General features: G+C 41.9%; 56 protein-coding genes and 5 tRNA genes (1 of these 61 cut by a window edge). 55 read left to right on the top strand and 6 right to left on the bottom strand.

Features of this window, described 5'->3' with window-relative positions; genetic code table 11:
- Together BACPLE_RS01185 and BACPLE_RS01180 are read left to right on the top strand one after the other, a co-directional pair.
- Positions 1-2,931 carry the 3' portion of a hybrid sensor histidine kinase/response regulator transcription factor gene (locus BACPLE_RS01185; protein ID WP_007558099.1) on the top strand. It extends 1,110 nt beyond the left edge of the window, so 2,931 of the gene's 4,041 nt are visible here — the last part of the coding sequence; the start codon falls outside the window, past its left edge; it ends in the stop codon at positions 2,929-2,931.
- Between the two features lie 30 nt (positions 2,932-2,961).
- Positions 2,962-4,503, top strand: a complete 1,542-nt coding sequence (locus tag BACPLE_RS01180; RefSeq protein WP_007558098.1) for a sulfatase family protein — start codon at positions 2,962-2,964, stop codon at positions 4,501-4,503.
- Positions 4,504-4,657: 154 nt separating this feature from the next.
- Here the strand turns inward: BACPLE_RS01180 and BACPLE_RS01175 are convergent, their stop codons facing one another.
- Positions 4,658-4,996, bottom strand: a complete 339-nt coding sequence (locus BACPLE_RS01175) for a translation initiation factor (RefSeq protein ID WP_007558096.1) — start codon at positions 4,994-4,996, stop codon at positions 4,658-4,660.
- A gap of 110 nt (positions 4,997-5,106) precedes the next feature.
- Here BACPLE_RS01175 and BACPLE_RS01170 point away from each other — a divergent pair, with 110 nt between their 5' ends.
- The 7 genes from BACPLE_RS01170 (at position 5,107) to BACPLE_RS01140 (ending at position 9,807) form a co-directional block, all read left to right on the top strand.
- Positions 5,107-5,760, top strand: coding sequence for a redox-sensing transcriptional repressor Rex (locus BACPLE_RS01170; RefSeq protein ID WP_007558094.1), 654 nt, complete (start codon positions 5,107-5,109; stop codon positions 5,758-5,760).
- Positions 5,761-5,764: 4 nt separating this feature from the next.
- Positions 5,765-6,382, top strand: a complete 618-nt coding sequence (locus BACPLE_RS01165) for a fumarylacetoacetate hydrolase family protein (protein ID WP_007558092.1) — start codon at positions 5,765-5,767, stop codon at positions 6,380-6,382.
- Positions 6,379-6,858, top strand: a complete 480-nt coding sequence (gene ispF / locus BACPLE_RS01160; protein ID WP_007558090.1) for a 2-C-methyl-D-erythritol 2,4-cyclodiphosphate synthase — start codon at positions 6,379-6,381, stop codon at positions 6,856-6,858. The genes BACPLE_RS01165 and ispF overlap by 4 nt, the downstream gene beginning before the upstream one ends.
- 13 nt (positions 6,859-6,871) lie before the next feature.
- Positions 6,872-7,867 carry a glycosyltransferase family 2 protein gene (locus tag BACPLE_RS01155; RefSeq protein ID WP_007558088.1) on the top strand — a complete coding sequence of 332 codons (996 nt, stop codon included), beginning with the start codon at positions 6,872-6,874 and terminating at the stop codon, positions 7,865-7,867.
- Between the two features lie 60 nt (positions 7,868-7,927).
- Entirely contained in the window at positions 7,928-8,617 is a 690-nt protein-coding gene (gene radC / locus BACPLE_RS01150; RefSeq protein ID WP_007558086.1) for a RadC family protein, read from the top strand.
- Positions 8,618-8,702: 85 nt separating this feature from the next.
- Positions 8,703-9,023: a metal-sulfur cluster assembly factor gene (locus BACPLE_RS01145; RefSeq protein ID WP_022053104.1), complete on the top strand. Its 321-nt coding sequence runs from the start codon at positions 8,703-8,705 to the stop codon at positions 9,021-9,023.
- A gap of 19 nt (positions 9,024-9,042) precedes the next feature.
- Positions 9,043-9,807 (top strand): UDP-2,3-diacylglucosamine diphosphatase, encoded by a 765-nt coding sequence (locus BACPLE_RS01140; RefSeq protein ID WP_040312315.1) that lies wholly within the window; start codon positions 9,043-9,045, stop codon positions 9,805-9,807.
- A gap of 94 nt (positions 9,808-9,901) precedes the next feature.
- Here BACPLE_RS01140 and BACPLE_RS01135 read toward each other — a convergent pair whose 3' ends face one another.
- From BACPLE_RS01135 to pta, 3 genes are all read right to left on the bottom strand, one after another.
- Positions 9,902-10,942 (bottom strand): sugar kinase, encoded by a 1,041-nt coding sequence (locus BACPLE_RS01135; protein ID WP_007558080.1) that lies wholly within the window; start codon positions 10,940-10,942, stop codon positions 9,902-9,904.
- Positions 10,943-11,095: 153 nt separating this feature from the next.
- On the bottom strand, positions 11,096-12,295 hold the full coding sequence (locus tag BACPLE_RS01130) for an acetate kinase (protein WP_007558075.1): 1,200 nt from the start codon (positions 12,293-12,295) through the stop codon (positions 11,096-11,098).
- 97 nt (positions 12,296-12,392) lie between these two features.
- A complete protein-coding gene (pta, locus tag BACPLE_RS01125) occupies positions 12,393-13,403 on the bottom strand; it encodes a phosphate acetyltransferase (RefSeq protein WP_007558073.1) in 1,011 nt (336 codons plus the stop codon).
- 236 nt (positions 13,404-13,639) lie between these two features.
- Between pta and BACPLE_RS01120 the strand changes: the two genes are divergently transcribed.
- From BACPLE_RS01120 to BACPLE_RS01105, 4 genes are all read left to right on the top strand, one after another.
- On the top strand, positions 13,640-13,990 hold the full coding sequence (locus BACPLE_RS01120; protein ID WP_022053109.1) for a CidA/LrgA family protein: 351 nt from the start codon (positions 13,640-13,642) through the stop codon (positions 13,988-13,990).
- Complete coding sequence (locus BACPLE_RS01115) at positions 13,971-14,666, top strand: LrgB family protein (RefSeq protein WP_007558070.1); 696 nt, start codon at positions 13,971-13,973, stop codon at positions 14,664-14,666. The genes BACPLE_RS01120 and BACPLE_RS01115 overlap by 20 nt, the downstream gene beginning before the upstream one ends.
- Positions 14,667-14,761: 95 nt before the next feature.
- Positions 14,762-15,655 (top strand): DUF2156 domain-containing protein, encoded by an 894-nt coding sequence (locus tag BACPLE_RS01110; protein ID WP_007558069.1) that lies wholly within the window; start codon positions 14,762-14,764, stop codon positions 15,653-15,655.
- Positions 15,652-16,677 carry a GNAT family N-acetyltransferase gene (locus tag BACPLE_RS01105; RefSeq protein ID WP_007558068.1) on the top strand — a complete coding sequence of 342 codons (1,026 nt, stop codon included), beginning with the start codon at positions 15,652-15,654 and terminating at the stop codon, positions 16,675-16,677. The genes BACPLE_RS01110 and BACPLE_RS01105 overlap by 4 nt, the downstream gene beginning before the upstream one ends.
- Before the next feature lie 2 nt (positions 16,678-16,679).
- On the opposite strand, the gene cdaA is transcribed toward BACPLE_RS01105, so the two are convergent.
- Both cdaA and folP read right to left on the bottom strand, forming a co-directional pair.
- On the bottom strand, positions 16,680-17,459 hold the full coding sequence (cdaA, locus tag BACPLE_RS01100; RefSeq protein WP_007558067.1) for a diadenylate cyclase CdaA: 780 nt from the start codon (positions 17,457-17,459) through the stop codon (positions 16,680-16,682).
- A gap of 33 nt (positions 17,460-17,492) precedes the next feature.
- Positions 17,493-18,341 carry a dihydropteroate synthase gene (gene folP, locus BACPLE_RS01095; RefSeq protein ID WP_040312314.1) on the bottom strand — a complete coding sequence of 283 codons (849 nt, stop codon included), beginning with the start codon at positions 18,339-18,341 and terminating at the stop codon, positions 17,493-17,495.
- Positions 18,342-18,547: 206 nt separating this feature from the next.
- Here folP and BACPLE_RS01090 point away from each other — a divergent pair.
- From BACPLE_RS01090 to BACPLE_RS00885, 42 genes are all read left to right on the top strand, one after another.
- Positions 18,548-18,622, top strand: a tRNA-Val gene (locus BACPLE_RS01090).
- Positions 18,623-18,661: 39 nt separating this feature from the next.
- A tRNA-Val gene (locus BACPLE_RS01085) sits at positions 18,662-18,736 on the top strand.
- 22 nt (positions 18,737-18,758) lie between these two features.
- A tRNA-Val gene (locus BACPLE_RS01080) sits at positions 18,759-18,833 on the top strand.
- 33 nt (positions 18,834-18,866) lie between these two features.
- Positions 18,867-18,941, top strand: a tRNA-Val gene (locus BACPLE_RS01075).
- A 195-nt stretch (positions 18,942-19,136) separates the two neighbouring features.
- Positions 19,137-20,414: a phage integrase SAM-like domain-containing protein gene (locus BACPLE_RS01070; RefSeq protein WP_007558065.1), complete on the top strand. Its 1,278-nt coding sequence runs from the start codon at positions 19,137-19,139 to the stop codon at positions 20,412-20,414.
- 181 nt (positions 20,415-20,595) lie between these two features.
- Entirely contained in the window at positions 20,596-21,714 is a 1,119-nt protein-coding gene (gene dnaN, locus BACPLE_RS01065; RefSeq protein ID WP_007558064.1) for a DNA polymerase III subunit beta, read from the top strand.
- A gap of 4 nt (positions 21,715-21,718) precedes the next feature.
- Entirely contained in the window at positions 21,719-22,111 is a 393-nt protein-coding gene (locus tag BACPLE_RS01060; protein ID WP_007558063.1) for a PcfK-like family protein, read from the top strand.
- Complete coding sequence (locus tag BACPLE_RS01055; RefSeq protein ID WP_007558062.1) at positions 22,108-23,397, top strand: PcfJ domain-containing protein; 1,290 nt, start codon at positions 22,108-22,110, stop codon at positions 23,395-23,397. The genes BACPLE_RS01060 and BACPLE_RS01055 overlap by 4 nt, the downstream gene beginning before the upstream one ends.
- 15 nt (positions 23,398-23,412) lie before the next feature.
- Complete coding sequence (locus tag BACPLE_RS01050) at positions 23,413-24,273, top strand: hypothetical protein (protein WP_007558061.1); 861 nt, start codon at positions 23,413-23,415, stop codon at positions 24,271-24,273.
- Complete coding sequence (locus tag BACPLE_RS01045; protein ID WP_229095607.1) at positions 24,224-24,733, top strand: DUF6633 family protein; 510 nt, start codon at positions 24,224-24,226, stop codon at positions 24,731-24,733. Before BACPLE_RS01050 ends, BACPLE_RS01045 begins: the two co-directional genes overlap by 50 nt.
- Before the next feature lie 102 nt (positions 24,734-24,835).
- A complete protein-coding gene (locus BACPLE_RS01040; RefSeq protein WP_007558055.1) occupies positions 24,836-25,249 on the top strand; it encodes an ASCH domain-containing protein in 414 nt (137 codons plus the stop codon).
- A gap of 91 nt (positions 25,250-25,340) precedes the next feature.
- On the top strand, positions 25,341-25,904 hold the full coding sequence (locus tag BACPLE_RS01035; protein ID WP_007558053.1) for a hypothetical protein: 564 nt from the start codon (positions 25,341-25,343) through the stop codon (positions 25,902-25,904).
- Positions 25,905-25,922: 18 nt separating this feature from the next.
- A complete protein-coding gene (locus tag BACPLE_RS01030) occupies positions 25,923-26,411 on the top strand; it encodes a ParB N-terminal domain-containing protein (protein ID WP_007558051.1) in 489 nt (162 codons plus the stop codon).
- Positions 26,408-27,151 carry a hypothetical protein gene (locus BACPLE_RS01025; RefSeq protein ID WP_007558049.1) on the top strand — a complete coding sequence of 248 codons (744 nt, stop codon included), beginning with the start codon at positions 26,408-26,410 and terminating at the stop codon, positions 27,149-27,151. Before BACPLE_RS01030 ends, BACPLE_RS01025 begins: the two co-directional genes overlap by 4 nt.
- A complete protein-coding gene (locus tag BACPLE_RS01020) occupies positions 27,132-27,833 on the top strand; it encodes a 7-cyano-7-deazaguanine synthase (protein ID WP_007558047.1) in 702 nt (233 codons plus the stop codon). The genes BACPLE_RS01025 and BACPLE_RS01020 overlap by 20 nt, the downstream gene beginning before the upstream one ends.
- Positions 27,834-27,838: 5 nt before the next feature.
- Positions 27,839-28,174 (top strand): 6-carboxytetrahydropterin synthase QueD, encoded by a 336-nt coding sequence (gene queD, locus BACPLE_RS01015; protein WP_007558046.1) that lies wholly within the window; start codon positions 27,839-27,841, stop codon positions 28,172-28,174.
- Positions 28,158-28,703, top strand: coding sequence for a 7-carboxy-7-deazaguanine synthase QueE (locus tag BACPLE_RS01010; protein WP_007558044.1), 546 nt, complete (start codon positions 28,158-28,160; stop codon positions 28,701-28,703). Before queD ends, BACPLE_RS01010 begins: the two co-directional genes overlap by 17 nt.
- A complete protein-coding gene (gene folE / locus BACPLE_RS01005; RefSeq protein WP_007558042.1) occupies positions 28,658-29,251 on the top strand; it encodes a GTP cyclohydrolase I in 594 nt (197 codons plus the stop codon). Before BACPLE_RS01010 ends, folE begins: the two co-directional genes overlap by 46 nt.
- A 9-nt stretch (positions 29,252-29,260) precedes the next feature.
- Complete coding sequence (locus BACPLE_RS01000) at positions 29,261-29,752, top strand: helix-turn-helix domain-containing protein (RefSeq protein ID WP_007558041.1); 492 nt, start codon at positions 29,261-29,263, stop codon at positions 29,750-29,752.
- Positions 29,736-31,184 (top strand): phage terminase large subunit, encoded by a 1,449-nt coding sequence (gene terL, locus BACPLE_RS00995; RefSeq protein ID WP_007558039.1) that lies wholly within the window; start codon positions 29,736-29,738, stop codon positions 31,182-31,184. The genes BACPLE_RS01000 and terL overlap by 17 nt, the downstream gene beginning before the upstream one ends.
- 395 nt (positions 31,185-31,579) lie before the next feature.
- Positions 31,580-33,097 (top strand): phage portal protein, encoded by a 1,518-nt coding sequence (locus tag BACPLE_RS00990; RefSeq protein WP_007558035.1) that lies wholly within the window; start codon positions 31,580-31,582, stop codon positions 33,095-33,097.
- Positions 33,094-34,734, top strand: a complete 1,641-nt coding sequence (locus BACPLE_RS00985) for a hypothetical protein (RefSeq protein ID WP_007558033.1) — start codon at positions 33,094-33,096, stop codon at positions 34,732-34,734. The genes BACPLE_RS00990 and BACPLE_RS00985 overlap by 4 nt, the downstream gene beginning before the upstream one ends.
- The gene (locus tag BACPLE_RS00980) at positions 34,731-34,988 is read left to right on the top strand and encodes a hypothetical protein (RefSeq protein WP_007558031.1); all 258 of its coding nucleotides are present in this window, start codon (positions 34,731-34,733) and stop codon (positions 34,986-34,988) included. Before BACPLE_RS00985 ends, BACPLE_RS00980 begins: the two co-directional genes overlap by 4 nt.
- Before the next feature lie 95 nt (positions 34,989-35,083).
- A complete protein-coding gene (locus BACPLE_RS00975) occupies positions 35,084-35,797 on the top strand; it encodes a hypothetical protein (RefSeq protein ID WP_007558030.1) in 714 nt (237 codons plus the stop codon).
- 19 nt (positions 35,798-35,816) lie between these two features.
- Entirely contained in the window at positions 35,817-36,437 is a 621-nt protein-coding gene (locus BACPLE_RS19400) for a hypothetical protein (protein WP_007558029.1), read from the top strand.
- A gap of 7 nt (positions 36,438-36,444) precedes the next feature.
- Positions 36,445-37,620, top strand: a complete 1,176-nt coding sequence (locus BACPLE_RS00965; RefSeq protein WP_007558028.1) for a major capsid protein — start codon at positions 36,445-36,447, stop codon at positions 37,618-37,620.
- Positions 37,621-37,627: 7 nt separating this feature from the next.
- A complete protein-coding gene (locus BACPLE_RS00960) occupies positions 37,628-37,960 on the top strand; it encodes a hypothetical protein (RefSeq protein WP_040312293.1) in 333 nt (110 codons plus the stop codon).
- A 20-nt stretch (positions 37,961-37,980) separates the two neighbouring features.
- Positions 37,981-38,265, top strand: a complete 285-nt coding sequence (locus BACPLE_RS00955; protein ID WP_234945065.1) for a hypothetical protein — start codon at positions 37,981-37,983, stop codon at positions 38,263-38,265.
- Positions 38,262-38,717: an HK97 gp10 family phage protein gene (locus BACPLE_RS00950; RefSeq protein ID WP_007558025.1), complete on the top strand. Its 456-nt coding sequence runs from the start codon at positions 38,262-38,264 to the stop codon at positions 38,715-38,717. The genes BACPLE_RS00955 and BACPLE_RS00950 overlap by 4 nt, the downstream gene beginning before the upstream one ends.
- Before the next feature lie 3 nt (positions 38,718-38,720).
- Positions 38,721-39,101, top strand: a complete 381-nt coding sequence (locus BACPLE_RS00945; RefSeq protein WP_007558024.1) for a hypothetical protein — start codon at positions 38,721-38,723, stop codon at positions 39,099-39,101.
- A gap of 2 nt (positions 39,102-39,103) precedes the next feature.
- Positions 39,104-39,694: a hypothetical protein gene (locus BACPLE_RS00940; RefSeq protein ID WP_007558022.1), complete on the top strand. Its 591-nt coding sequence runs from the start codon at positions 39,104-39,106 to the stop codon at positions 39,692-39,694.
- 10 nt (positions 39,695-39,704) lie between these two features.
- Positions 39,705-39,772 (top strand) — tRNA-OTHER (locus BACPLE_RS00935).
- 99 nt (positions 39,773-39,871) lie between these two features.
- Positions 39,872-40,399, top strand: coding sequence for a hypothetical protein (locus BACPLE_RS00930; protein ID WP_007558019.1), 528 nt, complete (start codon positions 39,872-39,874; stop codon positions 40,397-40,399).
- Between the two features lie 32 nt (positions 40,400-40,431).
- The gene (locus tag BACPLE_RS00925) at positions 40,432-40,641 is read left to right on the top strand and encodes a hypothetical protein (RefSeq protein ID WP_007558016.1); all 210 of its coding nucleotides are present in this window, start codon (positions 40,432-40,434) and stop codon (positions 40,639-40,641) included.
- 116 nt (positions 40,642-40,757) lie between these two features.
- A complete protein-coding gene (locus BACPLE_RS00920; RefSeq protein ID WP_007558014.1) occupies positions 40,758-44,870 on the top strand; it encodes a phage tail tape measure protein in 4,113 nt (1,370 codons plus the stop codon).
- Positions 44,857-45,369 carry a hypothetical protein gene (locus BACPLE_RS00915; protein WP_007558013.1) on the top strand — a complete coding sequence of 171 codons (513 nt, stop codon included), beginning with the start codon at positions 44,857-44,859 and terminating at the stop codon, positions 45,367-45,369. The genes BACPLE_RS00920 and BACPLE_RS00915 overlap by 14 nt, the downstream gene beginning before the upstream one ends.
- On the top strand, positions 45,359-46,147 hold the full coding sequence (locus BACPLE_RS00910) for a hypothetical protein (protein WP_007558011.1): 789 nt from the start codon (positions 45,359-45,361) through the stop codon (positions 46,145-46,147). The genes BACPLE_RS00915 and BACPLE_RS00910 overlap by 11 nt, the downstream gene beginning before the upstream one ends.
- Complete coding sequence (locus BACPLE_RS00905) at positions 46,144-49,962, top strand: hypothetical protein (RefSeq protein ID WP_007558010.1); 3,819 nt, start codon at positions 46,144-46,146, stop codon at positions 49,960-49,962. Before BACPLE_RS00910 ends, BACPLE_RS00905 begins: the two co-directional genes overlap by 4 nt.
- A 12-nt stretch (positions 49,963-49,974) precedes the next feature.
- The gene (locus BACPLE_RS00900; RefSeq protein WP_007558007.1) at positions 49,975-50,280 is read left to right on the top strand and encodes a hypothetical protein; all 306 of its coding nucleotides are present in this window, start codon (positions 49,975-49,977) and stop codon (positions 50,278-50,280) included.
- Positions 50,281-50,284: 4 nt separating this feature from the next.
- Positions 50,285-50,995 carry a hypothetical protein gene (locus tag BACPLE_RS00895; protein ID WP_007558005.1) on the top strand — a complete coding sequence of 237 codons (711 nt, stop codon included), beginning with the start codon at positions 50,285-50,287 and terminating at the stop codon, positions 50,993-50,995.
- A 2-nt stretch (positions 50,996-50,997) separates the two neighbouring features.
- A complete protein-coding gene (locus BACPLE_RS00890; protein ID WP_007558004.1) occupies positions 50,998-51,177 on the top strand; it encodes a hypothetical protein in 180 nt (59 codons plus the stop codon).
- Between the two features lie 34 nt (positions 51,178-51,211).
- Positions 51,212-57,671: hypothetical protein (locus BACPLE_RS00885; protein ID WP_007558002.1), on the top strand; the 6,460-nt coding region annotated here is incomplete at its 3' end.

The following is a 57,671-nucleotide window of genomic DNA, read 5'->3' as shown; positions in this document are numbered from 1 at the left end:
GGAACTTTTCAGTGGTTTACTCATCAGTCTGCTGCTAATAGTATCTCGCATAATAATGTAAAATCAATCTGGTATGATGAGGTAGAAGACTGTATCTGGTTGGGATTGCATTTGGGAGGAATCAATAAACTGGATATAAAAACCGGACGTTTCACTGTGTATCGGAAAATAGAAGGAGATCAGGAAACTATTCCTTCGGATATCGTACGTGATATTGTACCCTATAAAGACAGCCTGGTGGTAGCCACTCAGGCCGGTGTCTGCCTGTTTTCGCGTACTACAGGAAAATGCCGTCAGCTGTTCCAGAATCATATGGAAGGGAAATTGATTCGTATGGTAGCTGATTTAGAGTTTGACAAGAATGGAGTCTTATGGATGGCGGTAACTGGTGAAGGGGTTTTTTCCTACAATCTGGCTACGGATTTGTTAACGCATTATGGATATCGTAATGAAGAATCTGGTATCAGTAATAATAACGTGAACAGTATTTTCTGTGACTATGAAAATAAAATCTGGTTTTCTACTTCGGGCAGCGGGTTGGACTGTCTGGATCAGAAAACAAATACTTTCCGAAACTATGATGTATCCAATAGCGGCTTTCCCGGAGATTGTGTTTATAAGGTTTGTGAGGGAAATCATCACGAACTGTTGATGATTACGAATCAGGGATTCTCTTGTTTTGATTATCGGAAGGGAACTATACGTAACTATTTATCGGAAAATGGTTTCCCGCTATATTCCGTGAACGAGAATGCCTTGTTCTTGTCAAAAAAGAAAGAAGTCTTTTTAGGAGGCACTTCAGGGATGGTAATGTTTGCCCTTGATAGTCTGAACTATGGTTCAAAACCCTATTCCATCATGTGGAGCCGTTTGGTGGTAAATGGTAAAGAGATAAGGGTTAATGACGCTTCTGGTATTTTGAAACACGCATTGAATCATACTTCACAAATTACTTTGCAGGCAAATCAGAATATGTTCAGTATTTATTTTGCCACTAATAACTATGTCCCTGAGAACAAGGAGTCGATGGAATATCTTTTGGAAGGTTTTTCTAAGGAGTGGACCAAAGTAAGGGAACAGCCTGTGATTACTTATACAAACTTAAATCCGGGAACATATACTTTGTGGGTGCGTTCGTCTAATCCTGACAGTTTAAGTAAACCCATCAGCATGGAGATTGTGGTAAAGCCACCGTTTTATGCTTCGAATTGGGCATTCTTGCTTTATGTTTTGTTAGTAGGAGGAATTGTTTACTACCTGATGCGGATGTATCAGAGCCGTGTAAAGCTACAGGCTTCGCTGACTTATGAACAGCGTCATTTGCAGGATATTGAACGTCTGAATCAGAATAAGTTACGTTTCTTCACCAGTATCTCACATGAGTTTCGTACTCCGCTTACCCTTATCATCGGACAGCTGGAAAAATTGATGCAGACTTCTCAGCTTTCTCCGTCTGTTTATTCGAATGTGCTGCTGGCTTATAAGAGTGGGGTACAGTTGAAGGAGTTGATAGGTGAGTTGCTGGATTTCCGTAAGCAGGAACAGGGCAAAATGAAACTGAAAGTATGCCGGATGAATCTGGTAAACTTTCTGAACGAAACATACCTGCTTTTCCAGCCTTATGCTGAAAGCAAGCAGATACATCTGGAATTCCATAAGTCACAAGATGATATTGAGCTATGGTTCGATTGGAAACAGATGCGGAAGGTAATTAATAATCTCTTGTCGAATGCCGTGAAGCATGTACCCTCTCAAGGTAAAATTGTAATGGAGGTTGGAGTAACCGATGAAGAGGCTTGGTTCTCCGTAGAAGACAATGGCAGTGGTATTCAACCGGCAGATATCGATAAGATTTTTGACCGCTTTTATCAAAGTTCATTAGATACGGAAATTAATGTAGGAACTGGTATTGGACTGGCCTTGACCAAGGGTATTGTGGAACTTCATCATGGCAAAATTTCTGTGGAGAGTGCACAGGGAAAAGGAACTAAGTTTATTGTACGTATTCCGTTGGGTAAGGAACTTTATTCAGAAGATGAAATCATTGAAGAAGGAGAAAATGCGATGGTCAGTCAGTTGACTCTTGACGCACAGAAGAAAGAGCTGGATACAGAGTTGTCAAGTGAACTGTTGCCGACGGAAGAAACATTCGTAGGGGGGAAAGATGGTTTCCGGCCTCATATCCTGATTGTGGAGGATAACGATTCTATTCGCCAAATGCTGGCAGAATTGTTTGGGGGAATGTATGAGGTGACGACTGCTGTCGATGGGCAAGATGCACTGGAAAAGGTGGAAGAGTCTTCTCCGCACATTATATTGAGCGATGTGTTGATGCCGCGTATGTCGGGTATTGAACTGGTGAAGCAACTGAAAGGAAACCTGGATACCTGTCACATACCGGTTGTATTGCTGACTGCCCGTACGGAAATAGAACAGAACCTGGAAGGACTGAAAATTGGAGCAGATGATTATATCACAAAACCTTTTGATTCTCGTTTGCTGGTGTTCCGTTGTAATAATCTGGTGAATAACCGTCTTAAATTGCAGGAGTATTTCACCAAACAGCCTACAGTAGAGACTCCGGTGTTGGCTACGAATCCATTGGATAAGGAGTTCCTTGACGAGGTGATTGCTGTATTTGAACAATATCTGGACGATTCTGACTTTACCATTGATATGTTGGCTCAAAAAATGCTAGTTTCTCGCACAAGAATGTATGCAAAAATCAAGGCAATAACCGGACAGACACCAAACGACTTTTTTATTACCCTACGGTTGAAAAAAGCAGCTTTCCTTTTGCGGAACAATCCGGAACTGAATGTAACTCAGATTTCCGATCAGACGGGATTTAGTTCTCCTCGTTATTTCAGTAAGCTGTTCAAAAAAGCATATCAGTTGACACCGATGGCTTATCGTCAAGGAGAAGAATAACATGTATTTTACTAACCTAAATATAAAAAGATGAAACAAGACCTTTTAGTTTGTATTTCTGCCCTTTCCGGATTGGCGGGACTGACCGGATGCAGTCAGGCGCAGAAACAGGAAGCTCCTAACCTGAAGCGTCCGAATGTGATTTTTATTTATTCGGACGATTTGGGTATCGGCGATTTGAGTTGTTACGGAGCTACAAAGATTTCTACGCCGAACATTGATAAACTGGCAGCTCAAGGGGTACAGTTTACTAATGCGTATGCAACTTCGGCTACGAGTACTCCGTCGCGTTACGGTATGTTAACCGGATGCTATCCGTGGAGAAAAGAAAATACAGGCATCGCTCCGGGTAATTCTGAACTGATAATTGATACTACATGTGTCACACTGGCCGATGTGTTCCATGAAGCTGGCTATCACACCGGTGCAGTCGGAAAATGGCATTTGGGACTGGGACCTGTCGGGGGAACTAATTTTAACGGTCTCATTAAGCCGAATACTCAGAGCATAGGTTTTGATTATGAGTTTATCATTCCGGCTACGGTAGACCGTGTGCCTTGTGTATTTGTAGAGAACGGAAGAGTTGCCGGTTTGGACCCTTCCGACCCGATTACTGTCAGCTATGACCATAAGGTGGGCGACTGGCCTACGGGTGAAGAAAATCCGGAACTGGTGAAACTGAAACCGAGTCAGGGACATAATAATACCATTATCAACGGAATACCTCGTATCGGATGGATGACGGGAGGTAAGGCTGCCTTGTGGAATGATGAGGAAATTGCCGATGTCATCACAGAAAAAGCGAAAAACTTTATCTGTTCGTCTACCGATAAACCTTTCTTCTTATATATGGGTACGCAGGATGTACATGTGCCGCGCATTCCTCATCCGCGTTTTGCCGGAAAGAGTGGTCTCGGTACTCGTGGTGATGTAATTCTTCAGTTGGACTGGACCATTGGTGAGATTATGAATACACTGGATAGTCTGGGCATTGCCGATAACACCTTGTTTATTTTCACCAGCGACAACGGTCCGGTGATTGACGACGGTTATCAGGATCAGGCCCGCGAAATGCTGAACGGACATACGCCGATGGGTATTTACCGTGGAGGAAAATACAGCTTGTATGAGGCTGGAACTCGCGTGCCGTTTATTGTACGCTGGCCGGCAGCTATTCAGCAGCCTTGCAAGCAACAGGGTTTGTTCTCTCAGATTGACGTGTTTGCGTCGCTGGCGGAAATCATGGAAATGCCGTTGGCTAAAGGAGTGGCCCCCGACAGTCATGCACGTTCGCAGGCTTTGATTGGAAAGGACCAGTCTGACCGTGAATACGTAGTGGAACAGAATCTGAACAATACGCTGGCTATTATTCAGGGTGAATGGAAGTATCTTCAGCCCAGTGATAAACCTGCATTGGAATTCTGGACCAAGACAGAACTGGGTAACGCTCCTGAACCACAGTTGTATAATTTACGAAAAGACCCGACGGAAAAAGAAAATGTAGCATCACAGAATCCGGAGAAAGTGAAAGAGCTTGCCACTTTATTGGATAAAGTAATAGCTTCGAAATAAGGAATTTAAATTGGACTAAAAAAACGTCCTTACGTTTGCAACAGAACGTAAGGACGTTTTCTTTTAAACACAAATACGTTTTGATTAAAACTCTCTGACGTTTTGTTTCAAACGTAAAGGCGTTTTTCTTTAAGTGTAAAAACGATTTATCTGCCTATTTTGTCTGGCTGTATCCTTCTGCTTTCAGCAGGTCGATAATGCGTTGTTTGAACTCTCCCTGAATGAGAATTTCTCCGTCTTTTACGGCACCACCCACACCACATTTGGTCTTGAGCATTCTTCCCAGTTCTTTTAAATCATCTTCCGAGCCGATAAAACCAGTAATGACGGTGACGGTTTTTCCGCCTCGTCCTTTTTTCTCAATACTGACCCTTAGTTTCTGTTGTTTCGGGTCGACAGTTGCCGGCTCTTCCTCCTCATCAAGCTGATAGCTGAAGTCTGGGTTGGTGGAATATACAATGTTCAGGCGGTCTTTCCAGTCATTCTTTTTCATGTGAATTTAATTTAATCTGCTTCAAAGGTATGACATTTTTCAGGAATCGTGTTCAGGGTTTACAAGAAATAGTTTAATTTTGCATTATTGATTAATTGAACACACTCCGAATGGCGGTACGAAGTCGTAAAATGACGGACAAGATTCCTGAGCCTACTTTACGCAGACTCCCGTGGTATCTTTCGAATGCAAAGCTGATGAAAGAGAAAGGGGAAAAGTATGTATCTTCTACACAGATTTCCAGACAAATAAATATTGATGCCTCACAGATAGCCAAAGACTTGTCGTATGTGGATATTTCCGGACGCACGAGGGTGGGGTATGAAGTGGACTTGCTAATCCGGGTGCTGGAGGATTTCTTGGGTTTTACGAATCTGCATAAAGCGTATCTGTTTGGTGTAGGAAGTCTGGGAGGAGCTTTGCTTAGAGACTCCGGTCTGTCACATTTCGGACTGCAGATAGTGGGAGCATTCGACATTAACCCGAATCTGGTAGGGACGACCGTAGAGGGAATTCCGATTTATCATACCGATGAGTTTGAAGAGCGACGCGCAAAGGACGGAGTGAAAATCGGTGTGTTGACCGTGCCTATCAATATTGCGCAGGATATTACAGACAAGATGGTGGCCGGAGGTATTCAGGCAGTGTGGAACTTTACCCCCTTCCGTATCCGTGTGCCGGAAACGATTGTCGTGCAAAATACGTCACTGTATGCACATCTGGCAGTGATGTTCAACCGTTTGAATGAAATTATAAAGAAATAACTCCATGAAAATTATTGCTATAGGCATGAACTATAGCCTGCATTGCCATGAACTGCATGCAGGAGAAGCCTTGCCCCAGGAACCGGTTATTTTTATGAAACCGGATTCTGCCTTGCTGAAAGACAGCAAGCCTTTTTTTATTCCTGACTTTTGTGAACAGGTGGATTACGAGACGGAAATGGTGGTGCGTATCTGCCGCCTGGGAAAAAATATTTCCGAACGTTTTGCTCATCGCTATTACGATGCCGTGACGGTAGGTATCGACTTTACCGCCCGTGACTTGCAGCGTAAGTTCCGTGCCGAAGGAAAGCCTTGGGAACTGTGCAAGGGATTTGACAGTTCGGCTGCCATCGGTGACTGGGTTCCGGTGGAAAAGCTGGGCGACATACAGAAGGTGAATTTCCATCTGGATATTGACGGAAAGACGGTGCAACAGGGCAATACAGCTGATATGTTATTTTCTGTAGACCAGATTATTGCTTACGTGAGCCGTTTCTGCACGTTGAAAATCGGTGACTTGTTGTTCACCGGTACACCGGTGGGAGTAGGTCCCGTGCAGATAGGTAACCACCTGGAGGGATTTTTGGAAAATGAAAAACTTCTTGATTTTTACATACGATGAAGATAAGAGTAGGATTTGGATTCGACGTGCACAAGTTAGTAACAGGGCGTGAACTTTGGCTGGGCGGTATTCGTCTGGAACATGAAATGGGTCTGCTGGGACACTCGGATGCCGATGTGTTGATTCATGCCATTTGTGATGCCTTGTTGGGAGCTGCCAACATGCGCGACATTGGTTATCATTTTCCGGACAATTCAGCTGACTTCAAGAATATTGACAGCAAGATTCTGCTGGAAAAGACCGTAAAACTGATTGCCGGAAAAGGGTATCGGGTAGGTAATGTGGATGCCACGGTATGTGCTGAACGCCCGAAGTTGAAAAAGTTTATTCCGGAGATGCAGGAAGTGCTGGCACGGGTGATGGAAGTAGATGTGGATGATGTATCCATCAAGGCTACCACTACGGAAAAATTAGGATTTACCGGACGTGAGGAAGGTATATCGGCCTATGCTACAGTATTAATTGAAAAAGATTAAAGGAGGATAAGAGATGAATCCGAAGTATTCTGTGGTGATTCCGGTGTACAACCGCCCGGATGAAGTGGATGAGTTGTTGCAGAGTCTGTGCAGTCAGACATATCGAAACTTTGAAGTGGTGGTCGTGGAAGACGGTTCTGCCATTCCATGCAAGCAGGTGGTGGACAAGTATGCAGAAGCGTTGGATGTGCACTATTTTGAGAAACCGAATTCGGGACCCGGACAAACACGCAACTATGCGGCAGAGCGCAGTCGCGGAGAGTATCTGCTGATTCTGGATTCTGATTGTATCCTGCCCGAAACCTATCTGGCTGCGGTGGAGGCAGAACTCCAGCGGGAACCGGCAGATGCGTTTGGAGGTCCTGATCGTGCCCATGATTCTTTTTCGGATGTACAGAAGGCCATTAATTATGCCATGACTTCTTTCTTTACCACTGGAGGTATACGAGGCGGCAAGAAGAAAATGGATAAATTCTATCCCCGTAGTTTCAATATGGGGGTCCGTGCCGAGGTGTACAAAGCATTGGGAGGATTCTCTGCCATGCGTTTTGGCGAAGACATTGATTTCAGTATCCGTATCTTTAAGGGAGGTTACCGTTGTCGTTTGTTCCCGGAAGCCTGGGTATGGCATAAACGTCGTACAGATTTGAAAAAATTCTTCAAGCAAGTGCACAATTCCGGTATCGCACGCATTGATTTGTATAAGAAATACCCTGAATCTTTGAAGGTGGTACATTTGCTTCCTGCTGTATTTACGGTAGGCGTTGTGCTGGTATTGCTGGCTGCTTTTATCTGTCCGTGGAGCCTGCTCTTGCTGGCTTTGTTTGCCATTATTATTTTTATGGATGCTTCTATTTGCAATAAAAGTGTAAAAATCGGTGGACTTTCTGTTATTGCTGCGTTTATACAATTGACGGGCTACGGTTCCGGCTTTTTGCGGGCGTGGTGGAGGCGTTGTGTATGTGGTGGAAAGTCTTTCTCTGCTTTCGAAAAAACGTTCTATAAATAAGAAGTTGCTCTCAATAGGGGGGTCGGTAGTTCGTCGGTATTTTAAGATAAAAATTGATACATGAACGAAAAACTGAATATTACCCAGTGGGCGGAAGAAGACCGTCCGCGGGAGAAAATGATGCTGCACGGTCCGGCAGCTTTAAGCAATGCAGAGTTGCTGGCCATCCTGATAGGTTCCGGCAATACAGAAGAGACGGCGGTAGAACTGATGCGGAAGGTACTGGATGATTGTCACAACCGTTTGAGCGAATTGGGAAAATATACAGTAGACGACCTTTGTCGCTATAAAGGAATTGGTCCGGCAAAGGCCGTGACCATTTTGGCTGCTTCTGAACTAGGGAAGCGCAGAAGAGAGGAGGAACCGTCTGAGCGGAAGAAAATTACCAGCTCACAAGATGTGTATGCCTTTTTTCATCCCCTGATGTGCGACTTGCCGGTAGAAGAATGCTGGGTGATGTTGCTGAATCAGGCTGCAAAAGTGATTGATACAGTCAAAATCAGTCGGGGAGGACTGGCCTCCACACAGGTTGATGTGCGTTGTATTTTGCGTGAGGCACTCTTGAAACGGGCCACTTCCATGATTCTTTGTCATAACCATCCCTCGGGAAACATTCGTCCTAGTCAGGATGACGATCGTCTGACTCATGCGTTGCTGGAGGCAGCACGTACTATGAACATTCGTCTGCTGGATCATGTGGTAGTTTCGGACGGCGATTATTACAGTTACGGGGATGAAGGGCGCCTTTAATCTCTTTTTTTATCGGCCGAAGGTGAAAAAATGGAGATTTTTCCCTAAGTTTGCGGAAAGAATAAAGATTGAAAGATTAAAGATTATGGACAACGAAACGAAGTTGAAGATTGAGGAAAAAATCATAGATATGTTGAAGACCGTGTACGATCCGGAAATACCGGTAAACGTGTACGACCTGGGCTTGATTTATAAGATAGACCTTCAGGAAAACGGAGAATTGACCATCGACATGACTTTGACTGCTCCAAACTGTCCGGCTGCTGATTTCATTATGGAAGATGTGCGTCAGAAAGTAGAATCGGTGGAAGGAGTGACTGCCGCTACGGTCAATCTGGTCTTTGAACCGGAATGGGACAAGGATATGATGACAGAGGAGGCAAAACTGGAATTAGGATTTTTGTAAGAAAAGGCTTATGGATGCGATGAAGAATGTATATTTCCTTTCGGATGCGCACTTGGGTTCGAGGGCCATTGCACACGGGCGTACGCAAGAGCGCAGGCTAGTGAATTTCTTGGACAGTATCAAGCATCGGGCAGCAGCCGTCTACTTGTTGGGCGACATGTTCGATTTCTGGTATGAGTTCAAGCTGGTGGTCCCCAAGGGTTATACCCGCTTTTTGGGGAAAATCTCGGAACTGACCGATTTGGGAGTGGAAGTACATTTTTTTATCGGTAACCATGATATCTGGTGCGGAGACTATCTGGAAAAGGAGTGTGGCGTCATCCTGCACCGTGAGCCGTTGACCTGTGAGATTTACGGGAAAGAGTTTTTCTTAGGGCACGGTGACGGATTGGGCGATAATGATCCTAAATTCAAGTTGTTGCGCACAATGTTTCACAGCAAGACTTTGCAGCGCTTATTTTCGATGCTTCATCCGCGATGGAGCGTAGAGTTTGGACTGGAGTGGGCCAAACACAGTCGCCTGAAAAGGGAGGGTGGACGTGAGCCTGATTATATGGGAGAGGATAAGGAACCGCTGGTACTATTCTCAAAAGAGTATTTAAAGAGCCATCCGGACATTAATTACTTTATCTACGGGCATCGTCACATTATGCTGGATTTGATGTTAAGCCGTACATCGCGTATGATGATTCTGGGCGACTGGATTACTGAATTTTCGTATGCGGTTTTCGATGGAGAAAATATGTTCCTGGAACAGTATATTGAAGGAGAGACTTCGGTGTGATACTGTTTGAAAAGGATAAGAAATAATTCAGGCGCTGAGGAAGAACGTACATTCTCTTCAGCGCCTGAATTTTTATAAGAGTTTGTATGGTTGTTTATCGAGCAACCTCCCCACTTTCCTGACGAGCGAGCAGTCCTTCTACTTCAGATACTTTCACCATGTTATAGTCGCCGGCAATTGTATTCTTCAGTACGGAAGCAGCCGTAGAGAAATCCACACGTTTCTGGTTGTCCTCGTATGCGTTCTGTGCATAAAGCATGGCACCGCAGAATGCATCGCCTACTCCCACGCAGTCAATCACATTGTCGATGTCGAACACACGAGTGTATTTCATTTCTCCTTGTGCATAAAGCACTCCTGCAAATGTGTGGTGTTCTGAACTCATCACATTGCGCAGGGCAATATAGATGTATTTGCAGTTTGGAATCTGCTGGCTGATTTCCTTACAGAACTTCTCATACGCTGCAGTATCGTATTTTTCACCGCTTCGGGTGGCCTTGAAGCCAGGAGCCGGAACTCCGGTGACAAGAGCGTATTCACCTTCACTTCCAAACATGATGTCACTGCTGGTCATGAGCGGACGTAATACTTCTTGAGCTGTTTTTCCATAGTTCCACAAGTTTTTCCGGTAGTTGATGTCGTATGAGATAGTCAGTCCCATTTCCTTGGCTATGTCAATAGCTTCCTTGCACACTTCAGCCAATCCGGGAGTCAGTGCGGCATCAATACCCGACCAGTGGAAGATGGATGCGTCTTTGAAAATTTCGCGCCAGTTAATCATTCCAGGTTTCAGCTCAGAGAACGAGGAATTCTCGCGGTCGTATATGACGTTGGAGTTACGCATAGCGGCTGCTTTCTCCATATAATAGGTTCCTAAGCGGTGTCCGCCGAAAAGAATGTGTTTGGTTCCGATATTGTGAGAACGGAGTTCTGCGATACAAGTCTCTCCCAGCGCATTGTCCGGTAATCGGGTTATATATTCTACCTCTCCGCCAAAGTTGGCAATGGAAATGGCTACGTTAGCTTCGCTTCCTCCATAATTAACCAGAAAGTCATGGCTTTGCTGGATGCGCAAGTTATCGGGAGTGGTAAGACGGAGCATGATTTCTCCAAATGTTACAATCTTTTTGCTCATAATAGAAGGTTTTTCGTTTATAGTTAGAATACGTGGGCAAAAAGAAAGAGGATACTTCCTGAAGGAATCTTTCTTTGCCTTTGTTTCTTGCGCAAAGATAGTGAATTCCTTTTCAGGAGGTATCCTCTTTTAACTCTTTTAGGATTCCTGCGATTATTTGTTGTTCAGGATTTCTGTAGTATCAGTAGCAATCATTAATTCTTCGTCTGTAGGAATAACCACAACTTTTACTTTTGAATTGTCAGTAGAAATGATGGCTTCTTTGCTACGTACTTTATTTCTTTCCGGGTCGATTTCTACACCCAGGAAGCCCAATGTCTTGCAGACACCTGCACGCGCTGTAGCCTGATTTTCGCCTACACCACCAGTGAACAGGATTACATCAACGCCTCCCATGGCAGCAGCGTATGCGCCAATGTATTTAGTAATGCGGTAGAAATACATATTTTCTGTCAGGATAGCACGTTCTTCACCTCTGGCTACTGCATCTTCCAGCTCGCGCATGTCGCTTGATTTTTCGAACATACCCAGTACACCACTCTTCTTGTTCAGCAAGGTAGACATTTCGTCTGGAGTCAGGCCTTCTTTCTTCATGATGTAAGTGATGGCACCACCGTCGATATCACCGCAGCGAGTTCCCATCATCAAGCCTTCCAGCGGAGTAAGTCCCATGGTTGTATCGATACATTTTCCGTCTTTTACGGCTGCGATTGAACCACCGTTACCGATGTGGCAAGTAATGATACGGCTGCCTTCCTGCGGGATGTTCAGGAATTCACATACACGCTTTGATACGTAGCGGTGAGAAGTTCCGTGGAAACCGTAGCGGCGGATACCATATTTTTCGAAATATGAATAAGGTATCGGATACAGGTAAGCGTAGTCCGGCATAGTCTGGTGGAATGCAGTATCGAAAACGGCTACCTGCGGTACTTCCGGCAGAAGTTTCTGTACGGCATAGATACCTTTCAGGTTGGCTGGGTTGTGAAGCGGGCCCAGGTCGCAGCATTCTTCTACAGCTGCAATTACGGCATCGTCAATCAGTACGGAACCGCTGAACTTGGTTCCTCCGTGCAATACACGGTGACCTACTGCTTTGATTTCGTGCAGGTTGCTTACTGCTCCATATTCAGCATTGGTCAAAGTATCGAAAATGAACTGTACACCAGTAGTATGTTCAGGTACGTCTTTTTCAATCACTTTCTTTTCACCGTTAGGCAAAGTCAGTTTCAGGAAAGAACCCGGAAGACCGATTTTTTCAATACCTCCTTGAGCGAGGACTTCTTTTGTAGTCATTTCAAACAATTTGTATTTGATTGAAGAACTACCGCAGTTGAGTACTAATACTTTCATATCTTATTAAATAGTTTTTTGTAATGAGGAAAACTATAATGCCACTCTGCAAGAAAAGTGAGTGGCATTATGGAAATAAATTATCGGAGTCGGATGATTACTGTGCCTTGGCAGCGATAGCCTGATTGGCAGTGATGGCAATCATCTTGTATACGTCGTCGATGCTACATCCGCGTGACAAGTCGTTTACCGGACGAGCGATACCCTGCAGGATAGGTCCTACGGCAGTAGCGTGGCCCAGACGTTCAACCAGCTTGTAAGAGATGTTTCCTACTTCCAGGCAAGGTACAACCAATACGTTGGCTTTTCCGGCGATTTCAGAACCCGGAGCTTTGCTTGCACCTACTCTTGGAACCAGTGCAGCATCTGCCTGCAGTTCACCGTCAATCTTCAATGTCGGGTCTAATTCTTTTGCAATTTTCAATGCTTCTACCACTTTGTCTACTACTTCGTGTTTTGCAGAACCTTTGGTAGAGAAGCTCAGCATAGCTACACGCGGGTCGATGCCTGCCACTGCTTTTGCAGTCTGAGCAGTACAGATAGCGATTTGTGCCAGCTGGTTGGCATCAGGTACAGGAGTTACAGCTACGTCGCCCATTACCAATACACCGTTGTCTCCGCATTCAGGAGCGTGTGTCAGCATCAGCATAGCACCTGAAACGCAAGTGATGCCCGGAGCAGTCTTGATAATCTGCAATGCAGGACGAAGTACATCACCGGTTGTATTGCGTGCACCTGCCAATTGTCCGTCTGCGTCGCCAGCCTTGATAATCAGACAGCCCAAGTACAAAGGATTCAGCACAAGTTTGCGAGCTTCTTCGATGGTCATTCCTTTTTTCTTACGAAGTTCGCACAGCAGCTGTGCATATTCTTCTTGTTTAGGATTGTTTTCTGGGTCAATGATGGTAGCTTTGTGGATATTACCCAATCCCCATTCTTTGGCCAGGTTCATGATTTCATCGGGGTTACCCAACAAAATAAGGTCTGCTACACCGTCTGTCAATATCTGATTGGCAGCTTTCAAAGTACGTTCTTCTGTTCCTTCCGGAAGCACGATGCGCTGTTTGTTTGCTTTAGCGCGTTCAACGATTTCACTGATTAAATCCATGATTTATATGTTAAATTGTAAATGCTTGTTGTGTGCGGTAACGAGCTTTTTGTTTTCCACTTGCAAAAATAGGTATTTTTGTAATATCTAGTTTGCAAAAAGCGATTTTTTTTGCTTTAAAGTATGCAAAAACCTTTCCATCCCTTGTAGATTTGAATAAAAAGCGGCTTAGAAGGAGATTGGTTTTTCTGATTATGTATTTTTGCACCGGTTTTCAAGATAAAATAAAAGGTATTATGATTCGACAGTGTTCTATTCTTTTTGGATGTCTGGCGTTAGGTGAACTGATTGTTTATTTGACGGGTATTAAGCTTCCTTCGAGCATCATTGGCATGCTGTTGCTGACTTTGTTTCTTCAGCTGGGCTGGATAAAACTGGAGTGGGTGCAGGGGCTTACAAATTTTCTGGTAGCAAATTTAGGGTTTTTCTTTGTGCCGTCAGGAGTGGCGTTGATGCTCTATTTCGATGTGATTACAGCGCAGTTCTGGCCGATTGTAATTGCGACGCTGGTCAGCACGATTTTGGTTTTAGTAGTAACAGGTTGGGTACATCAATTAGTTCGTAAGTATGGATTTTTTCGAAAATAAATTTTTTCTGCTGGCCATTACGTTTGGCTTTTTCTTTTTGTCAAAATTGTTGCAGAAAAAAACTGGATGGGTGCTGTTGAATCCTATCCTTGTGGCAATAGCTATGTTAATCTGTTTTCTTCAGTTTACGGGGGTTTCTTATGAAACTTACTCCGAGGCTGGTTCGTTGGTAGAATTTTGGTTAAAGCCGGCCGTCGTGGCATTGGGGGTACCTTTGTACCTGCAGTTGCGCATGATAAAGAAACAGCTGATGCCGATTCTGATTTCGCAGTTGGCCGGTTGTGTGGTCGGGCTGGTTTCGGTGACGATTATTGCCAAATTGATGGGGGCCTCTCCAGAAGTGATTATGTCATTGGCTCCAAAGTCTGTGACTACTCCGATTGCCATGGAGGTGTCGAATGCGGTAGGAGGGATTCCTTCACTGACGGCTGCTGTGGTTATTGTGGTCGGATTGTTTGGAGCTATCTGCGGATTTAAACTGCTTCAGGTAGGGCGTGTAGCCAGCCCGATTGCGCAGGGATTGTCCATGGGAACAGCCAGTCATGCAGTCGGTACTTCACGTGCCATGGAAGTGAGTGGCAAGTATGGTGCATACGCAAGTCTGGGACTGACCTTGAACGGAATTCTTACTGCTTTGCTTTCGCCTACAATTTTGCATATCTTAGGATTGTATTAAGATTTTGCTCTTGTATGGAATGAACTGAATGACCGGCTGATTTGTTATTTTTTTCAGTTGTAAGTATTTGTTCGAAACGAAAAAGAAACACCTATATGATAGCATTTAAACCGATAGACCTGAGTGATAAGGAAACTGTGCAGAAATATACATTGTGCAGTCCACGGCGTAATTGTGATTTGTCGTTTGTGAATCTGTACAGCTGGCGTTTCCTGTATCAGACGGAGATTGCAGAAATGAATGGCTTTTTGCTGTTTCGTTTCTATGCGGACGGACAGCTGGCCTATATGATGCCTGTAGGTGAAGGAAGTGATATTCGTCCGGTGATTGAAGCGTTGATGGAAGATGCAAAAAGTCAAGGCGCTCCTTTCCGTTTGCTAGGTGTATGCGCCAATATGCGTGCAGAGCTGGAAAATGCTTTCCCGGATCGTTTTAATTTTGTTTCCGACCGGGATTATGCTGATTACATTTATCTGCGTTCCGACTTGTCCACATTGAAAGGAAAAAAGTTTCAGCCTAAACGAAATCATCTGAATAAGTTCAGGAGTAATTATCCGAATTATACATATAAACCTTTGACTTCCGACTTGATTCCCGCATGTTTGGAGCTGGAAACTCAGTGGTGCCGGGCGAATAATTGCGCGGAGAATCAGGCCTTGGAGAACGAACGTCGCTCCATGACAGCTGCCTTGCAGCATTTGGAGCAATTGGACGTGATTGGAGGGGTACTTTATGTGGAGGATGAGATTGTAGCCTTTACTTTTGGGGCCCCTATCAACCAAACAACTTTCGATACGTGTGTGGAAAAAGCCAATACGGCTGTAGAGGGAGCGTATGCCATGATTAATTATGAGTTTGCCAATCATATTCCTTCACAGTACATCTATATCAACCGGGAGGAAGACTTGGGATTGGAAGGACTCCGGAAAGCCAAGCTTTCTTATCAGCCGGAAGTGATTCTTGAAAAATACATGGCGGAATTGAAATGAGTGTAAAAGAGCAAGTCAGAAGGTTATGGGCAACTTGCTTTCATGACTCGGAAGCGTTCATGGATCTTTATTTCGGTTGCCGGTATGCTGATTCCCTGAATGAGTATATGGAATCGGACGGGCGGGTAATAGCTGCCTTACAACGTATTCCGTATCGGTTGACGTACGAAGGTATGAACGTGCCGGTAGCCTATATTTCGGGCGCTTGTACGCATCCGGCACATCGAGAGCGGGGAGTGATGCGGAAGTTGCTGGCCCAGGCTCATCAGAGTATGTTTCGGGAAGGGGTTCTGTTCTCCACTTTGATACCTGCGGAAGAGTGGTTGAAAGGTTACTATGCTCGTTCGGGGTATACTCTTTGTTTTCAACGGAGAAAAAAGTTATTAACAGCTTCTTGTTTGCCTGTTGAAAACTTTTTCAATCGGTGGAAATTGGTTGAAATCTCCCCTGAAGGTACTTTGTGCGGGGCTGCTTTCCGTTTTTATGACCATTTTCAGGCTGATTGTGAAAACCGCATACAGCATAATTGGGAAGATTTCCACATCATATTAGCAGATTTACTTTTGTCGGGAGGTCAGTTGTGGGGAGCTGTAGAGGAAGATGAGCTGCAAGGACTTTGCTTCTGTTTGCCGGATGAGGAAAAACTGATAATCAAGGAAGTGGTATGCAGGGATAAGACCGTTGAACACGCTATGCTGCGTGGGTTGTCTTCTCATTACGGTGTAATGGAGTTGGAATGCGATTCTTGCTCCGAGGGTCAGCCTTATGAGTTGGGGATGGCAAGAATCATTCATGTAGAAGCATTGTTCAGATTGTTGACAGGAATATGGACTGGAAACCATTATTTTAAAGTAGAAGGAGATGAGGCTCTTCCGCAAAATAACGGTTGGCATAACTTGGAAGGAGGAATATATTCTAGAGGTGAATTGAAAGAACGGACTTATCAAGTGGTTTCTATCAATGAACTTACCCGATTGTTGTTTGACGGAAAGTCTCCTTATATGAATCTGATGCTGGATTGAAGTTACATCCGGTTGTCTGCCGTCAGCATACGTTCCAGTTCTTCTGCCGTTAACTTCAAATGGAATTGTCCGTGGTAGGCAATGGAAATGCCGCCAGTTTCTTCGGATACAATGATGGCCATGGCATCCGTTTCTTGTGATACACCTAAGGCGGCGCGATGGCGAAGTCCTAATTCTTTAGGGATTTCCAGGTTGTGTGAAACTGGAAGAATGCATCCGGCTGCTTTTATCCGTTTGTGACTGATAATCATGGCTCCATCGTGCAACGGGCTGTTCTTGAAGAAGATATTTTCAATGAGACGCTGGTTGATATTGGCATCAATCAGGTCGCCTGTACGGACAATGTCATCCAACGGGAAATCCTTTTCTATCACAATCAGTGCTCCTACTTTACCTTTACTCATATTCAGGCAGGCCATCACGATGGGCATGATGTCTTCTTTTTCTGTGTCCGTTTTTTTGTTGCCTTTCAGGAAACGGAACAGGCTGTTGCTGCGGTGTCTGGAACCTAATGACAATAGGAAATGACGTATCTCGTCTTGGAACAAGACAATAAGTGCGATAACTCCTACACTCACCAGTTTGTCAAAAATGGAACCTAATAGTCTCATCTGGAGTACCTGTGACACGATTACCCAAATGATAATGAATACCAGGATGCCGATGAAGATATTAATGGAGCCCGACGACTTCATCAGCTTGTAGGACTTGTATAACAGAAAGGCTACCAGCAGAATGTCGAGTATATCTTTGAAACTGAGTATGTAGATGTCGAAAGGCATAATTTAAAAGTATGTTGAAGTTCGTGTCTTAAATCATTGGTTTTGCAGGGCATTGAAAATCCGGACGGTTTCTACGGCTGCTTTTACATCATGTACCCTGAGCAGGTTAGCGCCTTTCATCAAGGCAATGGCGTGTATGGCAGTTGTTCCGTTCAGGGCATTTTCAGGTCCTCCTCCCAATAATTTATAAATCATCGATTTGCGGGATACTCCTACAAGTATCGGAAGTTGGAATATGGAGAACTCTTCCAGTTTATTCAGTATGTTATAATTATGCTCCAGGGTTTTTCCGAAACCAAATCCTGGATCTATAATAAGGTCTTTTACACCTGCAGCCCGGATCTTCTCGATTTTTTCAGCAAAATAAAGGATGATTTCTTTAACCGGATGCTGGTAATGCGGATTCTTTTGCATGTTTTGTGGATTTCCCTGCATGTGCATCATGATGTAGGGCACTTTCAATTTTGCTACAGTGGAAAACATGTTTGCATCCAAGTCGCCGGCAGAAATGTCATTGATGATTGCCGTACCGTATTCTTCTACGCACATTCGGGCTACGTCGGCACGGAAGGTGTCGACAGAAACAATGGCATCAGGGAACTCTCTTCGGATAACTTGTAAACCGTGTTTTAGTCGTTGCATTTCTTCTTCTGGAGATACATCTTCGGCATCTGGGCGTGAAGAATAGGCGCCAATGTCAATAATGCGGCCTCCCTCCTCTATAATCTGATGTACCCGATTGATAATATCTTCTTCCGCTTGTTTACGGCTGTCAGCATAAAAAGAATCGGGGGTTACATTGAGGATGCCCATCACCTGAGGACGGGATAAGTCCATCAGTTCTCCGTTGACATTGATGTATTTTGCAAACGTTTCTTCCATTTGTTTTTCCTTCATTTTAGCCTTGCAAAGTTACGTACAATAATTTGATTTGTGTCGGTTCTTTCTTGTGAAATTTTCCTTATAGAATGGATTTTTAGTCCCTTCATTATTCTCTTTTTTCACTTTTTGATAAAAAAACAACTCAAAAGTTTGCAGATTACAAATTTAGTTGTACCTTTGCAACCGCAATTGAGAACGAGACTATCGGGCGTTTAGCTCAGCTGGTTCAGAGCATCTGCCTTACAAGCAGAGGGTCGGCGGTTCGAATCCGTCAACGCCCACTTAACGAATTTCTCGTAAATCATTGCTTTTTCTTTTTGGGGCGTTTAGCTCAGCTGGTTCAGAGCATCTGCCTTACAAGCAGAGGGTCGGCGGTTCGAATCCGTCAACGCCCACCTCCAAAAAGAAAGATTATTCGGGCGTTTAGCTCAGCTGGTTCAGAGCATCTGCCTTACAAGCAGAGGGTCGGCGGTTCGAATCCGTCAACGCCCACACCGAAATATAATTGTCAACTTTCCCCCTATTGGGCGTTTAGCTCAGCTGGTTCAGAGCATCTGCCTTACAAGCAGAGGGTCGGCGGTTCGAATCCGTCAACGCCCACACGAGCAAAAGTCTCCTATGAGGCTGATTACTAAGGAAATAATTATTGGTTACGAGCTGATGCGTTTTGCGTCGGCTCGTCCTTTTTTGTCAAACGGCTCTTATTTGAGCCTGTTTAAATGCAAATAAGGGTGGGTTTTCTTATAACTATCTTATAACATTTCGATGCAATGCTGCCAATTTTGGAAATGAAGTATGGCAACATTTAAAGCAGTGGTGTTTCAAGGTGGCCGTCATCTGAAAAAAGATGGCACTACCAATGTTAAAATAAGGGTCTATCATAACAGTTCGGCCCAGTATATTCCTACAGAATATTTCATAGAGCCTAATTTGATGAATGAGGACGGTTCAATATCTTCATTATCAGCTAATAGCGAGAATTTGAACTATGAAATAACCAATCTGGTGCAGAAGTATCGTGGCGCATATATAAAGCTTGGCAGTACCCGAACGGCAAAAATGAGCTGTTCGGAGTTAAAAGAAGAAGTATTGAAAATAGCTTCTCCTGAAAGTGAATTTATTGATTTTGTGGAATTTGCAAGAGGAATTATAACAAAAACAGTTAAAAGAAAGACTGCCAACTGGTATGAGTCATCCATTAATGCTTTTATAGCTTTCTATGGTTCTAAGCGTATTGATGCCAAGGATATAAAATCGAAAACCCTGGAAAGTTTTAAAGAATACCTTGAGAATCGGGTAATCATAGTGAGGAGTAAAGTTGACGGGGTTGCTGATGTGCAGCGGAGAATGGAGCCGGGCACAGTTAATAATTACCTTCGCGGTATTCGTTCTTTGTATAATAAAGCAAGGAAGCATTTCAATAATGAAGATTATGATATAATACGTATCCCGAACAATCCTTTTTCCCGTGTTGTGATACCGGAGTATATACGGAAACGGAAAAGCCTGCCGATAGATGCCATTAAAAGGATTAGGGATGCCCGGTTTGATAATCCGCGTACAGCCATGGCACGTGATGTCTTTATGATGTTGTTCTACTTGATGGGTATTAACATGAAAGATTTTTTCTCTTTGGCCAACGAGACTTACGGCAGGGTTGAATATAGGCGTTCAAAAGAGACGACGATAGACAACAAGAGTTATGTGCCTTTATCTGTAAGGGTGGAACCGGAGTTGCGCCCTCTGCTTGATTATTATAGCAATGGTACATTCTTGTCTTATTTCCGTATGAGATATACCGACTATAATAATTTCCTGAAAGCGGTCAATAAAGAGCTGAAGCTGGTTTCCAAGCAGCTTGGATTAGGGGTACAACTATCTACCAACTGGGCCCGCCATAGTTGGGCAAGTATAGCAAGAAATAAAGCCGGGATAGCCAAAGCGGATGTTGATTTTTGCCTTGGGCACGTGAACAATGATTTTAAAATGGCGGATATCTATATTGATATTGATTATTCCATTTGCGACAAGGCAAATAGGGCTGTTTTGGACCTTTTGAAGAAAAATGAATAAAAAAAGTCTGAAAAAGTTTGTTGTGAAATAAACTCTTTCTATATTTGCACCGAGCAATTGGTTACGAGCTGGATAAAATACTAAATTTATCCGGCTTTTGCTGTTTATAACATATTGAAAACAGCATTTTTCACTTCTAACACATTCTTCTCTTTGCTATGTGCCATAAAACAAATGACACATGGAAATACTTGTTTCAAAAACAGCATTATTAGACAAACTGAAATCAGTAGGCAGAATCATTCAGCCAAAGAACACATTGCCGGCTTATGACAATTTTTTGTTTGTCATTGACGAATCAGGCTTTATTCAAGTAACGGCCGGTGAGGAAGGTGGCCGCATATCTACCAATGTGGATGGCAAGGCGGATTTCGTAAACCGTTCTTTTTTGGCAAGTGCCAAGACATTATTGGATGGTTTAAAAGAAATGTCCGAACAGCCTTTAACCATTTCCATTTATGAAAAGGAAATGATAGTCAAGTATGCAAACGGAAAATTTACCATGCCTATTGAGGATGGCAAGCAATATCCGGAAATGAATATTGATGATAGTAGTCATTCGTTTCTGCTATCAGGTAATGACTTGCTGTATGGGGTTCGCCAAGTTCAGTTCTGCAGTGCAAATGACGAACTTCGTCCTACGATGAACGGAGTCTATTTTGACATAGATTTGGAAAAGACTTCTTATGTCGGTACAGATGGCAGTCGGTTGGCAATGGTTGAACTGCCGGCTTCATATACACGTAAGGAGCGCGCCGGATTTATTCTTCCGAGCAAGTTTGCAAAATTGCTTTCCAATCTGGTTCCGGAAGATTGCTTGGAATTGGAAGTAAAAGTGAATAGAACTAATGTTCAGTTTGATTTTGACTCTTATCGGCTTGTGTGCCGAATGATAGAAGGACGATATCCCAATTACCGTGCGGTCATTCCTCAAAATCAGTCCAAGCGAGTAGTTCTAAAAAGAAATGACTTATTGGCGGCTTTAAAGCGTGTTTCGGTATTCTGCAATATCTCTTCCTCTTTGGTTGTCCTAAAATTCGATAAGAGTTCCCTGCTTATAACTGCCCATGATTTCGATTTTTCCAAGTCTGCGGAAGAAACTGTGATTTTGCAGGATGGGTGTGAAGCCATTGAGATAGGATTTAAGAGCGGTTTCTTGATAGAACTTGTGAATAGTATTCCCTCAGAAGACATTTCTATATCCATGACGGACCCGTCAAGAGCGGCTGTTTTATCTCGCTGCGATGAAGAAGAACGCAGCCTTACTTACTTATTAATGCCGATGTCTATAAATAATTAATGCTATGGAAAAAACTAAGACACCCAAACAGATCATCCAATCGTATTTGGAAGAACGGGCGAAGAATGACCCTCTTTTCGCTAATGTATATGCGAAACCTAATAAGAATATAAACGAATGTTTTGATTATATTCTTAGTGAGGCAAAGAAACGCGGCAATGCCGTATGTATGTCTGACGATGAGGTTTTCGGTCTTGCAGTACACTACTATGATGAAGACGACATCAAGGTTAGTAAGCAGACCAATTATAAAGCATCCACTTCTCAGGCACCTAAAAGTGATGTGGGTGCCGCACCTCAAAAAGAAACCGGTTGCCCGGAAAAAACGAATAGCAGGCGTAAGGGAAAGAAAAACGAGTCATCTTCTTTGCAATTCTCATTATTTGAAGGATTATGAAGCCAAGAACGAAATTACAATTTAGGGTAGTTGGTTTGAGTAGCCAGCTATCTAATATTGAGAATATGATGATTGACTGGGCTAAAAGCGATTGTTTAAAACATATAGGATATGCAACCAAGTCACGTGTTATATGTATGGAGTGCGGGCAGCGCTTCTCTCCAGAACTTGTAAAACGTAAGCGTGCTATTTGTCCTCATTGTGGTGCATCTTTGAAGATAGAACAGTCGAGGAAGCGTATCAATAAACAGACAATGTTTATTGGCAAGGCAGAAATTTGTGAGGAATTCCAAGTTATCCGTAGTTTTGAATTGATTGCTTATTACCGAGAAGAAACAAAGCCTCGTTATTATATTCGTGAAATACTGCAACATTGGATAAAAGACGACGGTAACCGGGAAGTAGTAGCTCGTGCCAATAATACGGGATTCAATGGCTGGTGCGGAGAACTGGAGATACGGAATAAAGTTGTTGGATCGTATTATTACAATCATGACAATGATATTTATTGCGAACGCTATCATCCGGCCTCTGTCTTTAGACCTAAGTATATTCGAATGGGTATAGATTGTAAATTACGCGGTATGTCATTTCTTACTGCCATCAATACAATTCCCCATTCTCCTAAGGCTGAAACACTTCTAAAGGCAAGACATTATGAATTAATAGATTATTTCGAGGGCCACCGTTACAAGATTGATATGTATTGGCCGTCTATAAAAATTTGTCTTCGTAATAAATATCGGATTAAAGATGTTTCAATGTGGTTTGATTATCTGAAACTACTAGATCATTATCATAAAGATCTGCATAATGCTCATTACGTTTGTCCTAAGAATCTAAAAAAAGCTCATGACTTGTATGTGGCGAGAAAGAAACGTGATGATGAAAAGGCACGCAAGGCACGTGATATGCAGCGTTTGCTTGAACTTAAGAAATATGCCGAAGACTACATTAAGGAGAAATCGAAATTCTTTGATTTGAAACTGTCGGATGGTAAGATAGTGGTGATACCGTTGAAAAGCCTTGAGGAATTTAAGAAAGAAGGAGAAATTATGCACCATTGTGTCTTTTCAAATGAATATTTCAAGAAGAAGGATTCTCTTATCCTTTCTGCCCGGATAGGCAAGAAGCACATTGAAACGGTTGAAGTTAATTTAAAGACATTCAGTATAGTTCAGTCCCGTGGTGTCTGCAATAGAAATACAGAATACCATGATAGCATAGTAAAGCTGGTGAATAATAATATGAATTTGATACGTAAGTGTCTAAAGAAGGTCGCATAATTAGATAGTGTAATAATGCCAAGAATTAGAACTATAGTTCCGGAATTTTGGGAAGATGAAAGATTTTCGAATGTATCTCTTCCTGCTTGGCTGCTTTATATCGGCATGAAGAACTTTGCTGATGATAGCGGCGTCATTCTTGCGAATGAGGTTATCATTAAGTCGAAAGTTTTTCCTGCCCGCGAAGACATTCGTAAGCAGCAGGTTTCTGGGTGGCTGAAAGAGCTGATTGAGAACTCCGTCCTTGTACCTTTTACATACGAGAACAAAAGCTACTACGTGATGGACTTTTCCAGCGAACGCATCGACAAACCGCAAAAGTCAAAAATTCCGGAAGAAGTTATAGAAAAGGCTCTTCTTTCCGCCCAAACAGGAAATTCGGGAACATTCGAGAATATTCCCGAAGAATCGGGAACGGTAGAGAATATTCCTGCTGGAAAGGATAGGAAAGGAAAGGAGAGTAAAGGAGAGGATGGGAGTATTACGCGCACGCGCGAGGAGCCCCCACCCCCCGAGAGTGAGAATTTTAAAAAGTTCAAGGCTTGGATTGATGCAAACGCTCCTAATGTGGGTAAATTGAAGGAGCCGTTTACAGAAGCTCAGTTTGAACGGATAAAACAAGATTTCCCCATTGAGGTAATCGAGAATACCTTGCGCTCCATGCACAATTACCGTGAGCTGTTGAAGAAATACGTCAGCGCAAATTTGACATTCCGAAAATGGGCAAAAAAGGATATGGAAGATGGAAAATACAGAAAGACAAATGGTGGTGGTACGGCAGCCGGGGGAAACTCGAATGTTAGCGACGATTACAAAAGAAACATTCTTGAGAGAATTCTCGGTTCCGGCGGTACAGGTGGCATGCAGGGCGGTTAATTCTTACCCGGCTGTATTTAGTGCCAATACACCTGCGTTGATTGAGATAGAGCAAGCATACGGTTATGATTGCCTTCAAGCATACTTGGAGGGATGGCTTGTTAATCTGCGTGAGTTTGTGAATGTAGGCAAGAAGATGACGGATGCCCAAACTTTTGAAACTGCCATGATAATCTTACAGGATTATAAGTTTCTGACTATAGCAGATATAAATTTGCTCTTTAAGCGCGCCAAAAGCGGCTATTACGGCAATTTATATGACCGATTGGACGGGCAGATAATACTTGGGTGGTTTCGCAGGTATTTTTCCGAACGCTGTGGTGCAGCCGAGGAGGAATCTATAAATGAAGCTTCCAGATATAAATCAGACCCTTATGATAGGACCTGTGAATGGTTATCGGAACGTGAGCATGAATTTAAGAAATGGAGAATGAAACACTTTACAGATGGAAGAAGATAAAAGATATAGGCTGTTAGCATTTTGGATTATGGCTACTGTGATTGTTTGTACGGTGTTTTACTTTGGATTGTATTGGTATTTAAATTATCTAATAGCAAAATTATGAAAACGATATCTATCAGGCAGCCGTGGGCCTCTTTGATATGCCATGGCATTAAAGACATTGAGAACCGTACTTGGAGCTGCCCTAAGAAATACTTAGGGCAGAGGGTACTGATTCATTCAAGTGGTAAACCTTTGAATTACGATAATTTCTATGATTCAATACTTACCAATGAGCAGTTATTGGCATTACCGGAAAACAAAGAGTGGAAAGATTTTAATTTTTGTACAGGCTCCATTATCGGTAGCGTTAAGATAGTGGATTGTGTACAGAATCATTCTTCTATCTGGGCTGAGAAAGGAGTTTATAACTGGGTGTTGAAAGATGCTATACTCTTTGATAAGCCTATAAGTAACGTGAAAGGGAAACTGTCTTTCTGGGATTATCCATATTGCGGAATTGAAGAAAGATAAGGAATAAAAAAAGCGGCCGATACACCACTACCGACCGCCAGTAAGCTATAAAGCTTTCTTAGAACACACAAAGATAACAACTTTATAGCTTATGGCAAGTGCATTAGTAGAAAAATATATAGGACGGAGATATGAACGCTGGTTGGACTATGCGGTCTATCATTGTGGCTTGGCCGGTATTCCGGATGAGGCTAACGACGTGTTGAATGAGGTGCTTTGTTCTTTGCTGCAAAAGGATGATGCTAAACTGCAGCAACTTCTTTCCGCAAAGAAAAACGGCTGTACGGAATTGGATTTCTTTGTGTTGAAGATGATAAAACTGAATGTAACTTCAGACACTTCACCTTATCGGAGCAAATATCGTCCAATGCCGGTGGATCAGAACGTGGACTATTCGCGGTTGGAAATTGAGGATGTGAAAGAAGAATCAGTCGATAAGAACGAACTTCTTCTTAGTCGTTTCCATCAGGTACGCAATGTATTGCAGGATTTGGACTTGAGTCCTTTGGCGCGAAGGGTCTTTGAATATCGTTTTTTTGAAGATGCAAATTTTTCGGACTGGCCGGGAAAGGAATCTTTAAAGCAGCTTTATGAAATCTATAACAAAGTACAGGAACTGATTCGAAAGAAAATTGCAGGGGAGTCTATATTTTAATCGAAAAACGAAATTGCTATGTCTAAAGTAAGTGAGATTAAGTTAGACCCCCGCAATTATCGTATTCATGGAGAAGAAAACAAACGTCTTATTCGTAAGAGCCTTACGGAGTGTGGGGCCGGACGTTCTATTCTTGTGGATAAAAACGATATTGTCATTGCCGGGAATGGTGTCTATGAACAAGCCCAGGAACTTGGGTTAAAAGTGCGTGTTATCGAGTCTGACGGTACGGAATTAATCGCTATTAAGAGAACCGACCTATCAACAAAAGATGAAAAGAGGAAGCTGTTGGCATTGGCTGACAATCGTGTTTCCGATTCCTCCCAATTTAATTTTGCCGCTATTGTAGAAGATTTCTGCTTGGAAGAACTCAATGATTGGAATATGGACCTACCATTTGATGAAATTCCTACCGATATTGAGGGCTTCTTTGAAGGTGCTGATAAGGTAGAGCATAAAAAGAAAGTATTGGTTTGTCCATATTGTAACAAAGAGATAGAGGTATGATTCTTTATCTTGCTGGATATAAGCCATGTGCCAGAAGATGGTGCATGGATACATCGGATATATATCTTCTTAGTTCCTTTTGGGAACACAAATCCGGCAGATATGGCAGCTATGTGCTCCAAGAAAAGCATATTCTTGATAGTGGCGCTTTTTCTGCCTTTTCTGGAAAGAATAATGGATTTGACTGGGATAGTTATGTAAGGAAGTATGCTGATTTCATTCTCAAAAATAATATCCAAAAGTTTTTTGAGCTTGATATTGATGTTGTTGTCGGGTTGCGTAAGGTTGAATATTACCGTCGTTACTTGGAAGATAAGACAGGGCGGAAACCTATTCCCGTGTGGCATGCTTCAAGAAAAAGGGATTATTTTCTACGTATGTGTGAAGAATATCCTTATGTGGCTATCGGTACGACTTCCGCAATGGAAGAAGGTAGAAGAATCAGACAGAATCCTATGATTCTGAAATGGTTTATAGACCAGGCTCATAGTGCCGGCATCCGTATTCATGGGCTTGGCTTTACAAGTTCCAAGTATCTTCCATACCTTAAGTTTGATAGTGTTGATAGTACGACATGGCTATCCGGTGCCCGATATGGACAGATATATAAGTTTGATAACGGTCAGATGCAATGCTACGATCCGCCAAAAGGGATGAGAGCCAGGCATCATGATTTGGTGAATAGACATAATTTTAATGAATGGATAAAATTTCAAAAGTATGCAGAAGAGTTCTTATGAGAAGAAAGTCCTCCTATATTCAGGGGGCATGGATAGCTGGCTTATAGACAAGATTTGGAAGCCTGATGTGAAATTATACGTGGATATGGGCACAAAGTATTCACAAGAGGAAATAAAGCGCCTTCCTGCTGATGTTGTAGTGGAGAAACTAGACCTTTCCAAGTGGGAACGGGAAGATAAGATAATTCCGTTGCGGAATATGTACCTTATCGGGATTGCTACTAACTATGGGAATGAAATTTGTTTAGGTGCTACGGCCGGGGACCGGGTGCTTGACAAATCTCCGGTATTTGCTGATATCTATGAGCAGTTATTGAACTATCTTTATCAGAAACAGCATTGGACGGAAGAAAGGAAAATCAAAATAAATCTGGATTTCAAGCGATACACAAAGGCTGAACTCGTTAGGGCTTTTATTGCGCAAGGTGGCGATATGGATGAGGCCTTTTCTTCATCGTTCAGTTGTTATACTCCGGAGCATGGGAAAGAATGTTGGAGTTGTAAACCGTGTTTTCGCAAGTTTATAGCCTTTGCCCTGAATGGCTATCCTTTTACTGAAGATATTATAGATAGGAATGTATCTTACATCAGAAAAGAAATTTTTCCTTTGATAGAATCCGGAACTTATGGTCGGAAACAAGAAGAAGATGAAATAATGCAGGTATTGTCATTTTATAAATAGTTATTATGTACACAGTTAGAAAACGTATTGAAATATCAGCTTCACATAGTTTGAAGTTGTCTTATGAGAGCAAATGTGAGAATTTACATGGGCATAATTGGATAATCGTGGTTTGGTGTCGGGCAAAACAGTTGAATGATGATGGTATGGTTGTAGATTTTACCCACATAAAACAAAAGATTCAGGAACAGTTGGATCACCGTAACTTAAATGAAGTGCTTTCATTTAATACGACAGCGGAGAATATGGCAAGATGGATTTGTGAACAAGTTCCGGCTTGTTTTAAAGTAATGGTGCAGGAATCGGAAAACAATATAGCATGGTATGAAAAAGGTAAATGAAATATTCTACAGCATACAGGGGGAAGGTTATCATACCGGAACCCCGGCTGTTTTTGTCCGTTTCTCCGGATGTAATTTGAAATGTCCTTTCTGTGATACGCAGCATGAAGACGGTATTTTGATGTCCGATGAGGAAATCTTGTCGGAAGTAGGGAAATATCCGGCAGTGATGGTCATACTGACGGGCGGAGAACCTTCGCTTTGGATTGATAGGGAGTTTGTAGACCGTCTGCATCGGATAGGTAAATATGTCTGTATAGAAACTAACGGGACGCGCTCCTTACCGAATAATATAGATTGGGTAACTTGCTCACCGAAAGAAGGAAGTAATGCTATTGTTGTTAATCCTCATGAAATAAAAGTAGTCTATACTGGGCAGGATTTATCAACCTATGAAGAAATGACAGCAGCCGTGTATTATTTACAGCCATGCTCTTGTCAGAATACAGAAGAAGTTATTGATTATATTAAAAAGCATCCCAAATGGAAACTAAGCCTACAGACCCAAAAGATATTGAATGTGCGATAAGAAATATCCTTTCGTACATTGGTGAGAATCCTAATCGAGAAGGACTTGTTGGCACTCCGGATCGTATTTTAAGGATGTGGCAAGAGATATTTCGTGGATATGACCCTGGACAAAAGCCAAAGATTACTGTATTCCCGAATGGCAAGGATGGTTTATCTTGTGGTAGTGTTGTGTCTGATTCCGGTACATATTATTCTATGTGCGAACATCACATAATGCCTTTCTTTGGTAAGTATTGGTTTGCATATATCCCTAATCCTAAAGGAAAGATTCTTGGCATTTCCAAAGTGGGCCGTGTGGTAGATTACTGCGCTGCCCGCTTACAGATACAAGAAAGATTGGCGCAAGATATTGTTGATATGATAAGGAATGCACTTGGTGATGAATATCCACCTTTAGCTATAGGTATAGTATTGGAGGGAGAACACTTGTGTAAAACCATGCGTGGGGTAAAAAAACAGGGAAAAATGCGTTCTTCTTTCTATTTTGATAATGGAGGCTTACCCGAATTAAAGGATGAGTTGTCTCAATTTGTCAGTTTTGGTTAGTTATTGGTTATGACAGAAAAGAAGAATTCAGCAGAAAAAAAGAAAAGAGGACGTAAATCGGATTACAAAGAAGAGTATTCCGACCAAGTTCTTAAACTCTGTCTGCTTGGTGCGACAGATAAAGAAATTGCTGAATTCTTCTCTGTTTCAGAACAGACAATCAATAGTTGGAAAAAGAAATACCCTGAATTTCTTGAGTCCTTAAAAAAAGGAAAGAATTTGGCTGATGCCAATGTAGCTTCTCGCTTGTATAATCGTGCTATTGGCTACTCATGTAAAGCAACTAAATTCGCTACATCTGACGGGCGTATAACTGACCAAAAGGAGTATATAGAACATTATCCACCGGACACAACGGCTGCAATATTTTGGTTGAAGAACCGACAGCCGGAAAAATGGCGCGACCGTAAAGAAGTTGATACCAATGTGAATTTAGGTGATGAACTTGAAAGTATGACCGATGAACAGTTAATAGCTATAATACGTGGCGAACAAGAGTAAAAGCAACCGGGAAATTCTTATAAAGCGTGCGAAGGCAGTAACAATTCTTCGCAAGCGGGAAGCTCAGAAAGATTTCTGGGCTTTCTGTTTATACTATGATCCGAAGTTTTTTGCAAAGCGTTTATTCCTGAAGAAAGTTGCAGAAGCTTTTATGCGTGTATATGAGTCATACTCTGCCGGCATAATCTATCGTCTTGCAGTAAGTATGCCGCCACGTGCAGGAAAGTCTTATATTTCATCTTTGTTTATCGCATGGATGCTCGGGCATTTTCCGGAAGAATCAGTTATGCGTAACTGTTGTTCTGATACATTGTATAATAAACTTTCCTATGATGCCCGTGATATTGTGAAGTCCAAACGTTTTCATGAAATATTTCCGGATATTTATCTTAAAGGTGATAAACAGAATGTGAAGAGCTGGAATGTTGAGGGAGCCCGTCAGGTTTCTTATTTTGGCGGTGGTGTTGGTGGAACTGTTATCGGTTTTGGTGCGTCCATGCTCGCCATGACGGACGACTTGTACAAGAGCTTGGAAGATGCCTTATCCGATAACAATAATGAAAAAGTATGGTCATGGAAACAAGGTACGCATGATTCTCGTATAGAGGGTAACTGTTGTCTTATTGACATTGGTACACGCTGGTCTGCTAATGATGTACTTGGGCGTTTGGAAGAAGCCGGGAAATATAATGAAATCATCCGTATTGCTGCTCTTGATGAAAACGAACGGTCCTTCTGTGAAGATGTACACACGACTGAATATTACCTTGAATTGCGCTCAGAGACAGACGAAAGTATTTGGATGGCCGAGTATATGCAGGAGCCATTCGAAGCAAAAGGTTTACTATTTCCGAAGTCTTCCCTTATGCGCTTTAAACTCGCCGATATTGCAGGTAAAAGACCTGATGGCACTATTGGCGCTTGTGATACTGCGGATAAAGGTGATGATGATTTCTGTGCACCATTCGCAAAGGTATTCGGACCGAAATACTTTATCACAGATGTATTATTTACCAAAGACCCGGTTGAGGTTACGGAGCCACGCTTGGCACAAATGGTAATAGATACCGAATGCGACCAGTTACGTATCGAGTCAAACAATGGTGGGCGTATATTCGCTATCAATGTGCGTAAACTTGTTACCACTAAAAGAAAGTCCTGTCTTATCCAAGCGCGTCCTACTACTCAGCATAAAGAAACTCGTATTCTGATGAAAGCCGGCTGGATAAAAAAGCATTGCGCATTTCTTGATGAAACAGAATACACTAAAGGCTCTGACTACGGACGCTTTATGAAAGCTCTTACAAACTATAAGCGTGAGGGGGATAATGCTCATGATGATGCACCGGACGGATGCACCATTCTTGCAGAGTTTGCAGAATCAATAGGTCTCAATTTTAAAAAATCTGTTCGTAAAGTTGGGCGTGGATAATTGGGTAATTGAAAAAATAGCTATATATTTGTATTCATAAGAAGATTGCTAAATAGCCTTTCGCTTTTGAGTGGTTTAGACGTGTTGCCTCCTTGGTGTGGTTGTGTTTCGCTGTGTTTAACGGCGTATGAGTTGATGAAATCTATTTATAATTTAATAAAATTAAATGGAGGGCGAATTATGGGAAATATATATCGACTATTTGACGGAGTGTGGAACATGGGAGTGGGCTAAAATAGACACACTTTGATAAGCAAGGCGAACCTTATAGTTAGGAGCATATGTTCCACACCCACCAAAAGTAATAATCCTCTATATAAAAGTCTATCTAATATCGTTGGATAGGCTTTTTCTTTAAAAAAAAGTAATAGGTGTATATTTTAAGAGAAAAGTATATGCCAGGAATATCCGAAATATTGAGTAATGACGACTTTTCTCGAATAGTCAGTGATTTATGTGTAGATACCATAGAAGATAGAGACCCCAAAGAATATTTGGAGGAATATAACGGAGAACGCCGCCGTCGTAAAACTTCAGTAGGTTTCCGTGAACCTAAAAAAGTGGCTGTATATTCAGATACAGAGTTTGAAACAGACCCAAATACTGGCGAAGAAAAACCAAAACGTTTGGAAGATAAGACTGTGCCGGTTGCTAAGATTGTAACTAATATCCCAAAGAAGATAGTACGTACAGCAGCAGCTTTTTTGTTCGGTGGGGATATGATTGTATCGGCAGATAATATGGATGATGATAGCTTGCAAGACTTCAAGCAGGTATTTGTCCGCAAGCTTAAGATGAAATCAGTCTTTATGAGATTTGCTCGTATTGTACTATCTGAAACCAAAGGGGCGATTGTCTTTTATCCTGTAACGAAAAGCAATATTAAGGGAACGGATAAGGATGGAAATCCTATCTTAAAAAAAGAAGTCGTATTAAAAGCCAAAATATTATCAACACCAAAGGATGATAATGTAACCAATGAATTTTACCCGCATTTTGACGATGATGATGATATGGATGGCTTCATTCATAAATACACAGCTATGGTTAATGGCAGAAGTTGTGAATGCGTGAAGATTTATACCGCTAATGAGATTATAACCGGAATCAATGATGGGCAGTGGGTTATAACAAAGGATAAGAATCTATTCGGGAAAATTCCAGTTGTCTATGCAGAAGTAGACCAACCGGACTGGGAAGATATAGCAGTTCTTATGGATGCGTATGAAATGCGCCTTTCTCGAATGTCAGATACTAATGACTATTTTGGAGACCCTATGCTAAAGACTTACGGCCAGACCAATTTACCTTCAAAGGAAACGGTGGGAAAGGAGTTGAATTTCTCCATGGAAGTGGACCCGGATACTGGAACTGCTTATCATGGTGATGCAGAATATTTATCCTGGCAGCAGTCTATTGATTCTCAGAAAGAGGAAATCGCAAACGAAAGGCATGAGATATTTTCCGGTGCTTCTTGCCCTGACCTCTCCTTTGACAACCTTATTGGTATAGGTGATTTATCCGGAGTGGCTCGTGAGTTTATGACTATTGACGCAAAGATAAAAGCTACGGAACAGATGGAAATATTCGGTCCGGTGGTACAGCGTTGTGTGGCAATCGTGCAGGCTGGTATGGCCCGTATTTCCCATATCAAAAACGCTGGCGTAATAGAGGGAAATTATTTCGAGGTGAAGTTCGGTTCAATCTTGCCCAAGAACCTTACGGAAATTTTGCAGAACTTGGCTATTGCAAACGGTAATAAGCCTATCAATTCGCAAGAGACCATTACTGCAGAATCTCCTTATACAAAGAATGCCAAACAAGAGATTGCAACCATGAAGAAAGAAGAAAAAGAAATGGCACAAAACAGCAATCCTTTTGGTGCTACATTTCCTGCTAATCCAGATGAATGATGAAACGTAAAGGGCTTTCCTTTTATGATAGTCAGCATTTGCAAAAAATGTTGGTGCAGCAAAATGATATAACAACTATCTTTAATCGTTTTATTGCTGCTATTTCCCCTTATCTTCAACAATGGGCAGATAAAGGGAAAGATAGTGTATGGGTAAGAAACCAGTCAATAGAAAAACGTATTGATAGGGAGTTGGTAAAGTTACAATCTGACCTACTTGCCAATATTACTCAATTCCAAATGGACGCATGGAAACGTTCTGAACTAAAGAATGATGATTTTATTTCAAGGTATATTGAGGGATTGGCTATCAGTACAGCTATAAAAGAAGGGCTGTTTGCTCATAATGCCAAAGCTATGTTGCAGCTAAAAAAGGGTATGGATATTAGGGGAAATGCCTTATCTGACCGTGTGTGGAATATTGCGGAGTTGGCAAAAGAGCAACTGGAGTATTATCTTGCATCCGGAGTATCGGTAGGCCGTAATGCCGGGCAGATAGGCCGGGATGTGCGCCAACTTCTTAAAGAGCCGGATAAACGTTTTAGGCGTGTGCGTGATGCAAATGGGAAACTGATTTTATCTCAGCCTATGAAAAATTATCATCCTGGCCAAGGTGTGTACCGTAGTGCAAGTATGAACGCATTGCGATTATCCTCTACGACAACCAATATGGCTTATCGTGCAGCAGATTATGAACGATGGAATGGTCAGGACTTTGTTTTGGGCATAGAGATAAGACGGTCTGATAGTAATCGAGGACCGTGTGCACTTTGTGATTCGATGGTTGGAAAATATCCGAAAACATTTAAATTCACAGGGTTTCATCCATTTTGCATTTGTTATGCGACTCCAATAGTTATGGAACCGGAAGATTTGGCCGAGTATTTGGTAAATGATACGATACCGGAAGAACTTGTTGTAAAAGACGTACCTCAATCGGCTAAAGCTTGGGTAAACAAGAACCTTGAAAGGGCTAAAGGATGGAGCAATGAACCCTATTTTATTCGTGATAACCGGCAGTTCTTTGGAGAGTTGAAAACCAATATTTATACATTGGAAGAAAAGAAGTTTACCCGCACAAGAAGCACATCTGTATCGATGCAGCGTGCTATTGATTTTCTTTCAAAGGAATATCCGAATATTTCTAATACAAGGTTGGCCGCTATACATCATTATACTAAAGCCGGAGGCAACTATCGACAGTTAAATAAGCAGTTGTATAATGACAATCTTAGCGAGTTTAATAAAGCTGCCGCAACATTAATTTGTGAAGGGTTGAATTTGTTGCCAGCATTTAAAGGCATTATGTATCGTGGTACTATAATAAAGCGAAAGGAATACGAAGCTTTGTATAAGGATAAAAAAGAGGTTGCCCACAAGATATTTACATCATGTAGCAAATCTCCGGAAATAGCTGATATGTTTGCAAGTTATCGCCCTTTGAAAAGAAATGAAGTGAGCATAGTTTTTACGATTCAGGGTAAAAATGGAAAGGATATATCGAAAATCTCGGAATTTAACGGTAAATTTGTAGGGATGAACCAATACGAGGTTCTCTTTACTACTGATACAAGATTTGAGGTTGTCTCAATATTGGAGTTGGAAGATGAGATTAATATTGAATTGAAAGAATTATGACAGATAAAGTTAAAGTACCGGAAGTTACAGATGAGCTTCGCCAGTATTGGAAAGAAAGGTCGGAAAGAATTCTCAGAAATTACGAAGCAGGAAAGTATGATGAGAATAACAAAGCAATGATGGCTTCCGTAAGTTGGGCAAGGTTAAGCATGGAGGAAAAGGAAGAGGGATATAAAAAGTATTACTTTATGTTTGACCGCTGGCAGGCGGAAGCTGATGCCATGTGTGGATATGATGAAGACGATAAAGATTAGTATTTAAAGTTTATTTGAATATAGGCTATCCGGGTGCGGGTAGCCTTTTTTTATGGTAAAAATCCTGCTCCAATATATTTTAAAGCAAAAAGACTATGGAAATTTTAGTTGCAATTAAAAAAGCTTTAAAGAAAGCAGGTATTCCAGAGAAATATGCTGCAAAGGTAAAAGCCTTGTTTAATATTGAGAGCGAGGAAAATCTGGAAAACTATGTCTCTCTTTTTAAGGATAACATTCTTCCGGATTTGGAAGCAAGCGAGCAGAACAATCAGGATGTTGCCAATAATGCTATTGCTGAATATGAAAAGAAGCATGGTCTGAAAGATGGCAAGCCTATAGAGGGAAAGGGTAAAAAAGGGAAGAAAAACAAAACGGTCGTTGACGACGATGACGATGATGTAGATGATGATTTGGATGATCTTCCGCCTGCTTTCAAAAAGATGCTTCAAGCCCAGCAAAAGCAGATCCAGACCTTAACGGATAATATTTCCACCTTAACAAAAACCGTTTCCGATTCCGGCAAAAACGCGTCTGCTAAGGCATTGTTTGATACAGCCAAGTTGCCGGAAAAATGGTTTAAGCGTATTGATGTAAATTCCGAAACATCTGTAGAAGACCAAATTAAGGAGCTTCAAGAAGAATATAAGGAAATTCGCCAAAGCGCAATATCAGATGAAGTGGAAGCAGGCAATTATCGTCCGTATGTAGCCCAGCCAAAAGACCGGACAGAAAAGGAATGGTTGGAAATCATGAATAAAGATGAGGGTACTGGGGATTCCAACGGGGTTGCCAGTCTCGGTATTGATTAATAATTAATCCATTGTAGCTATGTTTTTTAAGAAAGAAAAAGAATTTCAGTATCATCCTGCGGTCATAAAAATGCTCGAGGATGTTGTCGGTGGCGGTACCATTGTTCGAGCAGATTTAAGAACTGCGATTTTTGATGGTATGCCATTGGATGAATTGCCGCCATATTGTGTTGTCGGCAAAGATGAAAATGGAGGGTATCGTGTAATCAAGACTGCTTTGGTTACAGAAGCTTTGGAAGCAGAGGGAACGACTGTGAAAGTCAATAAAAGCCATCTGTTTGCTGTTGGGGATTTTGTTACTGTTGGAGGGGACTTGAAAGGTGCATCCGATAGAATTACAGCCATAGACAAGAGTAATGCCGGATATGATGTTATTACTCTTGAAGCCAAGATTGGCGCAGCAAAGGTCGGTCAAGTATTAGTCGGGGTAAAAGAGAAGAGTACGGCAGGAAAGGCAACCCTTGTTACAAGTTCATCTGAGTTGGTGATAACCTTGTCAAAAGTTGATTTGACTGTTGCTAACCAATCATGCGGCTTAATGGCACGTGGAACCATTAGTGAAGGTAATATGCCCTTCCCTATCGATGCAGGCTTGAAGGCTTTGATGTCGTTAATCAGATTCGTAAACAAGAAATCATAATTGATTTATGGAAAGAAGTTTAATTAAACAAGTAAACAAGAAAAACATGAGCGCCCGTTTAAACTCGCGCCATGTAAAACCAATGTATTACCCTAATTTCTTTACTCCCAAAAGAGTTACAAGCTTGAAATGGGAAACATTGGTTGGAGAGAAAGGTGCTCCGGTAATTGCCGATGTCGTTTCTTTTGATTCTTCCGCTCCGGAGAAGACGCGGGAAGTAATCAGCAAAATGTCCGGTGATATTCCAAAAACAGCCGTAAAGCGTGGCATGAACGAAAGCGACTATCAGGAATATAAGAATCTAGAACGTGATGCGCAAGGAGATGCAGAGCAAATGGAGTTGCTGAATCTTTCTTTCAAAGATCAGGATTTTGTGTATAATGCAGTGCGTGGCCGTATGGAGTGGTGGGCTATGCAGTATATGAGCCGTGCAGGTTTCAACTTGTCAGCAAAGAATAATAATGGCATTGTAACCACTGAATTTGTAGGTTGTGGTATGCCGGCAGATAACAGAAAGAAATCTTCAGCAGACTGGGCTGATGCAGCAAAAGCTGACGGTTTGCAAGATATTGAAGATGTACTTTCTGCAGCAAGTGCCAAGGGGGTAAGTCTGCGATACATCATTATGCTGACGTCTGATTTCACTTTATTGAAGAAGCAGAAATCAACTTTGGATAAGATTAAGGGCTGGATTAACCAGACATCGAAGCTCGTTATCACCAAGAAGGTTATTAACGAGTATTTGGCTGAACAAGAATATCCGGCACAGATTATCACTATCAATCCGGCTGTGCGTATTGAAGATGCAAACCACAAACGTACTACTATTTGTCCATGGAAGAAGCATCGTATTTGCTTCCTTGAGGATTTGAATGTTGGTAATATCCAGCACGGTCCTATTATGGCTGAAAATTCGGAGTCTTTGAAGAAGAAAGCAATCATGGTAAAGAAAGACTTTATCTTGGTTACAAAATTCTCTACTGAAGAGCCGTTCAAGGAGTGGACCAAGGCTGAAGCTAATGCAATTCCTGTAGTCAATGACCCGGAAGCTATGTATATCTTGCAGGCTGATGGTAAGGAATGGCCTTCTGACGAAGCAACAGAAGGTACGGATAATATTCCTGCTAAGTTCTTGGGGCAGGAAGTGGATGATGAAAACTTAGAACCGGGTGACGAAGAATAATACAGTTATGGCAACAATCAGAGAAACGATACTGGAATATCCCTCTATTGGAGATATGGAAGGCTTCTTGGAAAAGGTAGTATTTGTAAAGCGTGGTATTAATCCTGAAGAACAATGTACTACTGATAATATAAAGCAAGTTGGTCTATGTGTCGCTGATACGTATGCCATGCTGATAAATTCTCCGGATTTCACGGAAAACAAGTTATCTATCTCTCATCCCCGCTCTTACTATATACAGACTGCAAGGCAGTTATATATTGAGAACGGGGAGCCTGAAAAGGCTGCCAAATTAGGAAAGAAAATCATTATTAGGGGAAGGGCAAGGAACGCATGGTAACCAGATATCCTCATACTGCCTTGATAACTTATGAAATTGGCGGAAAATTAGTCAATGGTGAGTGGGTTGATGGAGAAACAAAAACTCTGTCAGTAAAGGGAAGATATGATTCCGTTAGTGATGGGCGTATAGTTATGAAGAAAAACAGCCTTGGCGATGAAAAGCAAGTACATGGCTATTTCTATACTAAGGTCCGTCCAGATATTGATGTTAAATATTTGCGTTTACAAGTTCCTTCTCTTAATGTTGATGTGGATATAATTTGCTGGGAACCGTATCAATCCCATTCAATTATAAATGTATGAAATCAGGACTGACACCTTTGTTTTCGGATGCGGATATAGACCGCTGGTTTGACAAATTCCAAGAACGAGCAGAAGAAAGGATTTTTAAATTACTTTCTGCTGCTGGAGAAAAATTTGTAGAAGTGGCCCGTAAATCGGGTAACTATACAGACCGCACAGGCAATCTTCGTTCTTCTGTAGGCTATATAATAGCTATGGATGGAGAAACCGTTTCTGAAAACTTTGAGAAAAGCGGTAAAGGGAATGACGGTGATACAGGCATTTCCAAAGCCAGACAGCTGGCCGAAGATATTTCTTTGGCTTATCAAGGCAGTTACGTACTGATTGGTGTTGCCGGTATGGAATATGCGGTTCATGTTGAAGCCAAAGGAAAAGATGTGGCTACTACGGGATATATCCAATGTCAGGAGTATTTGCGTAAGGCATTGATTAAGGTGTTTGAAAAAATCTAGTTTATGGATGAATTTGATGTAATAGATTTCGTATATGAAGCGATAAAAGCTGCCGGTACTGGAATTGCCATATATAAAGACAAATCTGAGACCGGTGTTAAGGACGAACATATCGTAGTTAATCATCTATCATTAACGGAGTTGGATTTCATTAATAAAATCCCTGTAAATGTGAATGTGTTTGTTCCTTTGAAGCATAATGGAATGTATCAGCGTCAACGTATGAAAGAGTTAAAACGTATGGTGCGTAAGGCTCTTGCTTCGATAAATAGCGATGATGGCAATTGTAGAGAAATAGAGGATTTCCTAAGTATTCCGATACCGGATTTAAAAGAGGGATTTATGTGTACTAATATTCGATTTAATGTAAAAGTGGATAATTGATTATGACAGAAACAAAAACGGTAAGGCCTATTGCTATGGGCGTAGGCGCGATTAGAATTGCAGATGTTGGTGATGGAGTGCCGGGAACGGATTTTACCACACTTCCCTTACCCACCAAAAGTAGTGTTGCTTTCAACTTTGCAGACCCTAAGGAAGTGAAGATAGACATTGAAGGCAGTACCGAACCATTATATGTGGAATTTGTAAAAGATACCACTGATTATATTGAGTTCTCTATTCCTACTCCAAGTAATGATACAATAGCATTGCTTGCCGGTGGAACCGTTGACAAAGGGGAAGAATTATCTCCAAAGGATGTTTGGAATAAGCCTACGGATATTCCGTCAATCAATAAGACATTCCAATGCGAAACATTGCCCAAAAAAGGAAAGAAAGTAGTCTATACTGTTGTCAATGGTAAGATAGCGGCTAAGATTTCACAGGCTCCGGGTGCAGAACAAGCAGAGTTGTTATTGGTTCGTGTGTACGTACAGGCAGCAATTACAGAAAAAGGGGAAACCAAAACTGCCTTTATGCGTGAAGTTACTGATGCGGCGCCTAAAGCTAAGGCGGCCAAAGCTGCATCCAAGTAAATAACTATGGTTCTATATAGCTCAGTCGGCAGAGCGCATTGTATAATGAGGTCGGCGGTTCGAGTCCGCCTATAGAAACAAACTTTTGATGGATAGGGGCGAAACAATTCTATAATAGTCGCGAATATTATAGAGTTTTCCCGGAAGTACAACGGGATAGCCCCTTTGGATAAATTTATGAGCGTAAAGAATTTGTTTAAATTGGAGTCGGCTTCCATAACGGAGCAACCAGTCAAGATACCATTTGATTTTAGCGAGAAAAAATCTATTCCGGCAGGAAAGGAAGTCGGGGATAGTATAGTCATACGTCCGATAACGGTTAGGACATGGTTTAAGTTGCGACCTCTTTTGCTTGAAATAGAACCGGCAGACCTTGATAAGATGATTGTCAAGTCTGATGAGCCGACTAGTGATTTTCCGGTTATGATGGATAAGTATGGAGAGTTGCTTCTTGATATTGTATGTTTGGGCATTCATAATAAGCCGTCGGAGCCACCGGCATGGTTTCGCAATGTTCTTATAGATAATTCCACATGGGAAGATATACGAATACTTCTCAATGCCATATTCTTTAGAATAGGTTACTTCCCTTTTTGCGACTCTATCACGATGCTTCAGAACGTGAGCCCATTGGGAGAGACGGAGATAATAGCCGCTCAGAAGAATCTGCAAAGTTGGCAGGATACAGTCAAGCAAGATTCTTAGTTATAGTGCATGATTCGTTAGGATTGACTTATATGGAAACAATGGAAAGCAGTTATTCCTTGATTGAAATAATGATGCAGGAATATGCTTCTGTGATGAAAGAAAGAAACCGGACAGTTGATGAAGATGGAGAAACCGAAGGTGTGGATTATGAATGGGTTGAGTTACCTAGTTTTGATGATCCGACAAAAACAATTCGGATGAAGAGGTACTATGATATTGAAGGCGCAAAAGCGAAATAATGCCTGTTTTTATATCTTACAATGTTGAAACATTGTTTCATGTCTTGTTTTTAGAGGTTGATGCCCCGTGTCTGTGAAGATATGGGGCTTTCTTATATTTTAAAAATAAATGAATTATGGGTATTCAGAATAAAGATGGTGCATTATATTTTGCTACAGGCATAGATAATACCGGACTTTATAAGAGTCGTCGGGAAGCTATTGGTATAATAAAGGCGATGGCTGATGAAATTACATCGTTTGATGTGTTCGGAGGTATCGGTATCAGTGCAGGGATAGCCTTTGCTCGTGCGGCCAAAGAATCATACGATTTTGAAAAACGTTTTCAGAAAGCCATGCTTGAAGTTGCTACTCTTTCTAAAGAAGTAGACGGTAGTTTGACAGAATACATGAATCGTGTTATGGATATGATTCGTGATATTCCTATTGCCGGTGATGAAGCGGCTAAAGCATTGTATCAAATCGTGTCTGCCGGTCATGATGGAGCAAATGGTATGGAAATTTTAGAGGTGTCCGCTAAGGCGGCTACCGGTGGTCTGACTGAAACTGCAACGGCTGCTGATGCCATTACTACTATCTTGAATGCTTACGGTATGCAGGCAGATAAAGCAAAATCCGTGTCCGATAAGCTATTTACTACGGTCCGTTTAGGTAAGACCACGTTTGGGGAACTTGGCACAAGCATTGCCCAAGCAGCACCGATTGCTGCTTCATTTGGCATAAGCCTTGATGATGTACTGGCTGCTGTGGCTACTATAACTAAGCAAGGTGTACCGACATCGGAAGCCATGACAAAGATACGTGCTGCTATACTTGGTACAGCTAACCAACTCGGAGATGCAGCTTTCCAAGGCCGTACATTCCAAGAAGCATTACAGTTGATTTACGATAAAGCTGATGGTTCTGCAACCAAGATGAAAGAGTTGCTTGGTACTGATGAAGCATTGCAAGCTGCATTGGCTCTTACCGGAAAGAATGCCAAGGGAGCTTCTAAGGATTTGGTGGAGTTGGGAAATTCCGCTGGAGCTGCGGAAACTGCTTTTAAAAAGATGAATGATAGTACTGAAAATCAGTTGGTGCTTCTTCGTAATAATATAACTGCAGCACTCCGGCCAATGGGTGAGGAAATAATGAAGCAAGTTGCCGGTATCGCCGAAAGTTTTAATAATGCGTTTTCTAATGGGGATTTGGTAAACACATTATCTACCTTGCAAGATTTGTTGGTAGTAGGTGCTACGGCGTGGGGAAGCTATCGTGTTGCGGTATTGCTCGCTGCGCAAGCAGAGTTGTATCAACAGGGATTGGCTAAAGGGTGGACCCTATCGATGCAACTTCAAGCAAACTGGCTTAATATAGTCAGCAAGGCAAAGGAAATACTTGCCATGAAAACAAAAGCATTGAATGCTATAATGGCTAAAAGTCCTTATATGCTTATTGCAACAGCTATAGCTGCTTTGGGATATGCCATATATAAGCATATAACATACGTTAGTGAAGCAGAGAAGGCAAATAGGAAATTAAATGAGTCTTATAACGAGTGCATAGCGTTACAGTTGAAAGAGAAAAGAGCATTGGATGATGTATTTTCGGCATTGGCTCGCGCTAAGGAAGGGACAGAAGAGAGAAGGAAAGTGATAAACCTGATAAACGGACAGTATGGAAGTTATCTTAGTAATATGCTTACTGAAAAATCCTCTGCAGAAGAAATTAAGAGTGCTTATGACCGTATAAATGCTTCATTAAAAGAAAAGATTGCCTTACAGATACAAAACCAAGCAGCCGATGAAATCGCTACATCTGGAGTAAAGAAGCAGGCTGATGAGTTGGAGAATTTACGTAAGGGGCTTTCACAATATTCAAACAACGGCGGATTGGTAGAATTAACAGTTCAGAATATTGTAGATAAGGTGACAGAAGCGCAACGAGCCGGAACGGGAAACATGAAAGTTTTGTATGATACACAAAGAGAGCTGTTGAAAGGCATTGCTAGTGGCAATAGGCAGTTAAGTGATGAGGTTGTGGATGCTTTGGATGAATATATCAGAAGCGTTTATTCGACCGAATATAATATCTATCAAGTAAAAAAGAGATTTGCTCCGTTTATCAAAGGTCTGACTTCTGTCAATACTGGTACGACCACTACAACTACTACGACAACCGGCACAACTGTGGTTAATACAGAACCGGATAAAAAAGATTATAAAGGCGATATTGAGAATGCAAAAAAAGAACAGGGAAAACTGTTTGAACAATTTTCAATGGATTTGCAACAGATGAGAATCGATGCAATGGAAGAAGGAGAAGAAAAGTATCAAGCTCAGCGCCGTTTGGATTTTCAGAAAGAGTTGTTTTCGATAAAAGAACATGGAGAAGCTTTGATAAAGGCTCAACAAGAAATCGAAAAAAGACAATGGGAGGAAAGGAATAAAGGTAAGAAGAATAATGAAAAGGGAGTTTTCAAGCCTACAACTACATCCATAGAGCAGTTACCACAAGAGCAGAAAGACTTATTGAGTAATATGTATTCTGAAGCTCAAGTTAAGAATCTGGTGAATGAAGAAAAAATACTCAAGGAAAAATACGATGCCCTTATTGCCCAACTTGATGATTATAAGAGCCGCGAATACACTATAACCAAAGAATGGGATGAAAAGATTGCTCAAGCAGCAGGAAATGAGGAATTGGTAGATAAACTAACCAAAGGCAAAGAAAAAGCCTTGAACGAGTTAAATGCACAGATGTTGATGCAGTCAGATGAATGGGTAAAATTGTTCGGTGATTTGGATAACCTTACCATTTCCGAAATAGAAAATCTTATTCAGATAATCAAGTCGAAAGCTAAAGATTTGAAGCTGAACCCTATTAATCTGGATAAAGTCTTGGAGAAGCTGAAAGATGCGGAGAATGAAATCAAATCCCGTAACCCGTTCCGCAGCTTGGTTACTCATATAAAAGAATATCAGAAAGAGGCTGATAAGACTAAAAAGAAAGCATCCTTAAAAGAAATATTTGGTGATACTTCCGAAGTGCTTGGAATGGTGAACGAATGTTTTGATTCGGTCATAGGCGGTTTAAAGAACATGGGATTGGCTGGGGATGAAGAAACCCAAAAGTTACTTGGAAGTATATCCAATATGGTTGGGTCGGCAGGTGAACTGGCCGGTGGTATTGCTTCCATGAATCCGGCTGCTATGATTTCAGGTGCCGTTGGGCTTATATCTTCTGCATTTGATGTCTTTGACCGAAGAAGTCGTAAGGCTAATCGGGAAATTAAACAGCATCAAGAGAATGTGAAAAACTTGGAAAAGCAATACCGGCAGTTGGAACGTGAAACAGCCAAAGCTATCGGCAGTGAGAAATATAGCAAGCAGATAGAGCAGGTAAATAACTTGCAGCAAAAGATAATTGAAACAGAGGGTATGATAGCTGCCGAACAAAGCAAAAGGTCCAAAAAACGTGATGACGGGAAGATTGCTGATTGGGAAAGCCAAATAGAGGATTATAGGGATAAGATAGACGAACTAAAGCAGGGGATTGTAGACGAATTATCAACGACTGATTTGTATTCATTTTCCAATGATATGGCTTCGAGTATTGTCGACGGATTATGTAATGGTCTTGATAACGGCAAAGAAGCTATACAAGAAAAGATAAATGACTTGATGAAGAATGTTATAGCTAAACAGTTCGATGTTCTTGTAATTCAAAATGCCATGGAAGACATGTTTCAGGCTATGGCAGAAGCTGTTGATCCATTAAAGGCTGGAGGAGTTGAAATTACTAATTGGGAGATGGATCAAATTGTTGCGGCAGGGCAAAAGGGGAAGGATGAGATAATGAATAGTCTTGGAAGATATAAGGCTATACTTGAACGTCTCGGACTTATAAACGATGATATTGAAGATGAAATAGAAAATGGCGTTACTGGTGAGTTGCAGGCTGCGGTAACTGAGGGGACTGCTTCCCAGCTTGTAGGTCTATGGAATATGTCTGCTTTAGATATACGTTCTTTGCTTAATTTGAGCCATGAGCATTTTATAGAATGCCGGACGCAGCTTGCCAATATAGCTAATATTTATGTGCAGATTATTGGAATAAACAATAATACAAAAGCAACGGCAGATAATACCGGAACTCTTGTTGAAGAACTGAAAACGGGTATCAAATCATTGGAAACAAAGCTTGATGAAATAAGAAAAAACACTAAAAACTATAATGGGAGAGGATAGTATGGAACTGAAAGAACGAATTGCATTATTGGCAGGTGCTGCCGGAGCCTGCGATGAAGGGCTTCAAGAGTTGGCTGAAACAAAATCCAAGGCAGAGATGATTAGATGTTTCTTTGATAATATTAAGTTTTGTCTTTCAAGACATACCCCATCGAGTGCATTTATTCGCTCTAATTTTGGAGATATGATGCACGGACAAGGATTATATGCCGATGAAACAGTAAATGTGAAAAATCAAAAGGAAGTAGCCTTTGTGGGGGAATGTTATGCCGTAGTGGAAATAACAGAACGCATGATGTGCCGAATATGGGCTGCTGATAGTACAAAGCTGAATCTTCGGGCTTCCAATGGGGCACGCTTGATTATAGATGCTTTGGATAATGCAGATATAATCGTAGATGAATGTAGTGGTGCTCATGTTACGGTTTATCTATATGGCAATGCAACTTGTACGGGAGCTGATTTAATAGTTCGGAAAGGAGCCACTTATGAGTTATAAACTTGACGATATAGATATATCTTCTTACGATGCTTTTCCCTATGTAGGTCAGACAAAAGATTGTATTGCCATATCAGGAGTATTTGACCTTCCTAAGCGTAAAGGAACAACGGAATATAATTGGGGAACCGGTATTGAACCGTTTGTTGATGCTGAAGATATTGAACTGGATGGCCGGACTTTACTTCTATCTTTGGTGGTTCGCTCTGAAAATGTAAAATCCCAATTAGATAAGCTAAAGAAGGCTTGTATTTCATGCAGGCGTTTATTGACCGGATTTGGTAGCTTTAATGTTATCTGTAAGGATGAGATTTCTGTAGAAGAATATGTTACTTTGAATATGGCTATTGTGCAAGTAAAATTTTGGCAACAAAGCTATATTCCGGCAGAAATAGACATTAATCCGTCAGGTGGGAATAACTACGTAATGGATGGCTATTCTTTAAGTGCTGATTTTGGAATTTATGTATCTTCTCGTTCTGGTGTTGAGGCTATTGGAAAGCGGATAGAGATAGGTACGACTTTGCCATATATGCAAAATAAATATCGTGAGCCTACCACATTGACATTAAAGTGTACTATGCTGGGGAGCAGCTTGGAAAGGTTATACTTAAGCATGAGCAGGTTTTCAGCTTTGTGTATTAGTCCCGGTCTTAGAAATTTGACTCTGAAAGATAATGAGCGCATGAGAATATATTTTAAAGATGGAATAACCGTTACAGTGCGGACTAAGCATGTATTGGAATTCGATTTAAAATGTAGAGTAATGCAGCAATGATTGACATCTTAGAGGTATATCGTGTAGTTTCTGGAATTGATACCAAGGTAGCCAGTATTGCATCTGATGATGCTATATTGGCTAATGGCATAATGAGTAAGAATGAAGTATCGGTAACTGTGGTAACTGATACCATTCCTGATATTCAAGAGGGGGATTTTATAAGGGTTGGCGGAATAAAATATAAAATTAATCGTGCATCTGAATTTGCCGATAAAAGTTCTGTTAATCATACTACAACATACCTATTTGAAGCACCGGAATATACTTTAATAGATAAGATTCTCACCAATAAGATAACCAAAAGCGTCCGCGTTACTCTTACGGGAAAATTGAGAGATTGGTTGGAGTTGTTGATATGGAATGTCAACAAGACAAATGACAATCCTTTAGGGGTAGATACGGGGTGGCAGCTTGGCAATATTCCTGATACAGAATATATGACATTATCTTTTGACGGGATAGATTGCCGTAGTTTATTATCAGAGTTGGCTTCGGCGTATGGCTATGAGTATTATGTACATGACCATACGATAAATTATGTATCACGCATTGAAAATGAAAGAAATCTGACATTTACACAAGGGCAAGGTGGCGGATTGTATGAGGTAGAGCAAAGCAACGTTGATAGTGGTGATGTTACTACCCGTGTATATCCAGTTGGTGGAACAAAGAATATGGCTCCAGGGGAAGGCGATGAAGAAGGACGTTTGATGTTGCCCGAAAAGTATTTGGAAAACTTTTCAGAAACCAATCGGGCAGTTGAGAAAAAAATTGTCTTTGATGATATTCATCCCTCTTTTACTGGTTTTGTTGAGAATCCTACGGGGGAGAATTATCGTGAGTTTATATGCCGTGATATTGATTTTAATATTGACGAATTGGCTATTGGCGATGATGCGCGTATTAATTTTCTCACAGGAGATTTAATGGGAAAATCCTTTGAATTTAAGTGGGATAATTCTAATAAGAAAATAACCCTAATCTACCAAGAAGATGAATTGGCTCCCATTGATCCGGAAACCCAAAGCAGACCTCTTATCCCATCAACGGCCAAACATTTGAGAGGTGGTGAGGAGTTTAATTTTACCGGTATTCGTCTTGGAGAGGCATACAAGCAAGCTGCAATATCAAAGTTGCGTGAGAAAGCTACGGATTGGCTTGCTTTTAATTCGCAAAAAAGGGTAAAGTTTACTCTTGATGTGGATTATCGTTATATGAGGGAAAAAGGTGGCTTAGAGTGTGGGGATTTGATAACTGTAAGCATACCGTCTCGTAATATCAGTAGAATCATTCGTATTGTTTCCACAGAAAAGAATCTGAAAACCGGAAAACTATCGTGTGTCGTATCAAACTATCTGACAGAGAAATGGGAAGATAAGATAGAAGGGCAGATAAGTTCTATGCAGGCCACTATAAACGGCGGTGGTGGAAATGGTAGTGTTACGGTTCTGGAAAAGTATGATGAAAGACCTTTTACAGATAAGAATGTACTCTCATCGCTTCGCACATTGAAGGAAATAGCGGAAAATGCAGTAAGCAAAAAGTTAAACGATACAGCAGCGGGGTTAATAACATTTTTAAAAGGCATTAAACTTGGAGATTTTGTTCAAGGTAAATCAGGAGCCAATATTGATGATTTAGGGAATGCTGAATTTCTGACTGCTGTTATTCGGGAGCTGCTTCGCAGTACCAAGTTTGTAGATGGATTGATTGGTGAAGGCTGGCAGATATGGATAGACCAGCTTACCGGATTAAGTCATCTCACTATAGATAAAGCTACTATCCGGCAATCATTGGTAGCCCTTGAACTGCTAATACAGAAAGTGCGTAGCATAGGCGGTCAGTTTATCGTTTCTGCAGCTAACGGAAAAATAAAGGATGTTATTCGCCAAGGTAATAACTACCGCATCCTTTTTGAGCAGGAATGTGATTTTATGGTCCATGACTTGATGCGTTGCGCTGTTACTAGTGGTGCGTCTCGCAAGGCTTATTGGGTGGAAATTACTTCGGCCGATGTAAACGGCGTTACAGTACCTGTTTCCGAATTTGGTGGTGTAGCCCCAACTGTAGGCGATGAGTGTGTATTGATGGGTAATACAGAGAATAAGTTACGTCAGAATCTTATCAGTATATCGGCTACAGAAGACGGACAGCCTCGTATCGATATTTTGGACGGAGTAAAAGCCAAGAACTTCAACGGGTGTTTGCGCTGTCGTTTCGGTAATTTGGATGGTATTAAAGATAGTTCTTTTCCCGCTGACAAACAACCTAAAGGAAATGGGCTTTATGGCGATAACGTATATTTGAAAGGTACATTTGTCTTAATGACCGGTGAAGATATATTGACACGCTTTGAGATTACAGAGGGAAAAATACATTCAGCGGTAGAAGGCTTGCGCCAAGAAATACGTGAGGAGCAGAGTTATTTTGATAACACTTCTTTCGCTAACGGTATGGAGAAATGGACAACAGGGAAGAATGCAACTTTGCTGACATTGGGTGGAAAGTGGATATGGGCGAATAATGGTCCTTTGTCGACAAAACCGGGCGGTCATGCTGAAATACGCACAGACGGAAAGATACCATACGCATATATCCGAAACAGCTACATTATGCAACGGTTGGAAGATTTTCGCTTAGCGCCGGAATATAAGCAAACCAATAGTGAGGGGCTGAAAGTACCAGGGGTTGTGTATTTGTCTTTTACATATCGTGTAGTCAAAGCAGGTAGTTTGAAGATTGAGTTTGTTAATGCTGATAAAACCGGATTTGAAGATTTTGCCATGTTCGGATATGAGGAAGAACTTCCAGTATCTAATACCGAGAGGATGTTTACGCTTGATGGATTGTGGAATGGTACAGGGGATTTCAAGCTTTCTTTTACAGGTGTCATTTATATTTCTTTGCTGGTATTCTCCACAAATAAAGTGGATGCACTTACCTACAAATATCGGACACTGTTTGAACAAAGTGATCTTCTGGTGAAAATAGCAGCCGGTAATTTTGACAAGGATGGTAACATTCTTGAATCTTCCCAAATAGTGACCAAGGCTGATATGAACTTGTTGGCTTCCGGCCTTTTTGATGGAAAAGGGAATCTTGTTTCTGGAGCGGGATTGATTACGAAGAGTGATACGGCTGGAATGTTTGCTATTGACAGTGACGGAAATCTTAAATCATTCATCGGTGCCAGTACTGAAGGTATCAAGTTAAAGGCTGACAATATACAGTTGGAGGGGCTTGTTACAGCTAACGGAAACTTTAAGATATTGAAAGACGGAAGCATTGAAACTAATAATGCTAAGATTTATGGAACTGTATATGCTTATGAGGGTAAAATAGGTGGTTTTACACTTGATTCGGGGCGGTTATATTGGAAAGCCGGTGACTATTTCGGTAATGACTCGCGTAGCCTAAAACTCGGTGTGTCGCAGTCTGATATGGAAGGTATCGTGGATGTGGCTTTCAACGCAGCTACCCAAGGACGGTTCGGAGTGAAGTCTGTCGGTTCCAATTTGGGCGGGGCTGCCATTTATGCTTCCAGCAAGTCTTCTGGACAGAGCTATCCTATCAGTGCCAATACTTATGCTGGCTATTTTGATGGTGGTGTACATGTGAACGGGTCGGTGTATTGTAACGATATCCTGTCGAATAATTACGGTACGGGATGGAGTCTGGCCAGCGATGGAACCTACAGTTACCGGAAGGGTGTTTCTGGTACCTTCCAGTGGATTGTAAAGAGTGATTTTGCAACTTATAAATATACCCTTGAGGTTGTTAATGGTATTGTTGTAAAGATGACATATATTTAAAAGTTTAAGGATATGAAAGTGAATCTTAATGACTATTTCAAGGATTTTGACGGCCAGCCGTTGCGGATAAATAATGAGCCGCAAATTGTTGGTCATATTGTAGCGCAATGCCTATTTAATGGGACGAGCATTCGTCCGAGTGGTAACCAGCAGACAGATACTGATAAAAAGTTACGGGCGTATCGCTTGTGTATGCAGATAATGGATGCAGAAGGGGAAATTGATATAACGGCGGAAGATGCTGTACTAATAAAAGAAGCAGTTTCCGGTCTTACTCCTGGTTGCTATTCGCAAGTTGTAAAACTAATAGAAAGATAGGCTTATGGCAGAAGGAATAAATATCGAACAGATTGTTCAGGAGGTATTGGACCGTGTACTCCAATCTTCTACCGGTGTGGAGGATATGGAGACTGTAACCTCCCTTACCGGAGTGAAATCACTTCCCGGCCAGAAAGGGGATAAACTGGTGAATGTTCCTTTTGAACTGATAAGTAAGGTCGCGAATGATGCGGCTACCCGTGCGAATGCAGCAGCGAAAGAAGCGGAAGAATCCATTGCCGGATTGGAAGACAAGACGCAAGATGCTATTGATGCTGCCAAAGACGCAAACGATGCAGCAGCCAAGGCTGAAGATGCTGTAGAATTAGTGGAGAATACCACGATAGCATCCTTACAGGGGGCTACGGCTCGTTTCTCCGGTATTATTGAGGAAGGAGAGATTAAGCCGGATAAAAGTACCGTGCCGGGTGGGGAAATCGTGTGGGTAAGGAATGCGAAAAGGTTTGCCTACAGAGTAGAAGGTTCACTGCATGGTGATTGGGAATCCGATGGCATACCGTCATCTGCTATGTTCCAAAAGAACGGCATACCGCTTGCGGATAAGCTGTATATGCAAGGCACTTCTTTGTATGTGCTTGATGCTGGCGATCTAAAGGTATTGGCATATCGTCATGAGCCTATAAGTGAGGATGATTTTGAGGCATTACCTGAAAAGGATGATAATATATTGTACCTTATCTACGAGGAGGATTAAATATGATAAGCATACATGGAAAGGAAATAACGGCTGTATATGTGGGAAAACGTGCTCTATCGGCTGTTTATGTTGGGGCAAGGCTAGTATGGTCTGCCATAAGCAGTTGCTTTGGGATTGGTTATTGGAAAGGTGATGAGCCGTGGAACGGAGCGGACGCATGGAACGGTAGCAACAATTAACGAATAATTTTGATAATATAAAAGAGATAATATTATGGCAAAAAGAAAAATAAGCGGCATTATTGATGCTTCTGAGCATCCGATGAATCTTGAAACACCATGGAACCAAAAACAACCTGACGGTACATATCATGCCTATGCAGGCGATGACATCGAAGCGTTTCTAAAGAAGGAACTGTCAAACCGTACCCCTACCGAGGAACTGGTGAGCGGAGAGACGAAACCTCCTACATCCGGAACGGTGTTCGATGCAATGGTGGGAACGGTAACGGATATCGACGTGACAGATAGTGAGGATGGCACGCAGTATGTAATGACCGTGACGCAAAAAGCCAAGGAAGGCGGTGAGGAAACCAAAGAGGTGCGTTTTTCGAAATATACGGATGATGATAAGGTGGTGGTAAGCATTGACCTTACCGATACATCCGGCTCCATTCTTCCACCATCACAATATCTTGCTTTAGGAAGTGGATTTACAGTGAAATACTCGGTGGGTGTTGCTACTGCCGGAGGAAGTGATGTAGATGGTTACTCTGATCTAAAGGCAAGAGTGATTATAAAGAGAGGTTCTACTGTGCTTTCTGAATTTCAGAAAGCGGAATTTGTGGGAGTGGTAGCCGGACAGACTTATACTTTTGACGCTTCTCCTTATCTGAAAGATGCAACTGCCTATACAGTACAGGTAGAAGCGCAGGCTACCTATAACGGAGAAAGCCTTATGAAAACATCGGCGGCAAGGGTAACGATGGTGGCTATGGAATTAAGCACCACTTATTCGGTAGGTAACGGACTGGCTGACGGGGGATATAAAAATGATGTGAATATTCCTTTCACGGTTAAGGGTACTACCGGTGAGAAGAATATCCATTATCGCTTGAACGGAGGAGCACCTTATACGCTCGGTCTTTCTTCGGGTTCCGGTATTCAATCAAAGAATATAACCGTTCCTTTATCCGATATGGTAGAGGGGGTAAACGTAGTAGAAGCATACGCATTGCATGAAAATTCCGGTGTAATGAGTGAGGTGTATTACATTACGCTACTGAAAGCTGGGGATACGGTGAAAGAATATGTTGGAACAATGTTTGTCCATAAGGCGACAGGCTTTCAAAAGGAGTGGAAAAAACCGATATTGAACGCTGAACAGTTTACGGCATGGGACTTTACTTATGCAGCGTATGACCAAAAATCGAATACCGCTACGGTGAGGATAGAAAGCGGAAAAACGCTTGTTAAAGAGGATAGGTTGCCGAGGGGAGGGATAGGAAGCTATGGAAAGACAAATGTAAATGTTGAGCCTCAAAGTTATATACTATCTTGTGGAACTGCACAGGCAATACTGGATGTAAACACTTCATCCCACCCGGATATAGAAGCTATTCTGTCGCCCGATGCAGTATGCGCGTTTGATGCTTTCGGAAGAAGTAATACGGAAAATAATGCAGCTTCGTGGACGAGTGGCAGCAAGTATATGGAATTTGAGGAAGTGCTTTGGAGTGTAAATAATAATGGTGCAGGAAGTGGATGGTATAAGGATAGGCTTCTTTTAAGTAACGGTGCATCCATGACACTTACGGCCGATGGCGGTTATCATCCGTTCAACGAAGCTGATAAACCTATAGGCTACTCTATCCGTGAAGTTGGAATGACGATTGAAATCGAATACAGCACTGCTAACGTAACAGATACGAAAGCGGAGTTGATAACCTGTCTTGGCAAATTGAATAATGGAAACCGTTACGGTCTTGTAGTAACACCGGAAGAAGCCAAGTTCCTTACAGGTGTGGTAACCGAAGCAATGGATAGCGGTGAGATAATCCGTTACGAAGATAGTGTAGGTACAAAATTCGAGCCGGGTACGAATATAAAGATAACTTACGTGTTTTATCCGGATATAGAGGCTAACGAACAGAGAGGATTGATAGGTTTTTATGTGAATGGTGAGGAAAGTGCTGCATCGAAATGGTTGGATAAGGTGAATTTCGACATAACGGAACAATTACGTTTCAAATCGGACGGTGCAGACCTTTTTATCAAGAGTATCCGCATCTATGATAAGGCTTTGGCTTCGGATGAAGTCTTGAATAACTACATAGTAGACCGCAACCACTTGGAGGATACGGAGAACGAACAAGGGGTACGTTCGCTTGACGAGGATAATAGGGTGTTAAGTGAGGGTGATACCGTGAGCATGGATAAACTTATGGGAATGATGGCGAAACGCAAGAATTCGATACTGATGCTTATAGGTACAGGTAGCGTAGGAAGCGAGGTACCGAGCGAAAGCGATACGCTTAATGTTATGGATGCGTTGGCGCAGTTAAATAATAAGAAAGCGAATAAATTGGTGAGAGAAATTCGTTTCTATAATGGTGAGGATAGAAATTTGGATTTTATCCTGAAGAATGCTTATGCAAGAATACAGGGAACGTCATCCGTGAACTATGCGAGGAAGAATCTTCGTTTCTACTTCCAGAAAACAGCACCGGGTGAGACTGTAAGTTTGAGCTATGGTGAGATAGATGGAAACGGTAACCAAAGCAATCCTATAACCACTGAAGGTAAAAAGAATCTTTTCAAACTGCGTAAAAATTCTATCGGTGCGAAACTGGCGTGCCCGAAGTGCGATTTCTCCGATTCGTCCATGACTACCAACACTGGTGGTGCTAAATTCATACATGACGGACTAAAGGAAATGGGGCTTCTTACTCCTGCACAGAGGTATGCACAAGATCACGGAATTACGGACGACATCCGCTCGGCTATAGACGGTATGCCGTGCGACCTCTTTGTTGCGAAATCTGTGGATGATGATTTGACCTATTACGGGCAGTACAACACCAACAATGAGAAGAGCGATAGTTATCCGATATTCGGGCAGGACAAGACCATAGGCGAGGAAACATGGGGAGAGGGCGACACACTGAATTATCTCGAAGCCGATGAAGAGGGGCATAAGCAGTACCTTCCAATCTGCTTTGAAACATTGAACAACTCCAACCCCTGTTGCCTGTTCCAGTGGCTGCCGAGTACGGAAGCCGACCATGCAGACTTTATGGATAACAACTTCGATGGAGGACTGGAGTTTAACCACCCGAAAGACACTTTTTGGTCGGATGGAGGAGGTGATGAGGCCGAAGAACCCAATTTGAAAGACCACCTCGGCACCGGCGACAAGTACGACAAGATGTACAAGGCTGTCGATCGTATGATGGGCTTCGTTTATCGTTGTATGAAGGAAACAGAAGCAGGAAAGAATCTCACATATAACAAGGAAACACATTTGTTTGAAAGCGTGGATTATGAGGATGCAAATGGTAAATTTCCTAAAGCCAAGTGGACGAGTGGCACTTTCAAGAAAGAAGCGCACAAGTATTTCAACCTGCCATATCTGATAGCTTACTATCTGTACGTGGATTTTAATCTTGGTGTGGACCAGTTGGCGAAGAATATGTTGATAAGGACATGGGACGGTGTGATATGGTACACCACTTACTATGACGGTGACTGCCAGCTCGGAAGTGATAACAAGTCGTTCCTTACAGGAAGGTACGATGATAACCGCCAGACCAAACGTGATGGGGCGTATGTGATGCAGGGGCATAACTCTTGGTTATGGAATCTGATACTTGCGAATTTCTCTGAAATGATGACTGAAATAATGGTTAACGGCTATAATGGCGGTACTTCGTTTATGTCAGCTTTCAGCATTCAAAAGGCTTTAGACCATTTTGATACGGAGCAGATGAAAAAGTGGTGTTCAAGGTTGTATAACAAATCGGGTATTTTCAAATATATCTATCCGTTTTTGAATGAAATGCCGGTGGGTTCTGACGGAGCGAAACAGACCTATCCTCAGATTTATGGTTTGAAAGGGTCATTGAAGGCTCATAGAGGGTATTTTATAAAAAGAAGATATGACCTTAAGCAAGTGGAGTATGGTTATGTTTCCACTCTTGGAGCACAGTTTTACCAATCCACTGCATCGTTGGATGCCGGTTATATATTGAAGCCCATGCAGTTTGCTTTAACCATTCCCTATCGTGTGCAACTATCAACATCAAATGGTGTTCAGGCTGATAGCGGTGTGGTGGAAGCCGATACACTTCATACATTGCAGTTAAAAGGAATGTTCGGGGAGAATGACCCGCTGAAGATTATCGGTGCGGCCAAAATTAAGGAATTGGTATGGCATGAGGATGCCTTTGCTATTGGCTTTAACTTCGGTCTGTTCACTTCATTGGTTAAGCTTGACATGAGCGTAGAAAAGCCGGGTGGTTATCGTAATGGTTCGTTTATGTCTTCCACAAACGCTTTATTGCTACTGGAAGAACTTAATATGCGCAATAACCTGCTGGCCCGTAATGGCGACAACGGCAATGTTACCACTTTAGATTTGAGTTGGCAGGCTCGATTAAAAAGTCTGGATGTACAAGGAACAGGAATAACTCGCCTGCGTCTTGCTACGGGTGCACCGATTGTACGGTTATGTTTGCCGAATACATTGGAAGAATTATTCCTGGAGTATTTGACAAAACTTCCCGAAAGCGGACTCGTTTTGGAAGGTATCAATAATATTACGGGGTATCGCTTTGTGGGTTGTCCCGGTATCGATGGTTTTTCTTTGCTCGAAAAACTTCATGCGGCCAAAAAAGCAGGTACGGGAAAACTGGAACGTTTCAGTATTGACATAGACCGTGAAGATGATGGCTCATTGCTTGAAAAATATTACGAATATGGTACGTACACCTCTACAGGGGCGATTGATAACCGCCATTCCGGACTTCGTGGCACAATACGGCTAATGAAGTACATGGAGGATGAGGAAGCGGAAAAATATCGTGAGAAATATCCTGAATTGAATATTATCCAGCCTTCTTATAGTGTCATAGAGTTTGATAATAGCGTATCCGATGATGCTAACATATCAAATCTTGACAATAAGACTGGTTATAAATATGGCAATACATACGTAATGAGTGCCCATGTAGCAGCTATTTTTAAGAATCGATTCCGTGTACTTGCCAAAGTTACAAAGATGCCTACCAGTCGTAAGGAGATTATTGCCGGCCAAGAAGTGGAAGTTAATAATCCCGATGGTGAAATGACTTATTATCCGCTACATGAAAGCAGTTCTAACTTTTATGCTGATGCTAAAAATATTAATGATTGTACGGTTGCTAAGCTGAATGGTAATGAGGGTGAATGGATGATGTATGAGCCTTTCTTCTGGAGCAAAGGGATAAATGATTATCTGAATAACAGGCATTATAGCTGCTACAGTTCAAATGGGCTGGATAATATGCCGCCGATTCCTGCAGCTACAGTATTGACATTGGATGATATAAAAGGTACACAAGGCGGTTTCTTAGCTGAACGTAAAATCTTGAGCGGCAAACCAACATTAAAGGATTCTTATAGTAGTGATAAGACTTATTCTGTTTGTAAGGTTGATGTTGCCGGATATAAGCGTGTCCGTTTTCCAAGTGTTCCCGGTACTAACCTTGTTGGTAGTGTATTTGTTGATGCTTCCGGAAATGTGGTGAAAACTATAGTTGTTCCTACTATTGGCTTGAATTTTGAAGCGGGTATGTATCTGATTACCGAGATTCCAAGTAACGCTGTTGCTTTGCATTTTTCTATTTTGAATACGGCAGAGTTTGACAAGGTGGTCCTTTCAAACTCCGACAAGATAGAGGACATGGAGCCTGATTGGGTCGCTAACGATGAGCATCTGTGTGCTGTTGTTGGCAGTTCGGTTGTTGGTAGTAAGTTGCGTGCTTGTATTACTGGAGGCTCTACGGCTGCTGCTATGACATGGTCTGATTTTCATTACTACAGTCAGCAAAGAGGAATGCAACAGATAGATGCTTTGATGCACTCACGTATTGCTAATTTGTTCTATGCAAGATATGGGCGCAGGGATTGCCAGGAACAATGCGGTGCGGGGCAGCATACTTCTGCTCGTATAACTGGTGGTACAGCCGGTTATGGTATGCAGGATACAATCGGTTATGATGCAGCCTACGCCATAAATAACAAAGTAACAAATTCGCTTATCGACGGTCTTGTTCACCAATATGCGTGGTATATGAGTCAAGATGAGTACGGTGCGCCTATGGTTACTCAAGTAAACAATACATGCTGTATCGGTTACGAGGATATCTACGGGAACAAGTACGATATGATGGACGGTGTGGACTTGCCGAATGATAGCGGTAATCAGGGGAAATGGCGTATTTGGATGCCTGACGGTACTACTCGTATGGTGAAAGGTAAGACATCAAGTGACCAGTGGATAACAGGTGTTGCCCATGGTAAATACATGGATATCGTACCGGTAGGAACAGCTAACGGTTCGTCCAGTACCCATTATTGCGATAAGTATCATGTATCTACTGCAACCAGCCGTGTGGTCTCTCGCGGGTACCACAATGCGAATGCGAATGGCGGTGTGTCGTATGCGTGTGCGGTTAGCGATGCTTCGAGTACGG

Source organism: Phocaeicola plebeius DSM 17135, from assembly GCF_000187895.1.
In the GTDB taxonomy this organism is placed as follows: domain Bacteria; phylum Bacteroidota; class Bacteroidia; order Bacteroidales; family Bacteroidaceae; genus Phocaeicola; species Phocaeicola plebeius.
The sequence above is the reverse complement of the archived record's forward strand: the minus strand, read 5'-3'. Positions and strand labels throughout refer to the sequence as shown.

What these genes read in the sequence shown, in the direction of transcription:
- queD (WP_007558046.1), top strand. Translation starts at nt 27,839, where the DNA reads ATGTACACAGTTAGAAAACGTATTGAAATATCAGCTTCACATAGTTTG.
- BACPLE_RS00960 (WP_040312293.1), top strand. Translation starts at nt 37,628, where the DNA reads ATGGCAACAATCAGAGAAACGATACTGGAATATCCCTCTATTGGAGAT.
- BACPLE_RS00965 (WP_007558028.1), top strand. Translation starts at nt 36,445, where the DNA reads ATGGAAAGAAGTTTAATTAAACAAGTAAACAAGAAAAACATGAGCGCC.
- folP (WP_040312314.1), bottom strand. Translation starts at nt 18,341, where the DNA reads ATGGAAGAAACGTTTGCAAAATACATCAATGTCAACGGAGAACTGATG.
- BACPLE_RS01030 (WP_007558051.1), top strand. Translation starts at nt 25,923, where the DNA reads ATGTCTAAAGTAAGTGAGATTAAGTTAGACCCCCGCAATTATCGTATT.
- BACPLE_RS00990 (WP_007558035.1), top strand. Translation starts at nt 31,580, where the DNA reads ATGCCAGGAATATCCGAAATATTGAGTAATGACGACTTTTCTCGAATA.
- cdaA (WP_007558067.1), bottom strand. Translation starts at nt 17,459, where the DNA reads ATGCCTTTCGACATCTACATACTCAGTTTCAAAGATATACTCGACATT.
- BACPLE_RS00950 (WP_007558025.1), top strand. Translation starts at nt 38,262, where the DNA reads ATGAAATCAGGACTGACACCTTTGTTTTCGGATGCGGATATAGACCGC.
- BACPLE_RS01110 (WP_007558069.1), top strand. Translation starts at nt 14,762, where the DNA reads ATGATAGCATTTAAACCGATAGACCTGAGTGATAAGGAAACTGTGCAG.
- BACPLE_RS01180 (WP_007558098.1), top strand. Translation starts at nt 2,962, where the DNA reads ATGAAACAAGACCTTTTAGTTTGTATTTCTGCCCTTTCCGGATTGGCG.
- BACPLE_RS00930 (WP_007558019.1), top strand. Translation starts at nt 39,872, where the DNA reads ATGAGCGTAAAGAATTTGTTTAAATTGGAGTCGGCTTCCATAACGGAG.
- BACPLE_RS01145 (WP_022053104.1), top strand. Translation starts at nt 8,703, where the DNA reads ATGGACAACGAAACGAAGTTGAAGATTGAGGAAAAAATCATAGATATG.
- BACPLE_RS01050 (WP_007558061.1), top strand. Translation starts at nt 23,413, where the DNA reads ATGCCAAGAATTAGAACTATAGTTCCGGAATTTTGGGAAGATGAAAGA.
- BACPLE_RS01165 (WP_007558092.1), top strand. Translation starts at nt 5,765, where the DNA reads ATGAAAATTATTGCTATAGGCATGAACTATAGCCTGCATTGCCATGAA.
- BACPLE_RS01010 (WP_007558044.1), top strand. Translation starts at nt 28,158, where the DNA reads ATGAAAAAGGTAAATGAAATATTCTACAGCATACAGGGGGAAGGTTAT.
- BACPLE_RS00980 (WP_007558031.1), top strand. Translation starts at nt 34,731, where the DNA reads ATGACAGATAAAGTTAAAGTACCGGAAGTTACAGATGAGCTTCGCCAG.
- BACPLE_RS01035 (WP_007558053.1), top strand. Translation starts at nt 25,341, where the DNA reads ATGGCAAGTGCATTAGTAGAAAAATATATAGGACGGAGATATGAACGC.
- BACPLE_RS01175 (WP_007558096.1), bottom strand. Translation starts at nt 4,996, where the DNA reads ATGAAAAAGAATGACTGGAAAGACCGCCTGAACATTGTATATTCCACC.
- BACPLE_RS01070 (WP_007558065.1), top strand. Translation starts at nt 19,137, where the DNA reads ATGGCAACATTTAAAGCAGTGGTGTTTCAAGGTGGCCGTCATCTGAAA.
- BACPLE_RS01020 (WP_007558047.1), top strand. Translation starts at nt 27,132, where the DNA reads ATGCAGAAGAGTTCTTATGAGAAGAAAGTCCTCCTATATTCAGGGGGC.
- BACPLE_RS00895 (WP_007558005.1), top strand. Translation starts at nt 50,285, where the DNA reads ATGGCAGAAGGAATAAATATCGAACAGATTGTTCAGGAGGTATTGGAC.
- BACPLE_RS01170 (WP_007558094.1), top strand. Translation starts at nt 5,107, where the DNA reads ATGGCGGTACGAAGTCGTAAAATGACGGACAAGATTCCTGAGCCTACT.
- BACPLE_RS01060 (WP_007558063.1), top strand. Translation starts at nt 21,719, where the DNA reads ATGGAAAAAACTAAGACACCCAAACAGATCATCCAATCGTATTTGGAA.
- ispF (WP_007558090.1), top strand. Translation starts at nt 6,379, where the DNA reads ATGAAGATAAGAGTAGGATTTGGATTCGACGTGCACAAGTTAGTAACA.
- BACPLE_RS01040 (WP_007558055.1), top strand. Translation starts at nt 24,836, where the DNA reads ATGAAAACGATATCTATCAGGCAGCCGTGGGCCTCTTTGATATGCCAT.
- BACPLE_RS19400 (WP_007558029.1), top strand. Translation starts at nt 35,817, where the DNA reads ATGTTTTTTAAGAAAGAAAAAGAATTTCAGTATCATCCTGCGGTCATA.
- BACPLE_RS01120 (WP_022053109.1), top strand. Translation starts at nt 13,640, where the DNA reads ATGATTCGACAGTGTTCTATTCTTTTTGGATGTCTGGCGTTAGGTGAA.
- BACPLE_RS01055 (WP_007558062.1), top strand. Translation starts at nt 22,108, where the DNA reads ATGAAGCCAAGAACGAAATTACAATTTAGGGTAGTTGGTTTGAGTAGC.
- BACPLE_RS00945 (WP_007558024.1), top strand. Translation starts at nt 38,721, where the DNA reads ATGGATGAATTTGATGTAATAGATTTCGTATATGAAGCGATAAAAGCT.
- BACPLE_RS01135 (WP_007558080.1), bottom strand. Translation starts at nt 10,942, where the DNA reads ATGAGCAAAAAGATTGTAACATTTGGAGAAATCATGCTCCGTCTTACC.
- BACPLE_RS01140 (WP_040312315.1), top strand. Translation starts at nt 9,043, where the DNA reads ATGAAGAATGTATATTTCCTTTCGGATGCGCACTTGGGTTCGAGGGCC.
- BACPLE_RS00975 (WP_007558030.1), top strand. Translation starts at nt 35,084, where the DNA reads ATGGAAATTTTAGTTGCAATTAAAAAAGCTTTAAAGAAAGCAGGTATT.
- BACPLE_RS00985 (WP_007558033.1), top strand. Translation starts at nt 33,094, where the DNA reads ATGATGAAACGTAAAGGGCTTTCCTTTTATGATAGTCAGCATTTGCAA.
- BACPLE_RS00890 (WP_007558004.1), top strand. Translation starts at nt 50,998, where the DNA reads ATGATAAGCATACATGGAAAGGAAATAACGGCTGTATATGTGGGAAAA.
- BACPLE_RS00915 (WP_007558013.1), top strand. Translation starts at nt 44,857, where the DNA reads ATGGGAGAGGATAGTATGGAACTGAAAGAACGAATTGCATTATTGGCA.
- BACPLE_RS01105 (WP_007558068.1), top strand. Translation starts at nt 15,652, where the DNA reads ATGAGTGTAAAAGAGCAAGTCAGAAGGTTATGGGCAACTTGCTTTCAT.
- BACPLE_RS00900 (WP_007558007.1), top strand. Translation starts at nt 49,975, where the DNA reads ATGAAAGTGAATCTTAATGACTATTTCAAGGATTTTGACGGCCAGCCG.
- BACPLE_RS01025 (WP_007558049.1), top strand. Translation starts at nt 26,408, where the DNA reads ATGATTCTTTATCTTGCTGGATATAAGCCATGTGCCAGAAGATGGTGC.
- radC (WP_007558086.1), top strand. Translation starts at nt 7,928, where the DNA reads ATGAACGAAAAACTGAATATTACCCAGTGGGCGGAAGAAGACCGTCCG.
- BACPLE_RS01115 (WP_007558070.1), top strand. Translation starts at nt 13,971, where the DNA reads ATGGATTTTTTCGAAAATAAATTTTTTCTGCTGGCCATTACGTTTGGC.
- BACPLE_RS00905 (WP_007558010.1), top strand. Translation starts at nt 46,144, where the DNA reads ATGATTGACATCTTAGAGGTATATCGTGTAGTTTCTGGAATTGATACC.
- BACPLE_RS00920 (WP_007558014.1), top strand. Translation starts at nt 40,758, where the DNA reads ATGGGTATTCAGAATAAAGATGGTGCATTATATTTTGCTACAGGCATA.
- BACPLE_RS01155 (WP_007558088.1), top strand. Translation starts at nt 6,872, where the DNA reads ATGAATCCGAAGTATTCTGTGGTGATTCCGGTGTACAACCGCCCGGAT.
- pta (WP_007558073.1), bottom strand. Translation starts at nt 13,403, where the DNA reads ATGGATTTAATCAGTGAAATCGTTGAACGCGCTAAAGCAAACAAACAG.
- BACPLE_RS00925 (WP_007558016.1), top strand. Translation starts at nt 40,432, where the DNA reads ATGGAAACAATGGAAAGCAGTTATTCCTTGATTGAAATAATGATGCAG.
- BACPLE_RS00940 (WP_007558022.1), top strand. Translation starts at nt 39,104, where the DNA reads ATGACAGAAACAAAAACGGTAAGGCCTATTGCTATGGGCGTAGGCGCG.
- dnaN (WP_007558064.1), top strand. Translation starts at nt 20,596, where the DNA reads ATGGAAATACTTGTTTCAAAAACAGCATTATTAGACAAACTGAAATCA.
- BACPLE_RS00910 (WP_007558011.1), top strand. Translation starts at nt 45,359, where the DNA reads ATGAGTTATAAACTTGACGATATAGATATATCTTCTTACGATGCTTTT.
- BACPLE_RS01130 (WP_007558075.1), bottom strand. Translation starts at nt 12,295, where the DNA reads ATGAAAGTATTAGTACTCAACTGCGGTAGTTCTTCAATCAAATACAAA.
- BACPLE_RS01000 (WP_007558041.1), top strand. Translation starts at nt 29,261, where the DNA reads ATGACAGAAAAGAAGAATTCAGCAGAAAAAAAGAAAAGAGGACGTAAA.
- folE (WP_007558042.1), top strand. Translation starts at nt 28,658, where the DNA reads ATGGAAACTAAGCCTACAGACCCAAAAGATATTGAATGTGCGATAAGA.